55 protein-coding genes (2 of these 55 cut by a window edge) are annotated in these 55,240 nt (G+C 68.8%); 14 read left to right on the forward strand and 41 right to left on the reverse strand.

Features of this window, described 5'->3' with window-relative positions; translation table 11 throughout:
* Positions 1-151, reverse strand: partial view of a guanine deaminase gene (gene guaD / locus Q0833_RS10725; RefSeq protein ID WP_298433895.1) — the start only. The gene continues 1,130 nt to the left of window position 1, outside the view; only the first 151 of its 1,281 coding nucleotides appear in the window; the start codon lies at positions 149-151; its stop codon lies beyond the left edge, outside the window.
* A gap of 90 nt (positions 152-241) precedes the next feature.
* Here guaD and mgtE point away from each other — a divergent pair, with 90 nt between their 5' ends.
* On the forward strand, positions 242-1,645 hold the full coding sequence (gene mgtE / locus Q0833_RS10730; protein ID WP_298433898.1) for a magnesium transporter: 1,404 nt from the start codon (positions 242-244) through the stop codon (positions 1,643-1,645).
* 122 nt (positions 1,646-1,767) lie between these two features.
* Here mgtE and recN read toward each other — a convergent pair whose 3' ends face one another.
* The 4 genes from recN to ftsZ all read right to left on the reverse strand — a co-directional run bounded on the left by recN (position 1,768) and on the right by ftsZ (position 7,568).
* Complete coding sequence (gene recN / locus Q0833_RS10735; RefSeq protein WP_298433901.1) at positions 1,768-3,426, reverse strand: DNA repair protein RecN; 1,659 nt, start codon at positions 3,424-3,426, stop codon at positions 1,768-1,770.
* A gap of 377 nt (positions 3,427-3,803) precedes the next feature.
* Positions 3,804-4,637, reverse strand: coding sequence for an outer membrane protein assembly factor BamD (locus Q0833_RS10740; RefSeq protein ID WP_298433904.1), 834 nt, complete (start codon positions 4,635-4,637; stop codon positions 3,804-3,806).
* Positions 4,638-4,736: 99 nt separating this feature from the next.
* Positions 4,737-5,651: a UDP-3-O-acyl-N-acetylglucosamine deacetylase gene (lpxC, locus tag Q0833_RS10745; RefSeq protein ID WP_298433907.1), complete on the reverse strand. Its 915-nt coding sequence runs from the start codon at positions 5,649-5,651 to the stop codon at positions 4,737-4,739.
* A 309-nt stretch (positions 5,652-5,960) separates the two neighbouring features.
* Positions 5,961-7,568, reverse strand: a complete 1,608-nt coding sequence (gene ftsZ / locus Q0833_RS10750) for a cell division protein FtsZ (protein ID WP_298433910.1) — start codon at positions 7,566-7,568, stop codon at positions 5,961-5,963.
* Between the two features lie 308 nt (positions 7,569-7,876).
* On the opposite strand from ftsZ, the gene Q0833_RS10755 reads away from it, so the two are divergent.
* Together Q0833_RS10755 and Q0833_RS10760 are read left to right on the forward strand one after the other, a co-directional pair.
* Complete coding sequence (locus tag Q0833_RS10755; RefSeq protein ID WP_298433914.1) at positions 7,877-8,188, forward strand: hypothetical protein; 312 nt, start codon at positions 7,877-7,879, stop codon at positions 8,186-8,188.
* Between the two features lie 412 nt (positions 8,189-8,600).
* A complete protein-coding gene (locus Q0833_RS10760) occupies positions 8,601-8,942 on the forward strand; it encodes a hypothetical protein (RefSeq protein WP_298433917.1) in 342 nt (113 codons plus the stop codon).
* Between the two features lie 3 nt (positions 8,943-8,945).
* On the opposite strand, the gene ftsA is transcribed toward Q0833_RS10760, so the two are convergent.
* From ftsA to Q0833_RS10840, 16 genes are all read right to left on the reverse strand, one after another.
* Positions 8,946-10,274 carry a cell division protein FtsA gene (gene ftsA, locus Q0833_RS10765; protein ID WP_298433921.1) on the reverse strand — a complete coding sequence of 443 codons (1,329 nt, stop codon included), beginning with the start codon at positions 10,272-10,274 and terminating at the stop codon, positions 8,946-8,948.
* Positions 10,271-11,167, reverse strand: coding sequence for a cell division protein FtsQ/DivIB (locus Q0833_RS10770; protein ID WP_298433928.1), 897 nt, complete (start codon positions 11,165-11,167; stop codon positions 10,271-10,273). The genes ftsA and Q0833_RS10770 overlap by 4 nt, the downstream gene beginning before the upstream one ends.
* Positions 11,155-12,069: a D-alanine--D-alanine ligase gene (locus Q0833_RS10775; RefSeq protein ID WP_298433931.1), complete on the reverse strand. Its 915-nt coding sequence runs from the start codon at positions 12,067-12,069 to the stop codon at positions 11,155-11,157. Before Q0833_RS10775 ends, Q0833_RS10770 begins: the two co-directional genes overlap by 13 nt.
* Positions 12,070-12,174: 105 nt before the next feature.
* Positions 12,175-13,092 (reverse strand): UDP-N-acetylmuramate dehydrogenase, encoded by a 918-nt coding sequence (gene murB / locus Q0833_RS10780; RefSeq protein WP_298433934.1) that lies wholly within the window; start codon positions 13,090-13,092, stop codon positions 12,175-12,177.
* A complete protein-coding gene (locus Q0833_RS10785) occupies positions 13,089-13,328 on the reverse strand; it encodes a DUF2484 family protein (RefSeq protein WP_298433937.1) in 240 nt (79 codons plus the stop codon). The genes murB and Q0833_RS10785 overlap by 4 nt, the downstream gene beginning before the upstream one ends.
* A 103-nt stretch (positions 13,329-13,431) precedes the next feature.
* Positions 13,432-14,838: a UDP-N-acetylmuramate--L-alanine ligase gene (gene murC / locus Q0833_RS10790; protein WP_298433940.1), complete on the reverse strand. Its 1,407-nt coding sequence runs from the start codon at positions 14,836-14,838 to the stop codon at positions 13,432-13,434.
* A gap of 11 nt (positions 14,839-14,849) precedes the next feature.
* The gene (gene murG / locus Q0833_RS10795; protein WP_298433943.1) at positions 14,850-15,935 is read right to left on the reverse strand and encodes an undecaprenyldiphospho-muramoylpentapeptide beta-N-acetylglucosaminyltransferase; all 1,086 of its coding nucleotides are present in this window, start codon (positions 15,933-15,935) and stop codon (positions 14,850-14,852) included.
* A gap of 4 nt (positions 15,936-15,939) precedes the next feature.
* The gene (locus tag Q0833_RS10800; RefSeq protein ID WP_298433946.1) at positions 15,940-17,109 is read right to left on the reverse strand and encodes an FtsW/RodA/SpoVE family cell cycle protein; all 1,170 of its coding nucleotides are present in this window, start codon (positions 17,107-17,109) and stop codon (positions 15,940-15,942) included.
* A gap of 115 nt (positions 17,110-17,224) precedes the next feature.
* Positions 17,225-17,605: a VOC family protein gene (locus Q0833_RS10805; protein ID WP_298433949.1), complete on the reverse strand. Its 381-nt coding sequence runs from the start codon at positions 17,603-17,605 to the stop codon at positions 17,225-17,227.
* A 44-nt stretch (positions 17,606-17,649) separates the two neighbouring features.
* Complete coding sequence (locus Q0833_RS10810; RefSeq protein ID WP_298433952.1) at positions 17,650-18,246, reverse strand: SCO family protein; 597 nt, start codon at positions 18,244-18,246, stop codon at positions 17,650-17,652.
* 4 nt (positions 18,247-18,250) lie between these two features.
* Positions 18,251-18,754, reverse strand: coding sequence for a copper chaperone PCu(A)C (locus Q0833_RS10815; protein WP_298433954.1), 504 nt, complete (start codon positions 18,752-18,754; stop codon positions 18,251-18,253).
* A 98-nt stretch (positions 18,755-18,852) separates the two neighbouring features.
* Positions 18,853-20,301: a TRAP transporter large permease subunit gene (locus tag Q0833_RS10820; protein WP_298433957.1), complete on the reverse strand. Its 1,449-nt coding sequence runs from the start codon at positions 20,299-20,301 to the stop codon at positions 18,853-18,855.
* Between the two features lie 4 nt (positions 20,302-20,305).
* A complete protein-coding gene (locus Q0833_RS10825) occupies positions 20,306-21,136 on the reverse strand; it encodes a TRAP transporter small permease subunit (protein ID WP_298433960.1) in 831 nt (276 codons plus the stop codon).
* A gap of 147 nt (positions 21,137-21,283) precedes the next feature.
* Positions 21,284-22,330 (reverse strand): TRAP transporter substrate-binding protein, encoded by a 1,047-nt coding sequence (locus Q0833_RS10830; RefSeq protein ID WP_298433963.1) that lies wholly within the window; start codon positions 22,328-22,330, stop codon positions 21,284-21,286.
* 185 nt (positions 22,331-22,515) lie between these two features.
* The gene (locus Q0833_RS10835; protein ID WP_298433966.1) at positions 22,516-23,328 is read right to left on the reverse strand and encodes an N-acyl homoserine lactonase family protein; all 813 of its coding nucleotides are present in this window, start codon (positions 23,326-23,328) and stop codon (positions 22,516-22,518) included.
* Positions 23,321-23,608 (reverse strand): putative quinol monooxygenase, encoded by a 288-nt coding sequence (locus tag Q0833_RS10840; protein WP_298433969.1) that lies wholly within the window; start codon positions 23,606-23,608, stop codon positions 23,321-23,323. The genes Q0833_RS10835 and Q0833_RS10840 overlap by 8 nt, the downstream gene beginning before the upstream one ends.
* A gap of 59 nt (positions 23,609-23,667) precedes the next feature.
* Between Q0833_RS10840 and Q0833_RS10845 the strand changes: the two genes are divergently transcribed.
* The 3 genes from Q0833_RS10845 (at position 23,668) to Q0833_RS10855 (ending at position 26,108) form a co-directional block, all read left to right on the forward strand.
* Positions 23,668-24,729, forward strand: coding sequence for an isocitrate/isopropylmalate family dehydrogenase (locus Q0833_RS10845; protein WP_298433972.1), 1,062 nt, complete (start codon positions 23,668-23,670; stop codon positions 24,727-24,729).
* A complete protein-coding gene (locus Q0833_RS10850) occupies positions 24,726-25,724 on the forward strand; it encodes a Gfo/Idh/MocA family oxidoreductase (protein WP_298433975.1) in 999 nt (332 codons plus the stop codon). The genes Q0833_RS10845 and Q0833_RS10850 overlap by 4 nt, the downstream gene beginning before the upstream one ends.
* A gap of 183 nt (positions 25,725-25,907) precedes the next feature.
* The gene (locus Q0833_RS10855) at positions 25,908-26,108 is read left to right on the forward strand and encodes a hypothetical protein (RefSeq protein WP_298433978.1); all 201 of its coding nucleotides are present in this window, start codon (positions 25,908-25,910) and stop codon (positions 26,106-26,108) included.
* 71 nt (positions 26,109-26,179) lie between these two features.
* Here Q0833_RS10855 and rpe read toward each other — a convergent pair whose 3' ends face one another.
* A complete protein-coding gene (rpe, locus tag Q0833_RS10860; RefSeq protein ID WP_298433981.1) occupies positions 26,180-26,872 on the reverse strand; it encodes a ribulose-phosphate 3-epimerase in 693 nt (230 codons plus the stop codon).
* Positions 26,873-26,901: 29 nt separating this feature from the next.
* A complete protein-coding gene (locus Q0833_RS10865) occupies positions 26,902-27,471 on the reverse strand; it encodes a 5-formyltetrahydrofolate cyclo-ligase (protein WP_298433984.1) in 570 nt (189 codons plus the stop codon).
* On the opposite strand from Q0833_RS10865, the gene Q0833_RS10870 reads away from it, so the two are divergent.
* Both Q0833_RS10870 and Q0833_RS10875 read left to right on the forward strand, forming a co-directional pair.
* Positions 27,470-28,072: a VOC family protein gene (locus tag Q0833_RS10870; RefSeq protein ID WP_298433986.1), complete on the forward strand. Its 603-nt coding sequence runs from the start codon at positions 27,470-27,472 to the stop codon at positions 28,070-28,072. The genes Q0833_RS10865 and Q0833_RS10870 overlap by 2 nt on opposite strands.
* A 32-nt stretch (positions 28,073-28,104) precedes the next feature.
* A complete protein-coding gene (locus Q0833_RS10875; protein ID WP_298435096.1) occupies positions 28,105-28,458 on the forward strand; it encodes a metallopeptidase family protein in 354 nt (117 codons plus the stop codon).
* 71 nt (positions 28,459-28,529) lie between these two features.
* Here the strand turns inward: Q0833_RS10875 and Q0833_RS10880 are convergent, their stop codons facing one another.
* The 5 genes from Q0833_RS10880 to Q0833_RS10900 all read right to left on the reverse strand — a co-directional run bounded on the left by Q0833_RS10880 (position 28,530) and on the right by Q0833_RS10900 (position 33,556).
* The gene (locus Q0833_RS10880; protein ID WP_298435099.1) at positions 28,530-29,048 is read right to left on the reverse strand and encodes a CarD family transcriptional regulator; all 519 of its coding nucleotides are present in this window, start codon (positions 29,046-29,048) and stop codon (positions 28,530-28,532) included.
* A gap of 253 nt (positions 29,049-29,301) precedes the next feature.
* Positions 29,302-29,637 (reverse strand): ferredoxin FdxA, encoded by a 336-nt coding sequence (gene fdxA / locus Q0833_RS10885; RefSeq protein WP_298433988.1) that lies wholly within the window; start codon positions 29,635-29,637, stop codon positions 29,302-29,304.
* Between the two features lie 82 nt (positions 29,638-29,719).
* A complete protein-coding gene (locus Q0833_RS10890) occupies positions 29,720-30,076 on the reverse strand; it encodes an RNA-binding S4 domain-containing protein (RefSeq protein WP_298433990.1) in 357 nt (118 codons plus the stop codon).
* The gene (locus Q0833_RS10895; RefSeq protein ID WP_298433992.1) at positions 30,073-32,976 is read right to left on the reverse strand and encodes a helicase-related protein; all 2,904 of its coding nucleotides are present in this window, start codon (positions 32,974-32,976) and stop codon (positions 30,073-30,075) included. Before Q0833_RS10895 ends, Q0833_RS10890 begins: the two co-directional genes overlap by 4 nt.
* A gap of 4 nt (positions 32,977-32,980) precedes the next feature.
* A complete protein-coding gene (locus Q0833_RS10900; RefSeq protein ID WP_298433994.1) occupies positions 32,981-33,556 on the reverse strand; it encodes a tetratricopeptide repeat protein in 576 nt (191 codons plus the stop codon).
* A 42-nt stretch (positions 33,557-33,598) separates the two neighbouring features.
* On the opposite strand from Q0833_RS10900, the gene Q0833_RS10905 reads away from it, so the two are divergent.
* Together Q0833_RS10905 and Q0833_RS10910 are read left to right on the forward strand one after the other, a co-directional pair.
* The gene (locus Q0833_RS10905) at positions 33,599-33,880 is read left to right on the forward strand and encodes an SCP2 sterol-binding domain-containing protein (protein ID WP_298433996.1); all 282 of its coding nucleotides are present in this window, start codon (positions 33,599-33,601) and stop codon (positions 33,878-33,880) included.
* A gap of 4 nt (positions 33,881-33,884) precedes the next feature.
* A complete protein-coding gene (locus tag Q0833_RS10910) occupies positions 33,885-34,811 on the forward strand; it encodes an alpha/beta fold hydrolase (RefSeq protein ID WP_298433997.1) in 927 nt (308 codons plus the stop codon).
* Positions 34,812-35,301: 490 nt separating this feature from the next.
* Here the strand turns inward: Q0833_RS10910 and Q0833_RS10915 are convergent, their stop codons facing one another.
* From Q0833_RS10915 to Q0833_RS10965, 11 genes are all read right to left on the reverse strand, one after another.
* Complete coding sequence (locus tag Q0833_RS10915) at positions 35,302-35,976, reverse strand: ABC transporter ATP-binding protein (RefSeq protein WP_298433998.1); 675 nt, start codon at positions 35,974-35,976, stop codon at positions 35,302-35,304.
* Complete coding sequence (locus tag Q0833_RS10920; protein ID WP_298433999.1) at positions 35,969-37,237, reverse strand: lipoprotein-releasing ABC transporter permease subunit; 1,269 nt, start codon at positions 37,235-37,237, stop codon at positions 35,969-35,971. Before Q0833_RS10920 ends, Q0833_RS10915 begins: the two co-directional genes overlap by 8 nt.
* Before the next feature lie 92 nt (positions 37,238-37,329).
* A complete protein-coding gene (locus tag Q0833_RS10925) occupies positions 37,330-38,451 on the reverse strand; it encodes a DUF418 domain-containing protein (RefSeq protein WP_298434000.1) in 1,122 nt (373 codons plus the stop codon).
* A 197-nt stretch (positions 38,452-38,648) separates the two neighbouring features.
* Positions 38,649-39,989 (reverse strand): proline--tRNA ligase, encoded by a 1,341-nt coding sequence (proS, locus tag Q0833_RS10930; protein ID WP_298434001.1) that lies wholly within the window; start codon positions 39,987-39,989, stop codon positions 38,649-38,651.
* A gap of 153 nt (positions 39,990-40,142) precedes the next feature.
* Entirely contained in the window at positions 40,143-41,690 is a 1,548-nt protein-coding gene (locus tag Q0833_RS10935) for a Ppx/GppA family phosphatase (RefSeq protein WP_298434002.1), read from the reverse strand.
* Between the two features lie 108 nt (positions 41,691-41,798).
* Positions 41,799-42,848, reverse strand: a complete 1,050-nt coding sequence (locus Q0833_RS10940) for a permease (RefSeq protein WP_298434005.1) — start codon at positions 42,846-42,848, stop codon at positions 41,799-41,801.
* A 55-nt stretch (positions 42,849-42,903) separates the two neighbouring features.
* Positions 42,904-43,227, reverse strand: a complete 324-nt coding sequence (locus Q0833_RS10945) for a helix-turn-helix transcriptional regulator (protein ID WP_298434007.1) — start codon at positions 43,225-43,227, stop codon at positions 42,904-42,906.
* A gap of 44 nt (positions 43,228-43,271) precedes the next feature.
* Positions 43,272-45,488 (reverse strand): RNA degradosome polyphosphate kinase, encoded by a 2,217-nt coding sequence (locus tag Q0833_RS10950; protein WP_298434009.1) that lies wholly within the window; start codon positions 45,486-45,488, stop codon positions 43,272-43,274.
* 83 nt (positions 45,489-45,571) lie between these two features.
* Entirely contained in the window at positions 45,572-46,228 is a 657-nt protein-coding gene (locus Q0833_RS10955) for a hypothetical protein (protein ID WP_298434011.1), read from the reverse strand.
* Positions 46,225-47,307 carry an AI-2E family transporter gene (locus tag Q0833_RS10960; protein WP_298434013.1) on the reverse strand — a complete coding sequence of 361 codons (1,083 nt, stop codon included), beginning with the start codon at positions 47,305-47,307 and terminating at the stop codon, positions 46,225-46,227. Before Q0833_RS10960 ends, Q0833_RS10955 begins: the two co-directional genes overlap by 4 nt.
* Before the next feature lie 294 nt (positions 47,308-47,601).
* Positions 47,602-48,054 (reverse strand): GatB/YqeY domain-containing protein, encoded by a 453-nt coding sequence (locus tag Q0833_RS10965; protein ID WP_298434015.1) that lies wholly within the window; start codon positions 48,052-48,054, stop codon positions 47,602-47,604.
* Positions 48,055-48,252: 198 nt separating this feature from the next.
* On the opposite strand from Q0833_RS10965, the gene carA reads away from it, so the two are divergent.
* Both carA and Q0833_RS10975 read left to right on the forward strand, forming a co-directional pair.
* Positions 48,253-49,398, forward strand: a complete 1,146-nt coding sequence (gene carA, locus Q0833_RS10970; protein ID WP_298434018.1) for a glutamine-hydrolyzing carbamoyl-phosphate synthase small subunit — start codon at positions 48,253-48,255, stop codon at positions 49,396-49,398.
* 70 nt (positions 49,399-49,468) lie between these two features.
* On the forward strand, positions 49,469-51,514 hold the full coding sequence (locus tag Q0833_RS10975; RefSeq protein ID WP_298434021.1) for a glycosyltransferase family 2 protein: 2,046 nt from the start codon (positions 49,469-49,471) through the stop codon (positions 51,512-51,514).
* Here Q0833_RS10975 and Q0833_RS10980 read toward each other — a convergent pair.
* A complete protein-coding gene (locus tag Q0833_RS10980; protein WP_298434024.1) occupies positions 51,511-52,137 on the reverse strand; it encodes a GntR family transcriptional regulator in 627 nt (208 codons plus the stop codon). The two genes, Q0833_RS10975 and Q0833_RS10980, sit on opposite strands and share 4 nt — an antisense overlap.
* 78 nt (positions 52,138-52,215) lie before the next feature.
* On the opposite strand from Q0833_RS10980, the gene Q0833_RS10985 reads away from it, so the two are divergent.
* Entirely contained in the window at positions 52,216-52,860 is a 645-nt protein-coding gene (locus tag Q0833_RS10985) for a pyrimidine 5'-nucleotidase (RefSeq protein WP_298434027.1), read from the forward strand.
* Between the two features lie 40 nt (positions 52,861-52,900).
* Positions 52,901-54,085, forward strand: coding sequence for an FAD-dependent oxidoreductase (locus Q0833_RS10990; protein ID WP_298434030.1), 1,185 nt, complete (start codon positions 52,901-52,903; stop codon positions 54,083-54,085).
* 157 nt (positions 54,086-54,242) lie between these two features.
* Here the strand turns inward: Q0833_RS10990 and Q0833_RS10995 are convergent, their stop codons facing one another.
* On the reverse strand, positions 54,243-55,240 hold the 3' portion of the coding sequence (locus Q0833_RS10995) for an aminotransferase class V-fold PLP-dependent enzyme (protein WP_298434033.1). It continues 145 nt past the right edge of the window; the window shows 998 of its 1,143 coding nt (coding positions 146-1,143); its start codon lies off the right edge, out of view; its stop codon occupies positions 54,243-54,245.

Below are 55,240 nucleotides of genomic sequence, written 5' to 3' on the forward strand. Positions count from 1 at the left end.
CCTGCATGGCGTCGCGCGTGCCGGTCGCGAGGATGCGCCCGTCCACGACGGCGACGGCGCCATGGCTCTCGTGTCGTGCCGCATCTTCGGGCGGGACGGTGAAGGGATCGGCGGTAAAGGCCAGAAGCTGGCCTGCAATGAGCATGGTCATGGGACCGGCGTAGCGCGCGCGCCAAATCCCCGCTACCCCTGACGCGACGGGCAGGCTATCGACGCGCAGACCCCAGTGGAGGCCGCGTCCATGCCCGAATTCGACGATGCCGTGATCGAGGCCGACACGCCCTACGAGGACGAGGTCGAGCTGGACGAGCCGCGCCTCAGGGCCATCGCGGAGGCGCTCGAGGCGCGCGAAAGCACGGCTCTCGACGACCTGCTGGAGCCGCTTCACGGGGCGGATATCGCGGACCTTCTCGAACAGTTGACCGACGCGCAGCGCGGCCTGCTGCTGGCGCTCTGGTCGGGACAGATCGACGGCGAGATCCTCTCGGAGCTCGACGAGGCGCTGCGCGAAGAGATCCTCGAGGCGCTGCCCGCCGAGGACGTCGCCGAGGCGGTGCGCGAACTCGACACCGACGATGTCGTCGACCTGATCGAGAACCTCGAGGATGCCGATCAGGCCACCGCCATCATGGGCGCGCTGACCGAGGTCGACCGGGTCGCGGTCGAACAGGCGCTGACCTATCCCGAGTTCTCCGCCGGCCGCCTGATGCAGCGCGAGGTCGTCGTCGCGCCGTCCTTCTGGACCGTGGGACAGGCCATCGACCACCTGCGGACGATCGACACGGATACTCTGCCCGAGCAGTTCTACCACGTCATCCTGACCGATCCGAGGATGCGGCCCGTGGGGCATGTGACGCTGGGCAAGATCCTCTCGACCCCGCGCGAGACGCCGCTGGCCGAGATCGAAGAGGAGAGCTTCCGGACCTTCGAGGTGGACGATCCCGAGAGCGAGGTCGCCTACGCCTTCAACCAGTACCACCTGATTTCGGCGCCCGTCGTCGATGCCGATGACCGGCTGCTGGGTGTCATCACCATCGACGACGCGATCCGGATCCTCGACGAGGAAGCCGAGGAGGACATCCTGCGCCTTGCCGGCGTCGATGCCGAAGAGAGCCTGTCGAATCGGACGCTGGGCGTCGTCCGGCGGCGCTTCCCGTGGCTGGCGGTCAACCTCGTGACCGCGATCCTCGCCTCGCTGGTGATCTCGCAGTTCGAGAGCGTCATCACCGAGATCGTGGCGCTGGCCGTGCTGATGCCGATCGTGGCGTCGATGGGGGGCAACGCGGGCACCCAGTCGCTGACCGTGGCGGTCCGGGCGCTGGCCACGCGCGACCTGACCGGCGCGAATGTCTGGCGGGTGATCCGGCGCGAGGTCATGGCAGGGGCGATCAATGGTGCTGCGTTCGCGGTCATCATGGGCGTGGTCGGGATCGTCTGGTTCGGCTCGCCGATGCTGGGCGTCGTCATCGCGGTGGCGATGGTCATCAACCTCGTCGTCGCGGGCTTCGCGGGCGTCGGCATCCCGGTGGTGCTTCAGAAGGCTGGTATCGACCCGGCGCTGGCCTCGGGCGCCTTCGTGACGACGGTGACAGATGTCGTGGGCTTCTTCGCGTTCCTCGGCCTCGCGGCGCTCTGGCTGCTGTGAGCGGGGACAAAATCTGACATCAGATTTTGCGGGCGCCCGTGGCACGGGCGTCGCGTGTGCCGGAGGGCGACGGCAGGACGCGACCGATGCGCCACGCATATTTCAGGAGCAAAGAGGCTGCGTCAGGCGGCCGCGTCGAGGAGGGCCCGGGCCGCGCCGCGGGCGGCCTCGGTGACGGTGTCGCCGGCAAGCATACGCGCGATCTCGTCGACCCGGTCGGCCTCGGCCACGGGTAGGACGGTGGAGGTGGTCGCGTCGCCCGTGCTGCGCTTCTCGACCCGCCAGTGATGCGCGCCGAGGGCTGCGACCTGCGGGCTGTGGGTGACGACGAGGACCTGACCGCCCTCGGCCAGTGCCTGAAGGCGGCGGCCCACGGCGTCGGCCGTCGCACCGCCGACCCCGCGATCGATCTCGTCGAAGATCAGGGTGAGGGACTTGTCGCCGCCGGTCAGGCAGACCTTCAGCGCCAGGAGAAACCGGCTGAGCTCGCCGCCCGAGGCGATCTTGTCGAGCGGGCCCGAGGGCGCGCCGGGATTGGTCGCGACCTCGAAGGCGACGTGGTCGGCGCCTTCGGGGCCGGGTTGGCCCGGCTGGACGATCGTGGTGAAGACCGCGCGTTCCATCTTGAGCGGGGCCAATTCGCGGGCCATGGCCGCGTCGAGGCGGGTCGCCGCGTCCCGCCGGAGCGTCGTCAGCGCCGCGGCGGCCGCGTCGTAGCGCGCGGCGGCAGCCGTCTCGGCCGCGGCGAGCCGCTCCAGCCCGCCCTCGGAGGCGTCGAGCAGGTCGAGACGCTGCCGCAGATCGGCGAGGAAGGCGGCGAGGTCGTCGGGCTGCACGCCGTGTTTGCGGGCCATGGCGCGGATCGCGAAGAGACGCTCCTCCGTCTCCTCGACCTCGCGCGGATCGAAGGTCAGCGCGTCGAGGCAGCTTTCGACGCCGGCCTGCGCCTCGCCCAGTTCGACCATGGCGCGCCCGAGCGCGTCGATCGCGCCCGCGAGGCTTTCGCCCGCCTGCTCGGCCGCGTCCTCCAGCCAACGGGTGGCGTCGAGCATCTGGCCCTCGGCTCCCTGCCCGCCGATCGCGGCAAGGGCCTTTGCGACGTCCTCATGGATCCGGCCCGAGGCCTGCATCAGGCGGCGGCGGGTGTCGAGCTCGGCCTCTTCGCCAGGCGTTGGCGACAGGCGGTCGCCCTCCTCGACGGCGTGGCGCAGGAACTCCTCTTCGGCGCGGGCCGCGTCGATCGTGGCGCGGGCGGCCTCGGTCGCGCGGCGGGCCTCGGCCAGCTCGGACCACGCGGCGCGCACGGCGGCGAGCGCGTCCCCGCCGCCCGCATAGGCATCCAGCAGTGCGCGATGGCCACGCACGTTCAGAAGGCCGCGATCGTCGTGCTGACCGTGGAGTTCGAGGAGCGTGTCCGAGAGCGCGCGCAGAACATCGCCGGTCACGCGCGTCCCGTTGACCCAGGCCGTCTTGCGCCCGTCGCGGGCATTGACGCGCCGCAGGAGAAGCTCGTCCTCCTCGGCCTCGATCTCGTGGGCATCGAGCACGTCGCGCGCCGGATGGCCGGGCGGCAAATCGAAGCTGGCCGTGACCTCGCCCTGCTTGGCGCCCTGGCGCACCAGTTCGGCCCGCCCGCGCCATCCGAGCACGAAGCCGAGACTGTCGAGCAGGATCGACTTCCCCGCCCCCGTCTCGCCGGTCAGCACATTGAGGCCGCCCCCGAATTCGAGGGAGAGCCGCTCGATGATGAGCATGTCGCGGATGTCGAGAGAGCGGAGCATGCGGGGGCGTCAGCGTCCTTGCGCGGGGGTGTCGCGGGGGCGCGACGAGACCCCGGTGTCGCTGATGTCTCGGTGATGGGGGGAACGGAGCATGCCGGATAATTAATGCGCCGCGGGAGGAATGGCGAGGGAATTGGGAGAGGATCGGCGCATGGGGGCCGCTCCCTCTAGATGCGCGTAGAACGAATGCTCAGACCAAGATCCCGGATGTCTGTCGGCAGCGCGCCTGGGCTGGGGGCGAACAGGGGACCTGCGTTAAACGCGACCATCGCGAGTCATGGATTGAGTCGGCGTCGCGTATGCGGTGGCCAGCCATTATACTGACGGCGCGCTGGCGCCAGCGGCCCGAACGGACCCGCGCGCGAAGGCACCCAGACCTAGAGCCAGTTGCCCCGGATCGTGCGGCGATAGATGTCGCGCAGCCAGCCGGTGCCCGCCGCCTCGGGCGAGAGGCCGCGGCCGGTCAATTGCCGAAAGGCGTCGTCGTAGAAGGGCGAGGACTGGAAATTGTGCCCGAGGATCGCGCCCGCGGTCTGGGCCTCCTCGGTGAGGCCGAGGGCCAGATAGGCCTCGACCAGGCGCATCAGGGCCTCGGGCGTGTGGGTCGTGGTCTGGAATTCCTCGACCACGGCGCGGAACCGGTTGATCGAGGACGGGTAGAAGCCGCGCTTGAGGTAGTAGCGCCCGATCTCCATCTCCTTGGCGGCGAGGTGATCGAAGGCGAGGTCGAACTTCAGGATCGACGAGCGGGCGTATTCGCTGTCGGGATAGGTCTCGATGACGGTGCGCAGGCTGGAGAGCGCCTGGAAGGTCAGGCCCTGGTCGCGGCCCACCTGGTCGATCTGGTCGTAATAGCTGAGCGCGAGGAGATATTGCGCGTAGGCCGCGTCCTCGTCTGCCGGGTAGAAGTCGATGAAGCGCTGGGCCGAGGCGCGCGCGTTCTCGTAGTCGCGATCCTCGTGATAGGCGAAGGCCTGCATGATGAGGCCGCGCTTGGCCCATTCGCTGTAGGGATAGAGCCGCTCGACCTCGCCGAAAAGGATGGCCGCATCATCGGGGTCACCGGCGGCGAGCTGGACTTCGGCCTGCTGGTAGATGCCTTCGGGCGACGTGTCTTCGAGATCGATGCTGGTCCCGCCGCGTCCACACGCCGCAAGGATCGCAAGCGCGGCGAGCGCGCCGGTCCATCGTATCGTTCCACCGGTCGTCATGTGGTCCAGATCCCCTGCCCCGTGCCCCCTGACAGGGCTTGCGCCGCACCATAGCGGCGACGGGTTGAGGTGTGAAGCATGCCGAGCGACCAATTCTCGTCAGAGATGCGTAAACACATCCTTCTCAAGACCCGCGCCGGGCAGGATGCCGCATTCGGCCGCCGTCAGCGTGCGGACGCGGTAGGCGAGCGGGTCGGCGAACAGAGCGTGCAGAAGCTTGTTCGTCATGGCGTGACCGGCACGGATGCCGGTGTAGCGACCGAGGATGGGCGCACCGGCCAGCGACAGGTCGCCCAGCGCATCGAGCATCTTGTGACGCACGGCCTCGTCGGTGTGGCGAAAGCCCTCGGGGTTCACGACGCGGTCGCCATCGACCACGACGGCGTTCGCAAGCGAGCCGCCGAGCGCCTTGCCCGCAGCATGCATCGCGTCGACATCGGACTGACGACAGAAGGTGCGGCTGTCGCAGAGCTCGCGCACGAACGTACCGTTCGACAGGCGCAGCACCTTGTGCTGCTGGCCGATGGCGCGGTCGGTGAAGTCGATGGAGAAGTCGATCTCGAGCTCGGGTGCGGGCGTCAGCGTGGCCGAGGCGGCACCGTCGGACACATGCACCCGGCGGAGCACTTCCAGAGCATGGACCGGCGCGTCCTGACGCGCGATGCCGGCCTTGAGGATGGCCCGCACGAAATCCGAGGCGGATCCGTCGAGGATGGGAACCTCGGGGCCGTCAATCTCGACGATGGCGTTGTTGATGCCGCAGCCGGTCAGCGCGGCCATGACATGCTCGACCGTCGAGACGGAAACGCCCGCCTCGTTGATCAGCAGCGTGCAGAGCGGCGAGGTCTCGACGCTGTCGTGGCGCGCGGCGATCATGCCGTTGCCCGCAACATCGGTGCGACGGAACCAGATCCCGTGATTTGCCATGGCGGGATGAATGGACATGCGGGCGGACCGGCCATGGTGCAGGCCGACGCCGGTGAAGTGGATCGCGGTGCGGATCGTGTTCTGCATGTCGTCTCAACCTCCGGGCGGCCATCGGGCACGCCGCTGAGACTGAGCTAGGTGCAGGGGGGCTGCACCGCAATTCAAGCTGGGTTACGGGGTGAAACAGCCGGGTCGCGGGGGTGGCGAAACTTCGCCGACCACCCCCGCCCTAACCGAAAACCAATTTTAAACAACATGTTGCGAATGCGCCTTCGGCGCGATTCCCCCCGTCATAGGGGCATGATGTGAACGCATCGTAACGGTTCGGGACAAAAAAGAGCGGCGGCCCCGAGGGGCCGCCGCCGGTCTTGGTGCTTGGGTGCGTCTGGCCCGCGTTCAGTTCGCCTGGCGGCGAAGGAAGGCGGGGATCTCGATGCGCTCGTCCTCGGGGTCCGCCTGCGGGGCGGGCGCGGGGGCGGTGGCGGCCGGCGCGGCGGGGCGCGCCACAGGGGCGTCAGCGGCGGTGCCGGTCATCCGGTTGATCAGGCTGCCGATGCCGAAGCGGGCGTTGTGATCCGCGCCGCGGGGCGCGTCCTGCGGCTGCGCCCGCTGCTCGCCTTTGAGGACGGCGGCCCGCAGACGGTCCATCGCCTCGGGGGTCGGCGCGCCGGGCGCGGCCTCGGCGCGCGGTTGGGCCTGGAAGCTCGGCACGGCCGGCTCGACGGCCATCGCGGGCGCGGGCGTCGGCGCCGGCTGGTAGGACGGCGGCGGCAGGTCGTCGGCAGCGGGGCTGCGGCGACCGAAGAAGTCGTCGGCCATCGACGCCTCTTCGGCATCCTGCTGGTCGACGGCATCGAAGAAGCTGGCCGCGGCGGGGGCCGGCTCGGGCATGGACGCGGGCTGCTCGAGTGTCAGCGGCTGCGGCGCGGGATCGGGCGTCACGGCGGCCGCGGCTGCCTGCTGGGCCTGAACCGGGGCAGTCGCTTCGGAGAGACGGCGGCGCGGCATTGGGGCCTCGTTGGCGCCCTCGGCGACGTCGATCCCCGTCGCGACGACCGAGACACGCATCGTGCCTTCCATCGCGGTGTCGAGGGTCGAGCCGACGATGATGTTCGCGTCCTCGTCCACCTCCTGGCGGATGCGATTGGCGGCCTCGTCCATCTCGAAGAGCGTGAGGTCGTGCCCGCCGGTGATGTTGATGAGCACGCCGCGCGCACCCTTGAGCGACAGCTCGTCGAGAAGCGGGTTGGCGATAGCCTTCTCGGCGGCCTCGACGGCGCGATCCTCGCCCGTGGCCTCGCCGGTGCCCATCATGGCCTTGCCCATCTCGTCCATCACGGACCGGACGTCGGCGAAGTCGAGATTGATCATGCCCGGACGGACCATCAGGTCGGTCACGCCCTTGACGCCCTGGTAGAGCACGTCGTCGGCGAGGCTGAACGCCTCGGTGAAGGTGGTCTTCTCGTTGGCGAGGCGGAACAGGTTCTGGTTCGGAATGATGATGAGCGTGTCGACGACCTTCTGGAGCGCCTCGACGCCCTCCTCGGCCTGGCGCATCCGCTTGGCGCCCTCGAACTGGAAGGGCTTGGTGACGACACCGACGGTCAGGATGCCCAGCTCGCGGGCGGCCTGTGCGATGATCGGGGCCGCACCGGTTCCGGTGCCGCCGCCCATGCCGGCGGTGATGAAGCACATATGCGCACCGGCGAGACGGTCGACGATCTCCTCGATCGTCTCCTCGGCGGCGGATGCGCCGACCTGGGGTCGCGCGCCCGCGCCGAGCCCTTCGGTGACGCGCGCGCCGAGCTGGATGCGCGACTGCGCCTGATTTTGCTGGAGCGCCTGGGCGTCGGTGTTCGCGACGACGAACTCGACCCCCTCCAGATCCTTCTGGATCATGTTGTTGACGGCGTTGCCGCCCGCTCCGCCGACACCGAAGACGGTGATGCGCGGACGCAGATCGAGTTCGGCGCCGCCGCCGGGCATGGTGAGATTCAACGTCATTGCTCTGTCCACCTGTATTGTGGGCCCGCCTCAGGCCGCTTGGTTCATGCGTTTTCCGCAGATTTTGACACAAGGTAACGAATCGCAAACCGTCCGTCACCCAAAAAACGAATCGGTGTGGCGGATCGGCCCGTGGGCGGGGCGTCCCACCCCGGAAGTGAGGAAATCCCGACCCGATCCGGCGCGCGGGTCAGGGATTCCCGACTGACGGTCCGACGCCCCGCCCGACATGCTGTCCTCACACCGTCGGATGACCCGGCGGGCACCAAATCGGATGCGAAACGCATCCCTTAGGGAAGGATCAGAACATGTCTGCCAATATCGTCACCGTCACGCTGGGTCTCGGGGGCGGCGTCGTCGGCGCCCTCGCCGCCGCACTGCTCATCTCGGCCGCCGGGCCCGCCGCCGCCGGACAGGGCAGCTACCCGAACTGCGAGCCGCGGCTCTTCCGGGACCTGCCGCGCCACACGCAGATCGCGATCTCGCAGTTCTGCCGCGACAGCCAGGAGGACGGGCCGGCCACGCCCGCCGCGGCCCCCGCGCCCGTCTTCGAGCCCGATTTCGAGAGCATTCCCGACATCGTCACCTTCGCCGAGCCGGGCGACGAGGTGCTGCGCTGAGATCGGCGCCGCCCGCCCGGGGGGACGGGGTGAGCCGAGTGACGGGGCGGTCCCATCGGGGCCGCCCCGTTTCGTGTCGGCCGTTTTCGCGCCCCTGCCTGGTCTTGCCGCGAATGGGCCACGCGGGTCGACAATTCCGCCCGATCACGACGTCGGGTTCTCCGCCGTGGCCACCAAAACCGCGGAGGACGACCGGATGCGGAAATTCGCAATCATCGCGCCGGGCGCGCTCCTCGTGGCGTGCGCCGTCATGCGAAGGCCCCGGCCTCTGAGGCCGCCACCCTTGAGACAGGGGTGCGCTGACAACACGCCTCGGCCGCCCCGACCCGCATCGAGAAATGCCCCATCCCGGCCCAAATCGCGCCGACATCCCGGTGCAGATGCCGACCATCACATATCGAAAGGACATCCCATGACCCGCCCCGGCATCATCGCCCTGGCCGCCATCGCCGCCATGACCCTCGGCACGAGCGCCCATTCGGCCGAACTGGTCGCGTACAAGCTCAACCTCAGCGCCTTCTCCAAGCCCAGCATCCAGATCGCCCCGTCCGGCTCCATTGCGGTGCATAAGGCCTATAATATCCGGAAGTTCCGCTTGAACCAAAGCCAGATCACCCAGCTGCCGCTCAACCAGCGCGCCGCCTACATCATGAGCTCCGGCGGATCGCTGAGCCAGAATTCGAAGGTCAACGAAGCCGGGGGCGACGTGGTCGCGTCCGTGCCGGACACCACGACGCACGACCCGCATTTCTGACGACTACCAGTTGTCGCGGAACCAGCGGACGGCGCGGCGGATCGAGCGGCCGGAATTCCGCTCGGGCACGGCATCGAAATCCCAGAACTCGTCCTGCGGCTCGGCGCCTTGCATGCAGAGGCCGACGCAGGCGGCGAAGGCCGGACCCTTGGCCGCTTCGGGCAGGCCCTGAACGCGGAGCGGGCGGCCCAGACGGACCTGATTGCCAAGGATGCGCGCCGCCAAGCCGTCGAGGCCGGGGATCTGGCTGGCCCCGCCGGTCAGCACGATGCGCTGGGACGGCAGGTCACCGAAGCCCGCGGCGTCCAACCGCGCGCGCGCCTCTTCGAGGATTTCCTCGACGCGGGGGCGGATGATCCCGATCAGCTCGGTCCGCGTGACCGAGCGGCGGTCGTGGTGCCAGTCGCCCGTATCGGCCTCGAGCGCGATGACCTCGCGGTCGTCCATCCCCGTTGCGACAACCCCGCCGTAGCGGCATTTGATCATCTCGGCGGTCTGGCTGGGGATGCGCAGCCCCTGGCTGATATCGGAGGTGACGTGATCGCCACCGAGGCGCACGGTGTCGGCATAGACCATGTGCTTGCGCATGAAGATCGACACGCCGGTCGTGCCGCCGCCCATGTCGATGCAAGCCGCGCCGAGCTCCTTCTCGTCCTCGACCAGCGCGCTGGTCGCGGCGGCGTAGGGCGCGCTGGCGAGACCGGCGAGCTCGAGATCGCAGCGGTGGATGCAGGTCAGAAGGTTCTCGATCGCGTGTGCGTCGACCGACAGAAGGTGCATGTCCGTGCGCAGCATCTCGCCCGTCTGGCCGCGCGGGTCGCGCAGCGTCGTGCGGTGGTCGAGGCCGAAATTCACCGGCTGGGCGTGCAGGATCTCGCGTCCCGCGCCGAGATCGGGCGTGTCGACCGAGGCCAGCACGCGGGCCACGTCATGGACGGTGCAGGGCCCGCTTTCCAGCGTCACCTCGCCGGCGAGGCCGTAGCTTGCGGGTCGCCCGCCGGAAAAGCAGGCGATGACATGATCGACGCGGACGCCGGCCATCTTCTGCGCGCCCTGCACGGCGGTGCGGATCGCGCGCTCGGTCTCGGGCATGGCGTCGACCTCGCCCATGCGGATGCCGCGGGACCGGGTGGTCGTCGCGCCGATGACGCGGAAGTTCGACTGGCCCGCCATGTGGCCGACGCCTTCGCCCTGGGGCGTGTTCTCCTCGAAGCGGAGCACGAGGCAGGCGGTCTTGTGGGTGCCCACGTCGAGAATGGCGACGACGCCCCGCTGGAGGGCGGCCTGACGCTTGCGGCGCATGGCCCGCTGGGCCTGGAACAGACGGCTCATTGATCCTCCGGTGTATAGCTGAGGCGCTCCAGCTCCTGCAGGCGGCGCAGCTCGTCGCGGGCGGGCCCGCTGAGGCGCAGCACCGGCCGGTGCGGGAGACGCAGGTCGACGACGGTAACGTCGCGGTCGAGCACGCCTTGCGCGGCATGCATGGCCAACGCGCGGTCGAGTGCCGCGGCGGGCGCGGTCTCGGGCAGCGCGATCCGCTGGCCGCGGTCGAGCACCACGTCCCAGCGGCGCGCGCCGATCCGGGTCAGGCCAACCAGACGGTCGGTGACGGGCGCGGCAGCCTGGATGAGCGTCAGGGCCTGGGGCACGTGCTGATCGGCGCCGTCGCCCGCCACGATGGGCAGGGGCCCGGCTTCCGCGATATCCGTCAGCGTCGCGACGCGCTGACCCGTGGCGTCCAGCACCTCGATCCCGTCCGCATGGGTCCAGATGACCGCCGGTTCCCGCTCGGTCACCTTCAGAAGGAGGACGCCGCCCGATTTCACCCGGACCTCCGCGTCGAGCACCGGGTCGAGATCGACCAGCATCGCGCGCAGCCCGTCGATATCGAGCTGGAACTGCGACAGCGGCAGGTCGATCGGCAGAACCTCCTGGATTTCCTCCTGGAGCTGCTCGGACGCGCCCTCGATCCGGAGCAGGCCGACCATGAATTCGGGGCGGTCCTGCACGGTGCGGATCGCGGTCTCGTAGCCGTCGATGATGGCCCGGATGCGGGCATCGTCGTTGATGTACCACGTGAACAGGAAAACGAAGCCGAAGCTCGGGATGCCGGTGCGGATCAGCGCCCGGAAGAGCGGCGTCAGCCAGAGCCGCTGCAACCGGTAGCGCCATTTCGACGGCGCGGGATCGGCAACCGCGCGGGCGCCGGTCTTCAGCGGTCGCATGAGGCATCCTCCACCAGCATCGCGCAGAGCGCCGCGAAATCATGGCCCGCATGCTGCGCCTGCTCGGGCGTCAGCGAGGTGGGCGTCATGCCCGGCTGGGTGTTCGTTTCCAGAAGGATCAGCCCGTCGAGCCCGCGCGCCGGATCCCAGCGGAAGTCCGTGCGGCTGATCGAGCGGCAGCCGAGGGCCGCGTGGGCGCGGCGCGCATAGTCCTGACAGGCGGCGAAGATCTCGGACGGCAGATCGGCGGGCAGCACGTGGGACGACCCACCCTCGGCATATTTCGCCTCGTAGTCGTACCAGCCATCGGTGACGATCTCGGTCACGGTCAGCGCCTCATCCATCAGGACGGTGCAGGTCAGCTCGCGCCCTGGGGCGTAGGTCTCGACCATCACGCGCTCGGGCATGGTGTCCGCGAGGGTGGGCGGCGTGTTCGCGCCCTGGTCCACGATGTAGATCCCGACCGAGGAGCCGTCGGCATTGGGCTTGATGACGTAGGGCGGCGGCAGCGCGTGGGCCGCCATCGCCGCGGCTTTCGACACGATCCGGCTTTCGACGACGGGCAATCCCGCGCGCGCGAAAGCCGCCTTCGACAGCGTCTTGTCCATCGCACGGGCCGAGGCCAGCACGCCGGAATGGGTGTAGGGAAGGGCCAGCCATTCGAGCAGGCCCTGGACGCAGCCATCCTCGCCCCAGCGGCCGTGCAGCGCATTGAAGACCGCGTCCGGCGCCAGATCGGTCAGCACCTGTGCAAGGTCCGGGCCCGCGTCGATCTCGGTGACGTCGTAGCCGGCATCGCGCAAGGCCTGCGCACAGCCGCGCCCGGTCGAAAGCGAGACCTCGCGCTCCGACGAACGGCCGCCCATGAGGACGGCGACATGATGGAATGTCCTGCCCGACATTGCCGTTACCTGCGCCTCTGCCGGGTCGCTCGCGCGCCGCGGTCTGTTGTCGTTGTCCCCCGGCCTCTGACGGGCCGTCATGGGGTCCGGGTTCTGCGCCCCGTGTCAGTGGGTCTCGCCGACCCGCATGATTTCCCACTCTAGCGTCACGCCGCTGGTCTCGAAAACCCTCTTTCGGACCTCCTCGCCCAGACCCTCCAGCTCTGCGGCGGTTGCGCCACCCTGGTTGACGAGGAAGTTCGAATGCTTCGGGCTCATGATCGCGCCGCCCCGCGTAGCCCCGCGCATCCCGGCATCGTCAATGACCTTCCAGGCCTTCAGGTCATGCGTGTCGTCGGCCCGTCCGGTCGAGGAATAGCCCGCCGGGTTGCGAAAGGTGCTGCCCGCGCTGCGATCCTTGGTCGGCTGCGTCTCGTCGCGGCGCGCGAGCTGTGCCGCCATCCGGGCCTCCAGCTCCGCCGGATCGCCCTCGGGCGCGCGGAAGGTGGCGCGGGTGATGACATGGCCCTCGGGGATGCGGCTGGAGCGGTAGGCGAAGTGCAGGTCGGACGCGGGGATCGTGACCGCCTCGCCCGCGCGCGTGACAGCCTCGACTTCGACCAGGTGGTCGGCGGTATAGGTGCCGTAGCAGCCCGCGTTCATCTTCACCGCACCGCCGATCGCGCCGGGAATGGTGCGCAGGAAGGTCAGGTCGCGTCCGGCGTCGGCGGCGCGGCGCGCGACATGGGCGTCCAGCGCGGCGGCGCCGGCATGGACGAGGTCGCCCTCGATCTCGATGCCGTTGAATCCCCGCCCCAAGCGGATGACCACGGCCCTGATCCCGCCGTCGCGCACGATCAGGTTCGATCCGACGCCCATGGGAAAGACCGGCGCGGCCGGGTCGAGATCGCGCAGGAAGCTGCGCAGGTCCTCGACATCCGCGGGCTGGAACAGAGCATCCGCCGGACCGCCGACGCGCAACCACGTCAGGTCCGCGAGGGGGCGGTTCTCGGTCAGGGTGCCACGCACGACCGGCCAGGTCATGTCAGTCGCGCCTTCAGCCAGCGAACCGCGTAGCGCAGCGGCCAGCGCAGCACGAGCGCCATGACCCCGAGCCCGAGCAGCGCCCAGAGCGCCGACATCGACAACCAGAGCCACGCGACCAGCGGCAGGCCGCAGGCAATCAACCCGTAGGCGGCGGGCCACGACTGCCTGGCGGTCAGGACGGTCTGCAGGACCCAAGCGAGCACGACCCAGAGGCAGAGGGCGATCAGGGCCATGCCGCCCCTCCGTCCTCTGGCCCGAAAAACCTTCGGGGGTGTCCGAGGGGGCCGACAGCCCCCTTGGCGGGGGGTGCGGGGGGCCGGCCCCCCGCCCGTCCCATCATGCCGCGAGACGCGCCGGAAGCGCGTTCGCCCAAGCCGAGATGGTACCCGCCCCGAGGCAGACGACGATGTCGCCCGGCCGTGCCTGCTCGCGCACGAGGCGTTCGAGATCGGCCTCGTCGGTGACGGCGCGGGCATGGCGATGACCGGTGCGGATCAGGCCCGCTACGAGATCGTCGCGCGACGCGCCCTCGATCGGCTCCTCGCCCGCGGCGAATACGTCGGCGATGCCCACCACGTCGGCATCGGCAAAGCAGCTCGCGAAGTCGTCGAAGAGAGAGTGGAGCCGCGAATATCGGTGCGGCTGGTGGACGGCGATGACGCGGCCGCCCTCGTCGATCGACTGGCGCGCAGCCTTGAGGACGGCGGCGATCTCGACCGGGTGGTGGCCATAATCGTCGATGATGGGCACGCCGTTCCACTCGCCCACGCGGGTGAAGCGCCGGTTGACGCCCCCGAACGCGGCCAGCCCCTCGCGGATCACGTCGTTCGGCACGCCCAGCTCGCGCGCCACCGCCACGCCGGAGAGCGCGTTCGACACGTTGTGGTCGCCCGGCATCGGCAGGCGGCAGCCCTCGATCACCTCGCCCGTGTCCTGCAGCGCGATGTCGAACAACGCGACCCCGCCCTCGTAGCGCAGGCCCGTGGCGCGGATGTCGGCCTGGGCGTTGAAGCCGTAGGTGACGATGCGGCGGTCGGTGATGCGCCCGACCAGCGCCTGTACTTCGGCGTGATCGGTGCAGCAGATGGCGAGCCCGTAGAACGGGATGTTCGAGACGAAATCGGTGAAGCCCCGGCGCAGGTTCTCGATCGTGCCCCAATGTTCCATGTGCTCGGGGTCGATATTGGTGACGATGGCGATGGTCGCGGGCAGGCGGTTGAAGGTGCCGTCGCTCTCGTCGGCCTCGACCACCATCCACTCGCCCTGCCCCATCCGTGCGTTCGAGCCGTAGGCGTGGATGATTCCGCCATTGATGACCGTCGGATCCAGTTTGCCTTGGTCCAGCAGCGCCGCGACCATGGTGGTGGTCGTCGTCTTCCCGTGGGTGCCCGCCACCGCGACGTTGGATTTCAGCCGCATCAACTCGGCCAGCATCTCGGCGCGGCGCACCACCGGCAGGCCGCGCGCGCGGGCGGCGTCGAGCTCGGGATTCCCCGGCTTGATGGCCGAGGAGATGACGACGACCTCGGCCGCCTCGAGGTTCTCGGCGCGCTGGCCTTCGAAGATGCGCGCGCCCTTCCCGGCCAGCCGGTCGGTGATCTTCGACGCCTTCAGGTCCGACCCCTGCACCGTGTAGCCATGGGACAGGAGCACTTCGGCGATGCCAGACATGCCGATACCGCCGATGCCGACGAAGTGGATCGGGCCCAGTTGGGTGGGCAGCTTGGTGGCGTTCGTGTTCATCGGCATCGCGTTCATATGTCGCTCACGTCTGTGACGAGATCGGCCAGCCGGGTCGCCGCGTCGGGCACCGCCACGGACATGGCCGCGCGCGCCATCTGGCGCGCGCCGTCGGGGTTGGTCAGGATCAGCTCGGCCTGTGCGGCAAGGCTTGTCGCGTCGAGTTTCCGCTCCGGCAGCAGGATCGCGGCCCCCACTTCGACGAGACCGCGCGCATTGGCAGTCTGATGGTCGCCGGCGGCGTGGGGATAGGGGATCAGGATCGCCGGCCGACCGATGATCGAGAGGTCCGCGATGGTCGAAGCGCCCGCGCGGGCGATCACCAGTTGCGCCTCGGCCATCAGGGTCGGCACGTCGTCGAAGAAGGGCCGGATCTCGGCATCCATGCCGGTTGCGGCATAGGCCGCGGCGACGCGGTCGTGATCCTCGGGGCGGGCCTGCTGGAAGACCCGAAGGTTGGCGCGGATGGCCTCGGGCAGCCGGGCGAGCGCGTCGGGCACGCAATCGGCCAACACGCGCGCGCCCTGGCTGCCGCCGATGGCGAGGACGGTCATCGGGTAGTCACCGGGCGGGATGTAGGGGCTGGCCGCGCGGGCGGCGACGGCGGCGCGGACCGGATTGCCGGTGTGCTGCCCCTCGACGCCTTCGGGCAGCTTGGTGGGCCAGGTCCCGCAGGCGAAGGCATCGACGCGGGTGGCGAAGATCTCGTTGACGCGGCCGGGCACGCCGTTCTGTTCGTGGATCAGGCGCGGCAGCTTCATCATCGTCGCCGCCGCCAGCGCCGGGATCGACGGGTAGCCGCCGAAGCCCGCGACCACGGCGGGGCGATCGCGCCGGAAGCCCGACAGCGCGCGCATGACACCCGAGGTCAGCTTGAACGGCACGCCGAGCTTGGCCCCGAGGCCGCCCCGCTGGGGCGTGGCCGAGGGCACGATCTCGATCTCGACCTCGTCCGGGAAGCTGCCCGCGTAGCGCGCGCCCCGATCGTCGGTCGAAAGCTTCACCCGCCAGCCGCGCGTCAGCATCTCCTCGGCGAGGGCCTGCGCCGGGAACATGTGGCCCCCGGTGCCTCCGGCGGCGATGACGACGAGGGGCGGCATGGGCTCAACGGTATCCGTTCGACAGCAGGTGATCCCCGATCTCGGCCTGGGGCCTCGACCGGGTGAAGCACAGGAGCATTCCCGTCAACAGGCCCATGGCGATGAGCGAAGAGCCGCCGTAGCTGACGAAGGGCAGCGTCATGCCCTTGGCCGGAAGGAGCCGCACGGCGACGCCCAAATTGATGAAGGCCTGGCTGGCGAGAAGGACGGTGAGGCCGGTCCCCGCAAGGCGAATGAACATGTCCCGCTCGACGCAGAGCCGCAGCAGGCAGCGCGCCGCGATGAACGCGAAAAGTGCCACCACGAAGAGCACCATGATGAGCCCGTATTCCTCGGCCGCCACGGCGATGATGAAATCGGTATGGGCGTCGGGCAGGATCCACTTCACGCGGCCCTCGTTGACGCCGGTGCCGAAGAAGCCGCCCTCGCGGATGGCGTCGATCGCGTAGCCCATCTGGGTACGGGGATCGACCTCGGGGTTGAGGAAGCCGTCGATGCGCCGCGCGAAGTGTTCGGAGTTGTGATACGCCATGACGCCCACCAAGCCGACCGCGCCCACGACGCCCGTCAAAAGGACAATCGGCGCACCCGCGACGAAGTAGATCGAGGACCACGCCACGATGGTCAGCATCGCCTGGCCGAAATCCGGTTGCAGCGCGAGGAAGGCGATCACCACCACGAGGATGCCGAAGCTGATGGATTTGCCCGGCGGGCCGTTCGGCTCGGACGCGGAGGCCATGAGCCACGCGGTCATGATGATGAAGACCGGCTTGAGGAACTCGGACGGCTGGAAAGACGCGAAGCCCATGGAATACCAGCGCGTCGCCCCCTTGCCGAAATCGGTGCCGAAGACCGGCAGAAGCATCAGGGCCGCGGCCGCCACGAAGAACCCGACCACGCCCAGCCGGCGCACGACCTGCGGCTGCATCATCGAGACGATCAGCATCACCACGAAGGCCAGCCCGCCGAAGATCGCCTGCTTGGTCACGTAGTAGAACGGCTGGAGCTCGTTGCGCTCGGCCAACGGCACCGAGGCCGCGAAGCCGAGAAGAAGCCCTGTCGCGAAGAGCAGGACCACCGCGCCCAGCACGCCCTTGTCCAGCGTCCGCCACCATCGGGATACAATGGCCTCGCCCGGAAGGGCGACGACCGCGCCATGCGCGATTTCCGTCATTGATACGCCTGTAATGTCTGTTTCTGCCCGCCCGGTTGTCCGGGTCTGGGCGTAGGTTAGCGAATCAGCGCGAATCAGGCCAGAGAATTCCGCCCCTGCGTGGAATGGTCCGCGATTAGGAGGTTGCGGCCTCGTGGTCGCGCACCGTCCGCGACGGCTCCCAGAGTTCGATCGGGTTGCCTTCGGGGTCATGGATGCGGGCGAAGCGGCCGACCTCGGAATCCCACTCGGGGTCCGTCCGGATCTCGATCCCGGCCGCCATCAGTTGCGCCGTCATCGCGTCGAGGTCGTGCACCCGGAAGTTCAGCATGACGGCCCGGTCGGTGGGGAAATAGGTGTCCGACGTGGCAAAGGTCGCGAAGACCGTCGTGCCGCCGGCGGGTGCCCACTGCCCCGGTGTTCCGGTAATTCCGAGATGGGTGTCGTACCATTCGGACAGGGCCGCCGGATCGCGCGCACGGATGAAGACGCCTCCAATTCCCTCGACCCGTTCCATGACGCGACCCTCCTTGGGCCGCATCCTAGCGCGCCGGGCGGCGCTCAGCCAAGAACGGCGGCGATCTTGGCCTTGGCGGTGTCGGGATCCTCGCCATAGGCGATCAGGTCCACGACCGCGCCGTCGGCGTTCAGCACGAAGACCGAGGCGTAGTGATCCATCGTGTAGTCGCCCTCGCCCAGCGGCCGCTTCTGGAAATAGACCTTCCAGGAGCGGGCCATGGCCCAGACGTCCTCAGGCGCCCCCGTGATGCCGGTGATGCGTTCCGATTGCGGGGTTAGGTAGTCGCCGAGGAATTCGGGCGTGTCCCGCTCGGGGTCGATGGTGACGAAATACGCACCCAGCGCGTCCGGCCCGACATCCAGATCGCCCAGCCAGGTTTCCATGTCGTAGACCGTCGTGGGGCAGATCTCGGGGCAATGGGTGAAGCCGAAGAAGAGAAGCGACGGGCGGCCTTGGAACGCGGCTTCGGTGATCGGGTCGCCGCGGTGATCGACCAGCTCGAACGGGGCGCCGAGTTCGGTCGCCGTGGCGAGCGTCACCGTCCGGCTGTCCAGCACCTGTCGCAGCGCGATGCCCGCGCCGAGCGCCATGACGGCGACCACAAGGCCCGCGACGACGATCAGGACGCGACGGCGCACGCGATCAGTTCCCGTGGCCGGAGGCGCCGTGGCCCATGCCGCCCGCCTCCTCGAAGATGGCGCGGATCTCGCCCAGCCCGGCCACGGGCATGTCGAGGGTGATCTCGCCCGCCTCGGCAAAGGTGAGCGTGACGGCGTGGCTGTCGCCCGCCACGAGCGGTCCACCGAGATCGAAGAGCATGAGGTGCAGCCCGCCGGGCATCAGCGTAACGGTCTCGCCCGCCGGCAGATCGATGCCGCCCTCGACCTCGATCATCGACATCACGCCGTCATTCATCTCCATCGCGTGCAACTCGACCCGCCCGGCGACCTCGGGCGCGATCGCGGCGGCGACGAGCGTGTCGCCGGCGGTGCCCGTATTGGTGATCCGGAGGAAGCCTCCGGCCACCGGGGCCGCGGGCGGCGTCGCACGCAGGACCGGCGTCGCGATCCTCAGATCGCCCAGCGTCGCCATCTCGGCCGCGGCGGGGGTGGCGAGGACGGCCAGGGCGGCGAGGATACGGATCATGCGTGGGCTCCAACGGTGTGCTGGCCCCCACATGGCACCGGATCGCGCCGGTTCCAAGTGAGGCACCGCGTCGCAACCTTCCAGTGCTGGAAGGTTGGTCAGTTCCCGTAGGCCACCGAGGGCAGCCACGTCGTCAGCGCGGGGAAGTAGAACACGATCGCAAGGCCCGTGAGCTGCAAGAGCACGAAGGGAATGACGCCCTTGTAGATATGCGCGAGCGTGACCCCCGGCGGGCAGACACCCTTGAGATAGAAGAGCGCGAATCCCACGGGTGGCGTCAGGAACGATGTCTGTAGCGTCACCGCCACGAGGATCGCGAACCACACGACGCTCGGGTCCTGCACCTGGTCGAAGCCGGGCACCGCCAGCTCGAGCCCAAGGATGATCGGCAGCATCAGCGGCATGATGATGATCGTGATCTCGATCCAGTCGAGCAGGAAGCCCAAAAGGAACACGATCAAGAGGATGAAGAGCACGATCATGTAGGGGCTCTCGAACGCGCCGAGGACGTGGTTCTGCACGATCTCGTCGCCGCCGTAGCGGCGCAGCACGAGTGCGAAGAAGTTCGCCGCAAGGAAGATGCCGACGATGTAACCCGCCGTGTTCAGCGTCGAGCGGCCGACGTCGCGCAGCACCGTGAAGCTGAGCTTGCCATTGATCGCGGCCAGCAAGGTCGCACCGAACGCGCCGAGGCCCGAGGCTTCGGTCGGCGTGGCGATGCCCGCGAAGATCGAGCCGAGGACGAGAAGGATCAGGAACATCGGCGGCACGACCGCCAAGAGCACTTCCTTGACGACGGGCCAGCCGACCTCCTCGGTCTTTTCGGGGGCAGGCATCGAGCTGGGCGAGATCAGGCCGAAGATCACGATGAACGCGATGTAGAGGCCACCGAGGATCAGGCCGGGGAACAGGGCGCCCATGAAGAGGTCGCCCAGCGAAATGGCGAGCTGGTCGGACATGATGACCAGCATGATCGAGGGCGGGATGAGGATGCCCAGCGTGCCCGCGCTGGCGATCGTGCCGGTGGCGATGGGCTTGGAGTAGTTCTGCTTCATCATCGCGGGCAGGGCCATGACGCCCAGAAGCGTAACCGAGGCGCCGATGACGCCCGTCGAGGCGGCGAGGATGATGCCGATCAGCAGCACCGTCAGCGAGAGCCCGCCGCGCAGCCCGCCGAAGAGCTTCTGCATGGCGTGCATCATCCGCTGGGCCACGCCCGACTGGTCCAGCATGAGACCCATGTAGATGAACATCGGCAGCGCCACGAGGACCGGGTTCTTGACGATGTTGCCGAAGAGGCGCCCCGAGAGGACCGAGAGCCGCTGATAGTCGATGCCGGTGCGGTCGAACTCGATCACGTCGCGGAAGCTGGAGCGGAACGGGTCGAGGAAGATCTCGGCGAAGAGCGCGAAGATCAGCGACACGCCGACCAGCGCGAAGGCCACGGGGATGCCGCGGAACAGAAGGAAGATGAAGGTCAGGAACATGACCAGGACGGCCAGTTCGTTCAGCGTCATGAACGGCGCGATCGCTTCGAGGAGGAACATGGGCTCAGGCGTCCTCGGACTTGTCGCGCAGCAGGTAGGCGGCGCCGATGATGATGACGGTGACGATCAGGGCCGAGGCGACGGTATATTTCATCTCCTCCGGGCCGATCGCGAAGGTGTCGAAGAACCAGTGGCGCGTGGCCTCCCGCGCGGTCGTGGCCTCGGTGGTGGCGAGGACGAGGCCCAGGGCGCTGTAGTAGATCACAAGGTTCACGGCGAAGGCGACGGCCGGGAAGGCCCAGAACAGTTTTCGCCACCAGAGCGGGCGCACGAGCTTGGCGAGGTTGCGCACGTAGGCGAACCAGGTCGCGGCGGCGATGAAGAGGAAGCTCACGTTCATGAAGACCTTGAGCAGGTAGAGGCGGTGCAGGCCGTTCGGGCTGTCGGAGCCCTCGCCCGCCTTCACCGAGCTGATGGCGTAGTCGAGCGTGGTGTCCCAGCACAGGATGATGAACGGCAAGAACAGCCATGCGAGGCCGAAGATGTCGATCTTGCGCTGCTTGGGCGCATCGTACCCGTCATAGAAGATGTCCACGCGGACGTGGCTGTTGGTGGTGACGGCGTAGCCGATTCCGATCAGGACCGCGGCGCCGTAGACCCACCATTGCGCGTCGTCGAGCCAGGCCTGGTTCATGCCCGCGCCGCGCAGCACGACCTGGGCGCAGATGGCGATCATCAGGACGGGAAAGAGCCACGCGAAGACGTTGGAGATGGCGATGATGATGCGGTCGCCCGCATTGTGTTCGGCGCGGCCGACCTCGCCGGGATCCGAGACCGCGACGATCGGCGTATCGACATCGGCCGAGACGGGCTCGGGCGGAATGGCGTGGCTCATGGGTGTCCCCTCCCGTGGTCCGCGCGGAGCGCGGGGTCGCCCCACCCTCGGGGCTGGTCGGTCGCGGGGCCGGGCGGCACTTGGCCACCCGGCCCCGTCGTCGTCGAGTGCGGTCGGCGCGGGATCACACCGCACCGACGCGACGGATCAGTTACGCGGACGCGGCAGGTAGATCGTGTCGCCCCAGGTCTTGTAGCCCGCGCGGAACTCCTGAAGGTCGTCCCAGACCTCCTTGAAGAACGCGTCCTCGGCGGCCAGTTCCTCGGCCACGTTGGTCCACTCGGTCTCGAACGCTTCCAGCAGTTCGGGCGACCAGATCTTGTTGGTGACGCCGTTCTGCGCCTCGTTGTCGATCATGGCCTGGAAGTTGGTGGCCTCACCCTCCGCGTAGTTGGTGGTGATGTTGGCCAGACAGGCGACCTCGATCTGGTTCTGGGCGCGCTCGTCGAGCTCCTCCCAGCGATCCTTGTTGATCAGCAGCTCGAACATCGTGGCGGGCTGGTGCCAGCCGGGGAAGTAGTTGAACTTCGCGATGTTGTAGAAGCCGAGGCGCGCATCCACGAGGGGCATCGAGAACTCGGTCGCGTCGATCGCGCCGCGCTCGAGCGCCGGGAAGATGTCACCGCCCGCCAGAAGCGAGGTCGAGACGCCCAGGCGCTGCATCACTTCGGCGCCGAGGCCGAAGAAGCGCATGTTCAGACCTTCGAGGTCGGCGACCGAGTTGATCTCGTTCTTGAACCAGCCGGAGGTCTCGGGGGCGATGATGCCGCAGGGCTGGACGTGAACGTTGTAGCCGTTCTCGTCATACATGCGCTGGAACAGCTCGTGGCCGTCGTCATAGAGCATCCACGCGGTGAATTCGCCCACCTCGGGGCCGAAGGGCACGGCGGCGAAGAGCGACGCGGCCGTGATCTTGCCCTGCCAGTAGCCGGACGTGGTGTAGGCGGCGTCGACCGAGCCGTTCGACACGGCGTCGAGCGCCTCCAGCGTCGGGACCAGCTCGCCCGGATCGAAATGCTCGAACTCGACCGATTCCGAGATGGAGTTGATCTTTTCGACGAAATCCGTCCCGGCGGTGCCGAGGATCGGAAGGTTCTTGCCGAAGGCGGAGGTCATCTCCAGCACTTCCTGCGCCTGGGCGCCGGTGGCGAAGATGGCCGCGGTGGACGCGAGCGCGATTGCCTTGAGTTTCATAGATGTGGTTCCTCCCTGTTGAACCGTGCGATGGATGACGTTGCATCCGGGGGATACGCTCCTCACCAGCGCATCCGGTCAGATTTCCTTACCGGAGATGCCAACTCGGTGTCACCCGAATTCGCCCGATCCGGATCAGGTTAGCGCCACCATACCCAGTTTCCCGTAGGCATGGGTCCGTTTTTTCAGCCATTCACGTCGAATTCCGGGATCGGCCGCGACGGGCCGTGCGACAGGCGCCAGACCTCGCCGCCTTCGTGCGGGAAGACGTCGCGCACGATCGGGTCATGTCCGGGCACGATCAGGTCCGGCCCCGAGGCCAGCCGTCCGAGCGTCGCGAACCCGTCCAGCATCTCGGTCAGGTCGGCCACGATGGGGAAGGGTTTCGCGGCGCGCATGTTCTCGTAGAAATGCGAGGCGTCCGAGGCGAGGCAGAGCCAGCCCGCCTCCGTCCGCACCCGCACCGCCTGAAGCCCCTTCGAATGGCCGCCGATGCGGTGGACCGTCACGCCCTCGGCCACCTCGGCCTCGCCGTCATGGAACACGACCTTTCCGGCATAGAGCCGCTTGACCGCCTCGCAGATGTGGTCGCCCGTGAACGGCATCCGGATCGTATCGTGGCACATGCAGGGCCCGGTGGCGAAGGCCATCTCGGCGGCCTGCATGTGAAGGCGTGCGTTCGGGAACAGGTGCAGCCCGCCCGCATGGTCGTAATGCAGGTGGGTCACGATGATGGTGTCGATGTCGTCGGGGGTCAGGTTGAATGGCGCCAGCGCCGCGCCCGGATCGGTCAGAATGGGCCGGTCGCGCCGTACGCCCTCGGCCGCGTCATATCCTGTGTCGACGAGGATCGTCTCGGACCCGCGCCGCAGCAGCCACATGAAGTAATCCATGCCATGGGGCGCAGCCGGATGGTCGTCGAAGATGAAGCTGTCGCCCCGCACCCGCGCGCCCCGCTCGGCGTAGCGGATCGCAAAGACCTCCCACGGCTCAGCCATGCAGCACCGACCAGGTCGCCACGTCCTTCGCCGCGATCATCGGATCGCAGGTCGCGGTGAAGGTCTTGTAATGCGGCGTCTCGCGGTGCGCGTCGAACCCTGCCGCGTCGTCGTAGAGCTCGTAGAGGAACACCTCGTCGGGGCGCGCCGGATCGGTGGCCACGTCGAAGCGGTTGCAGGCCGGCTCGCCCAGCGAGGCACGCGCGTTCTCCATCATCGCAGGCAGGAAGTCGGGCATCCGGCCGGGCTTGACGGTGATGGTGACGGCGACTGCGAACATGTCTGGTCCTTGCATTGGGCTCTGATTACGGTCCCGACAGTGCCGCCGGAGGAACCCCCATGTCCAAGACATTCGACATCGCCGTCTTTCACGGCGACGGCATCGGCCCGGAGATCATGGCCCCGACGCTCGACCTGCTGCGCGGCCTCGACCACGACTTCGAGTTCCATGATTGCCCGGCGGGGGCGGCGAGCTTTCTCGACTGCGGCAGCGACCTGCCCGAAGCGACGCTCGACACTGCGCGCCGGGCGGATGCGATCCTGCTCTCCGCTCTGGGCGACCCGGCGGTGCGCAAGCCCGACGGCACCGAACTCATACCGCAGGTGGATCTGAGGATCGCGCTCGATCTCTATGCGGGCGTACGGCCCGTGCGCATCGTGCCCGGCATGAAGACCCCTCTCGCCCTGCCCATGGGCAAATCCGTCGATTTCGTCCTCATCCGCGAAAGCACCGAGGGCCTCTTCCACACACAGGGGCGCGGGACGGTCACCGACGACATGGCCGAGGAAACGCTCCGCCTGACCCGCCGCACCACCGAGAAGGTCTGTCGTTTCGCGTTCGACCTGGCCGCAGAGCGCAAGGCCGCGGGGCATGCGGGTCGGGTGACCAGCGTGGACAAGGCGAACGTCTTCCGCGCCTTCGCCTTCTGGCGCGGCATCTTCGACGAGGTGGCGGGCGACTATCCCGACCTCACCGCCGACCACGCCTATGTCGACGCCATGGCGCTCTGGTTCGTGATCCGGCCCTGGGACTGGGACGTGATGGTGACCGAGAACATGTTCGGCGACATCCTCTCGGATCTGGGCGCGGGACTGATGGGCGGACTGGGGATGGCACCCTCGGCCGATATCGGCGACGACCACGCGGTGTTCCAGCCCTGTCACGGCACGGCCCCCGACATCGCCGGGCGCGGCCTCGCCAACCCGGTCGCGATGATCCTCTCGGCGGGGATGATGCTCGACTGGCTGGGACGAAAGCACGGGAACGACGCTTTGGTGCGCGACGCCGCCCGCATCGAGGCCTCTGTCGATGCCTGCCTCGCGGCGGGAGAGACGACCGGCGATCTCGGCGGCGCGCTGGACACGACCGGGGCGGCGGCGGCGGTGATGGCGCGGCTGTGACCTTCGCCGTAGGTCTGCTCGGGCTGGGCTATTTCGCGCAGTTCCACCGCGAAGCCTGGGGCCGTGTCCCCGGCGCACGCCTCGCCGCCACGGCAGATGCGCACGCCGCCACCGGCGCCGATCACGCCACGCTCGATGCAATGCTCGGCGCGGGCGGCATCGATATCGTCGACATCGCCACGCCGCCCCCGACCCATGCGGAGGCGATCCGCAGCGCCCTCGCGCATCGCCCACGGGCCATCATCTGCCAGAAGCCGTTCTGCACCTCGCTGGAGGAGGCGAGCGCGATGGCGGCCGAGGCCGAGGCCGCCGGCGTCCCCCTCATCGTGCACGAGAATTTCCGCTTCCAGCCGTGGTTCAGGGCGATGAAGGCCGCGCTGGAGGACGGCGCGGTGGGCCGCCCGCTCGGGCTGACGTTCCGGCTGCGCACCGGGGATGGACAGGGACCGGACGCCTATCTCGCGCGGCAGCCCTATTTTCAGACCATGCCGCGCCTTCTGATCCACGAGACGGGCATCCACTACCTCGACGTGTTCCGCTACCTGCTGGGCGAGCCGGACGGCATCTATGCCGACCTGCGCCGCCTCAACCCCGCGATCCGGGGCGAGGATGCCGGGCTCGTGGTGCTGGATTACGGCGGCGGTTGCCGCGCGGTGTTCGACGGCAACCGACTCGTCGATTTTGACACGGACGATCCGCGCCGGACCTTCGGCGAGGCGCTGCTCGAGGGCGAGGACGGCACGCTGGTGCTCTGCGGCGACGGGGCGGTAACCCTCCGTGCGTATGGCGCCCGCGAGACGACGCAGGTGCTTCCCGCAGAGGATCGGCCCGGCTTTGCGGGCGACAGCGTGCGGGCCTTTCAGGCGCATGTGGTTGCGGGGCTAGGGTCTGGCCGGTGGGAGACGACGGCGCGCGACTATCTCGCGACGATGCGGCTGGTCGAGTTGGCCTATGCCAGCGCCGGCAGCGGCACCCGCCTTCCGGTCGGCGGATAGACATGGGGGATGTTTCCCCTTCGTTCACGCTCCCTTAAATCCCCTCCGTTAAGTCTCGGGGCGTCGCGATGTCGTCGCCCGGTCGGGCCCGCCCCGCGACGGACGGTCGGGTGAAACCCGGCCCTCGGCGCGGGCCGCCTCGGCCCGCCCCCTGCCCCGAGGAACCCGGAGAGAGGCTGCACGATGTCCGATCTGGCCGCACAATTCCGCGCGATGCCGCAGCATGACTGGCTGACGATCGCATTGATCGCGCTGACCACCCTCGTCCTGCTGGCACCCGCTGCCCTGCCGGCGATCAAGGGCGACCGGAGCCGCGGCGCCGTCACATGCACGGTCCCGCCGCATGTGACGGCGCCGATCCGGTGCGGATTCTCTGCGGGTTAGACGCCGCAGGATGGCCGGTTCCCCTCATCAGGGAGCGACTGCCTCACAGTGGGTCGTAGCGTCGCCCGAATCTATCCCCGCGCGGCCTCGGCTGCGGCGCGGATGGCACGGATGTTCGCTCCGTATGGCCCCGGCTCGCGCACCGATCCGCCCTTGAACACCGCCGAACCCGCGACCAGCACATCCGCCCCCGCCTCGACGACGCCGGGCGCGGTCGTGGGATCGATGCCGCCGTCGATCTCGATATGGATCGGACGGTCGCCGATCATCTCTCGCAGGCGACGGATCTTGGCGATCTGGTTTTCGATGAAGCGCTGCCCGCCGAAGCCGGGGTTCACGGTCATCACGCAGACGAGGTCCACGTCGTCCAGAAGCGCCGCCGCCGCCTCGGCCGGCGTGCCCGGATTGAGCGCCAGCCCGGCCCGCGCGCCCGCCCCCCGGATCGCCTGAAGCGTGCGGTGAATATGCGGTCCCGCCTCCAGATGCGCGGTGATGATGTCCGCCCCGGCCTCCGCGAAGGCGTCGATATAGGGATCGACTGGCGCGATCATCAGGTGGACGTCCATGACGCCCTTGATATGCGGCCGGATCGCCGCGCAGGTCGCGGGTCCGAAGCTGATATTCGGAACGAAGTGCCCGTCCATCACGTCGACATGCACCCAGTCGGCACCCTGCGCCTCGACCGCCTCGCATTCCGCGCCGAAGGCGGCGAAATCCGCCGCGAGGATCGAGGGCGCGATCTTGATGGAACGGTCGAAGGTCATGTCGGCTCCTGTCGTTGTCTGCCTGCGGGCTAGCGCGCGGCGGGCGGCAGATAAACCCTCGCCTCGGTGATGACGGCGTCGAGCGGCATGTCCGTCGCCTCGCGCGGGATGGAATCGACCCGCTGCGCCTCGAAGGCGAGGCCGATGGCCTGCGCGTCCCGCAGCCCCGCGAGAGTCCGGTCGTAGAACCCGCCGCCATAGCCCAGCCGCCCGCAGCCCGCGTCGAACCCCACGAGGGGCGCGATCAGGATGTCGGGCACGCGCCAGCCGCCTTCGACCGGGACGGATACGCCGAACGCGCCGACCTCCAGCGGACAGCCGGGCCACCACTCGCGGAACCGCAGGGGCGCGCCCCGCGCGGTGACCACCGGCACGCAGATGCGGTTCGCGCGGCTCAGCACCGCCATCGTGCCGCGCGGATCGGCCTCGGACCCGATGGGCAGGTAGCCCGCGATCGTGCGGCCCCGGACGTCCATCATCCGCGCGAAGAGCCGGGTCGCCGCGGCCGCGCGGGCCTCGCGCCCCACGCCGTCGCGCGCGGCGATGCAGGCGGTTCGCAATTGCGCCTTTCGGGCCGGGGGGTTAGCGTCCGCTGTCATGCCATCCTTCGATCACCTGGCCATCTCGGCCGCCACGCTGTCCGAGGGGGCCGCCCTTGTCGAGGCGCAACTCGGGCACGTTATCGGTCCCGGCGGAAACCACACGCGGATGGGGACGCACAACCGTCTTTCGGGACTGGGCCCGGGCGAATATCTCGAAGTGATCGCCATCAACCCCGACGCCGAGGCCCCCGACGGGCCGCGCTGGTTCGACCTCGACCGAAGGGCGGGCGCGGCGCGGGTCGGCAACTGGATCGCGCGCTGCGAAGATCTCGACGCCGCCATCGCCGATTTTCCCGATGCCGGCCGGCCCATCCAGTTCGAGCGGGGCGAATATCGCTGGCGCATGGCCGTGCCCGAGGATGGCGTGCTGCCGTTCGATGGCTGCTTTCCGGCGCTGATCGAATGGCAATCCGGCCCGCCCGCCTTCGAGGATACGGGCCTTCGTCTCGAGGCGTTGATGTTGCGGCATCCCAAGGCGTCCGAGCTGCGCGAGATCCTTCATAGCCTCGTGCCCGATCCCCGCATCGTCGTAACCGAGGGCGACCGGTGGCTCTCGGCCCGGATCGAGACGCCCGACGGGACGCGCGTGCTGTCGTGACGACCGCGCCCGATGCCGCCGCGATCCTCGCCATGGCCGAGGCGACCCGCGCGGCATTCCCCGCGCCCTTCGCGGGATCCGCGGCGGAGGTGCGGCTGAGCGTCGAGGACTGGGCGTCGGACGCGCTGCTGGACGAGATGGACATCGACGACGCCTACGATCTGACGGGCATCTACGAGGGCGTCGCGCTGACGGAGCGGAGTGTTGACTGGCCCGAGCCGCCGTCTTCGGTGACGCTGTTCCGGCGGCCGATCCTTGACGAATGGGCGGCGCGGGGGGACGTGACGATCGAGGCGCTGGTCGCGCATGTCACCGTGCACGAGTTCGCGCATCATTTCGGGTGGTCCGACGACGATATCGCGACCATCGACAGGTGGTGGGAATGAGCGGTGTCTGACCCGGACATGAAAACGGGGCGCCGTTTCGGACGCCCCGTCAGTCGTTCGGTGTCGCCGGATCAGGCGGCGGCGGAGGGCCGCGCGGACAGGATCTCGTCCACGGCCTTGAGGGCGCCGTCCTCGTCCATGTCGTTCACGGCGGCCAGCTCGCGCGTCAGGCGGTCGAGCGCGGCCTCGTAGAGCTGGCGCTCGGAATAGGACTGCTCGCGCTGCTCGTCGTTGCGGTGCAGGTCGCGGACCACTTCGGCGATGGCGATGAGATCGCCGGAATTGATCTTGGCCTCGTATTCCTGCGCGCGGCGGGACCACATGGCGCGCTTGACGCGGGCCTTGCCCTTGAGCGTCGTCATCGCCTTGGTCACCACGTCGGGCGGCGAGAGCGAGCGCATGCCGACATCGGTCGCCTTGTTGGTCGGCACCCTCAGCATCATCTTGTCCTTGGCGAACGAGATCACGAAGAGCTCCAGCTCGAAGCCGGCGACCTCCTGCTTCTCGATCGACACGATCTGGCCGACGCCGTGCGCGGGATAGACGACGAAATCGTTGGGGCGGAATTCGGACTTCTTGGCCATGGGCATCCTTTCGGTTGTCTTCGGCATGTCCCGCGGCGTTCGGCCGGTCGCGCATCGCGACAAGAAGACCGGCCTCCGGGTCGCCCCGGGGGTCGATGCGTTCGTTCTGACATGTCGACCGGGTCGGCAGACGAACCCGAAGTTGGTGGTGGCGCGCGGTGCCGGAGAGGCTCCGCTATCCCCAGGATCATACCACAAAAATGGACGCCCCGAAAGTGTCACCGACACTGACCCAATCGGGCGCATTCGGGACGTAGCGTCAGCCGCCTTCGCCGGGCGCTTCGGAAAAGAGGTCCATCTTGCCCTCTTTGCCGTCCATCTCCTCGGCGTCGGGGAGCGGGTCCTTCTTGGTGATGATGACCGGCCAGGCCTCGGAGTACTTGCGGTTGAATTCGACCCATTTTTCCATCTCCGGCTCGGTGTCCGGGCGGATGGCGTCGGCGGGGCATTCCGGCTCGCAGACGCCGCAATCGATGCACTCGTCGGGATGGATGACCAGCATGTTCTCGCCTTCGTAGAAGCAATCCACGGGGCAGACCTCGACGCAATCGGTGTATTTGCAGGCGATGCAGGCGTCGGTGACGACATAGGTCATGCGGGTTGTCCTTTCCGGTCCGCAGGCGGTCTAGCGGCGGGGCCGAACGGGTTCAACCGATGATACACAATCGTGAGCGGCGTCAGTCCTCGGGGCCGGCGCGTTCGGCGTCGAGGCGGCGACGATCGCGCCCCGTGGGGCGAGGTCCGACGCGGGGCACGGGCGGCGGCGTATGGTCCAGATAGAGCGCCTGCGCTTCGGCGGCGGGGCCCCGCCGGGTGCCCAGCGCGGCGATCTCGACGACGCGGATGCGGTTGCCTTGCGGAAAGGTCAGCGAATCGCCCGGAGCGATACCGTGACTGGCCTTGGTGACGCGCTCGCCATTCACCCGGACGCGACCCTCTCCGACCGTGCGCGCGGCGAGGCTGCGGGTCTTGAAGAACCGCGCCTGCCAAAGCCACTTGTCGATCCGAAGCCGCGCCCCGGGCGCGTCGCTCACTTGTCCTTCAGGGCCGCCAGCGCGGCGAACGGGTTGTCGGGGTCGATCGCCTTCTCGCGCTTGGGCCGCGATTCGAAGGTCTTCGGCCCGGCATCGCGCGCCTTCGGCCCGCCACCCTGACGGGGGCCGCCCTTGCCCTTCGGCTTCCCCTTGCCACGCGGCCGCTCGCCCTGACCCTCGCGGCGCGGGCCGCGGGAATGGCGCGGCTTGGGCGCCCAGGTGAAGGTGTAGAACGTTTCGACCTCGGCGACGTCCGCGCCCGGCGCGGGATCTTCGGACGCGGCATCGGTGGCGTCCGATGCTTCGGCCGTCTCCGGCAAGGCGTCCCCAGCAGGCGGGGCATCCGCGGCGGTCGCCGGTTCCACCTCTTTCGCGACCATCGTCTCGGTCACCGTCTCATCGGCCGGCACCGGGCTTTCGCCGCCCATCGACGCGGGCGGCGCGGTGACCTCACCCTCGGGGGGCTGAGCCGCCTCGGGGACGGAATCGGTCGGCGTGGCGACGGTCGCGGGCTTGGCGGGCGACGCCTTCGCGCGCTCGCCCTTTTCGGCGGCGTATCCGAGCCCGCCCATCAGGTCGGCGAATTGCTCCAGCGTCATGCCCGTGATCGAGAGCATGTCGGCGGTCGCCTCGAACCCGCCCCGGCTGTCCATCGGACGGATCATGTCGGCCAGACGTTCCAGCATGTCGATGCGGATCGCGCGCTGCCCGGCCAGCCGGTAGCCGGCCATCGCGTAGTAGCCATCAGGTGCGTCCGCCGCGGCGGGCACGGTCACGAGGCCCGGCGGCGGCGCCTCAGGGAACTCCTGCAGGCCTTTCGACAGCGACCAGAGCACGAGGCGCAGGCGCGTCGGCGCGGGCTTCAGGAGAAGCTGCTGGAAGATGGTGAACTGACCGAAGCGCACGCCGTGCTTGCGAAGCTGGCCGCGCGCATCCTGGTCGAGCGCCTTGACGTCCTGTGCAACCTGCATGCGCGGCAGGATGCCGAAGCCTTCCATCATCTGGAAGGCAAAGCCCCGCGCGAGGCCGGTGACCGCCTCGTCGCGCGACATGGCCAGAAGCGGCTCGAACGCGGCGGCGATCTTGCGGTCGATGAAGTGCTGCAGGCGGCGCGTGACCTTCTGGATCACCTCCGGACCCGCCTCTTCGTCGACGAAGGCCTCGACGCCTGGCTTCAGCGCCTCGGGCCCGACGACGAGCTTGCCGACGGCTTGGTCGCCCCACATGAGGCCGCCCTGCTCGGTGAAGTCCATCTCGGTGTCGGGCGCGTTGTAGAACCGGTCGGCGCGCAGATGAAATTCGGGGCGCAGCGCCTGCGTCGCGGCCTGGCGCACGGTCTTCGCCTCGTCGGGCGTGGTCGTCCCGGTCTGGTGGAAGCGGAAGCCCTCGATCCGGCCGAGCGTCTCGCCCTCGACCGTCACCTGTCCCTTGTCGTCGATCTCGGCCAACAGGCCCTCCTTCATCTTCAGCCGCCGGAGCAGCACGCTGGTGCGCCTGTCGACGAACCGCTGGGTCAACGCCATGTGCAGGGCATCCGACAGGCGGTCTTCTACCTTGCGCGTCTCGCCGCGCCAATGGGCCTCGTCGTCGACCCAGTCCTTGCGCTGCGCGACATACGTCCAGGTGCGGATATAGGCCAGCCGTTTGGACAGGGCGTCGATATCGCCCTGGGTGCGGTCGATGCGCTTGATCTGGCGCGCGAACCAGTCCCCGGGGACGCGACCCTTGGTGCGCAGGAAGTCGAAGATCCGCGCCAGGAGGTTGGTATGCTCGCCATGGCTGATGCCCTGAAAGTCGGGGATACGGCACACATCCCAGAGAAGGCGGACGTCGCGCGCGTCGCGGATTTGGCCCGCGACACCTTCGAGCGCGTTGAGCGTCTTGAGCGATTGCAGGTCGTCCGCCTCGCGGCCCTTGGTCAGGAGCGTGTCGCCCGACGGCGCCTCGAGCGAGGCGATCAGCGCCTCGGGCGAACCGAATTCCAGCGCCGAGGACCGCCAAGCCAGCCGGTCGATAGATTTGAAGCGGTGTTCCTCGATGGCCTCGACCAGACCGGTCTCCAGCGGCGCGGCTTCGCCTGTCACGCCGAAGGTGCCCGGCTCGGTATAGCGTCCCGCCCGACCCGCGATCTGCGCCAGCTCGTGCGGCATCAGGGGCCGGATGCGCCGGCCGTCGAACTTGGAGGTGGCCGAGAAGGCGACATGCTTGATGTCGAGGTTGAGGCCCATGCCGATCGCGTCCGTCGCCACGAGGTAGTCGACATCGCCGTTCTGGTACATCTCGACCTGGGCGTTGCGCGTGCGGGGGCTGAGCGCGCCCATCACGACAGCCGCACCCCCCTTCTGGCGGCGCAGAAGCTCGGCGATGGCGTAGCAATTCTCGACCGAGAAGCCGACGATGGCGGTGCGGCCGGGCATCCGGCTGATCTTCTTCGAGCCTGTATAGGTCAGCTCGGAAAAGCGTTCGCGGCGCGCGAACTGGGCCTTGGGGATCAGATGCTGGATCGCGGGGCGCATCGTCTCGGAGCCCATGAACAGCGTCTCGTGCAGCCCCCGCATGTGCAGCAGGCGGTCGGTGAAGACATGCCCCCGCTCGGGGTCGGCGCAGAGCTGAATCTCGTCGACCGCGGCGAAATCTGTTCCGAGGCCCGTGGGCATCGCCTCGACCGTGCAGACCCAGTAGGCGGCGCGCGGCCCGACGATCCGCTCCTCGCCGGTGACGAGCGCGCAGACGGAAGGGCCGCGGATCGCGACGATGCGGTCATAGACCTCGCGCGCCAGCAGGCGCAGCGGCAGGCCGATGACCCCCGTCCGGTGCGCCAGCATCCGCTCGATGGCGTAATGCGTCTTGCCCGTGTTCGTCGGCCCGAGGACCGCCGTGACCCGTCCGCCATCCGTCATGAAGTCAGAGCGTCCGTCCGCCGGTCTGCTGCTCCAGCCGCTCGACTGCGGCGTTGACGTTCGCTTCGGCGGGATGGACCTCCTGCGCGGCGCGCAGCGCGTTGAGCGCACCCGCCTCGTCGCCAAGCTGTTCCAGCATGATCCCGAGCCCCGCCAGCGCCCCGAAATGACGGGGCTCGAGGATCAGCACCTGTTCGATATCCGAGATCGCGGGCCCGTAGCGCTCCATCATGAAGAAGGCGGTGGCCCGCTGGTTCCATCCTTCGGCGAAGTCAGGCGCATGGTCGGTCAGCGCGGTCAGATGCGCGATGGCGCGGGGGTAATCCTCGGCCGCCATCGCCCGGAGGCCCCGCTGCAGCAGAAGGTCGATCGTGGCGCTGCCCGAATGGGTCCAGCGCTCCTGGATTTCGCGGGCCAGCCGTGCGGCCTCGGCGGCATCATGCTCGGGCGTCAACGTCGAGAGCCGGTTCAGAAGCTGATCGACATCGCCGTCGAGTACCTGCGCCGCAACGGGCGCGGACGTGGCGTAACACGCGACGGCGACGCAGAGGGCCTTGAGCGTGACGCGCGCGTCCATCATCCTAGTTTCCGATCCACCCTTATCCGTCATCCAGAGGACATCATGAGCGACATCATCAACGAAGCCGTCACCCAGCTCTCGGCAAAGATCGGTACCTTCGACGGCTCCGTCAAGTTCGTGATCCCCGGCGAGGGGTCGATCATGGTCGATCAGGCCGGCGTGCGCGAGGGCGACGAAGACGCCGAATGCACCATGACCGCCGATGCGGAGACCTTCAAAGGCATCCTCGATGGCGACGTCAACGCGACCGCCGCCTTCATGTCGGGCAAGCTGTCGGTCGATGGCGACATGGGCACGGCGATGAAGCTCGGCGCGCAGCTCTAGCCCGGTGTCCGACGCCCCCTATTTCGCGGACGTGGCCATAGGGCCGCGTCCGTCGCGCTGCGTCTGGACCCGGACCTCGGACGACGTGACGCTGCGGGCGGCGACATGGGATACGGGGCCGCGCGGAACGGTGATGCTGTTCCAGGGGCGGACCGAATATATCGAAAAGTACTCCGATGCCGCGGCGCAGCTCGGGCAGCACGGCTTTGCCTGTGCGGCGATCGACTGGCGCGGCCAGGGCCTGTCGCCCCGCCCCGCCCGCGACCGGCGGCTGGGCCATGTCGGAGGGTTCGACGAGTACCAGCGGGACGTCGACGCCCTGCTGGAGGTTGCGCGCGATGCCGACCTGCCGCGTCCGTGGCACGTGCTGGGCCATTCGATGGGCGGCGCAATCGCGCTCCGGGCCTGCATGCGGCAATCGGTCTTCCGGCGCGCCGTGTTCTCGGCGCCGATGTGGGGCCTGACCCTGCGTCCGCACGAACGCGTGATGGGATGGGGTGTCTCGGGCCTGGCCTCGATGCTGGGCCTCGGCGAGCGCAACACGCCCGGATCGGGCAAGTCGGCCGATCCGGCGGGTCAGCCCTTCGAGGACAATCTCCTGACCACCGATCCCGAAATGTTCGCCTGGATGAAGCGGCAGATCGCGGAGCATCCCGACCTGGCGCTGGGCGGCCCGTCGCTGTCATGGCTCTGGGCGGCGCTGCGCGAGATGCACGCGATGGCGCGGATGGCGGCGCCCGATCTGCCCGCGCTGACGCTGCTGGGCACCGATGAGCGGATCGTGGATTCGGACGCGGTCCATGTTCGCATGAACGGCTGGGACGGGGGCACGCTCGAGATCGTCGAGGGCGCGCGCCACGAGGTTCTGATGGAAGGCGCGGACCGGCGGACGGCGCTCTACGATCGGATCGCCGCGCATCTGGCCGGCTGACGGGCGTCAACGAATCCTCAACACCCGGTTGGTATCGGAACAGGAGTCCCGAGGGTACGGCGGGGCGGTGAGATCGACGTCCCCGCGGGCGGCGGGCGATCCGGCGACTCTATCCATTCTTCGTACGAAGAATGGTGAAGATTGTTCGTACGAACAATCTCAGGAAGAACGTCCGAGCGCCGTAAATCTGGGAGATCTACGCAGGCATTCGACGTCGTGGATCAGGCGACTGACGTCGACTTCAAAAGTGATCAGACACAGGCGACGTCCGGCGGAGATCAGACACCCGATCACTGCGTGACCTTGGAAGCCATTGTCGGACGCCGATCGGCCACCGGCATCGGCGCGACCTTCGATAGGGGGACACATCGAACCCATCGGTCCGGCACCGCAGCGGACGAAGCGCGCCGCTCAGCATAGTCCGCGTGACCCGCCTGATGGGTCGCTAGCTGATCGACTGGAACAGATCCCAAACGTCAGATGAGGCCGCCTAGACCAACCGTCCCGCCTCCAACCGCAGCACGCGGTCCATCCGCGCGGCCAGCTCGAGATTATGCGTCGCGATCAGCGCGGCCATCCCAGTCTCGCGGACCAGCGCCATCAGCGCATCGAATACGGTATCCGACGTGCCGGGGTCGAGATTGCCGGTGGGCTCGTCGGCCAGCAGAAGCTCCGGCGCGTTGGCCAGCGCGCGGCAGAAGGCGACCCGCTGCTGCTCGCCTCCTGACATCTCGGCGGGGCGATGATCGGCGCGGTGACTCAGGCCCACCCGGCCCAGAAGATCGTCCGCTCGGGCCCGCGCGGCCGCCGGGGCAGCACCGTCGGCGAGCTGTGGCAGGACGACATTCTCGGCGGCCGTGAACTCCGGCAGGAGATGATGGAACTGGTAGATGAAGCCGATCCGCCGCCGCCGCGCGCGCGTCCGGGCCCGATCGCCCTGCCCCGTCAGGTCGTCGCCACCCAGCGTGACCCGGCCCGCATCGGGCGTGTCGAGCAACCCCGCGATATGCAGGAGCGTCGACTTGCCGGCACCCGAGGGCGCCACGAGCGCCGCGACCTCGCCCGACGCGATCGCCAGATCGACGCCGTTGAGCACCCGGATCTCGTTCGGACGGCCGAGGTGATATCCCTTGGCGATCCCCTCCAGCCGCAATGTCTCACTCATAGCGGAGCGCCTCGACCGGGTTCATCCGCGCCGCGCGCCGCGCCGGGAAGATGGTGACCACAAAGGACAGCGTCAGCGACAGGGCCACCGCCGTCAGCACGTCGCCCAATTCCAATCGCGCCGGCAGCGCCGAGATATAGCGCACCGACGGGTCCCAGACACCGCCCCCGGCCAGCGCGTTCACCGCGTTGAAGATCGGGTCGATATAGATCGCGAAAAGGCAGCCCAGCACCACGCCAATCACCGTTCCGAACACGCCGATGGACGCGCCGCAGATGAAGAAGACCCGCAGGATCGTCCCCTGGGTCAGGCCCATCGTCCGCAGGATGCCGATGTCGCGGCCCTTGTTCTTGACCAGCATCACGAGCCCCGACGTGATGTTGAGCGTCGCGATCAGCACGAGGATCGAAAGGATGACGAACATGATGTTGTCCTCCATCTGGAGGGCCCTCAGGAACGCGCCCGACGCGTTCTGCCACGTCCAGAGATAGGTCCCCTCACCCCCCGCCGCGATCAGGTCGGTGGCGAAGTCGTCCACCGTCTCGGGGTCGGCGACGGCGACCTGCACCGCGTCCGCCACGCCCGCCCGGTTGAAATAGATCTGGGCCTCGTCGAAGGGCATGTAGACACGGGTCGAGTCGATATCGAAGCGCCCGACCTGGAAGACGAAGGTCACCGGGTAGGCCTTGACGCGCGGGCTGGTCCCGAAGGCGGTCCGCACCCCGTCGGGCGAGATCAGGCGGATCGTGTCGCCTGCGCCCACGCCAAGGCTGCGCGCCACGCCCGAACCGATGGCGATCCCCTCGTCGAAGGCATCGATCGAGCCTTGGCTCTCCTCGGGGTCGGCGATGCGGGGGATCCGCCCGAGATCCTCGGCCCGGATGCCCACCACCTGCACGCCCGCGTTGCGGCCCGTTGCACTGGCCATCACCTGCCCCTCGATGACCGGAGCGGCGCGCAGCACGCCGGGGATCGCGGCCACACGCTCGGCCACGGCGTCGAACTCGGCAATGGTGCGCGTCGGCTGACCGTTGGGCAGGACCTCTCCGTAGTTGAGGACCTGGACATGGGGGTTGGCGCCGATGATCGTGTCGACGAATTCGAACCGGAAGCCCGACCGCACGGCGAGCGTGGCGATCAGCGCGAAGACGGCCAGCGCGATCCCGATCAGCGAGATCCACGTCATGACGCTGATCCCGCCCTCGGACCGGCGCGCGCGCAGGTAGCGCCAGGCGATCATCCACTCAAAACGTCTGAACATGGGGCCTCCGCGCCGGTTGGGGCCTAGGTGCGGGGGATGGACGGCGGGGTCAAGGTGGCGCCGCGCCATCGGCCTCCGCCGATCGGCACGGGTCACGACCCTCGGCGGAGGCCCGCATAGGTCATCCGGCGCAGGAGCCATTCGAATGGCCCTTGTGCGAACCGCATGCGCCAGACCGACAGCGCGACGATCAGAAGGACCGTCGTCAGAAGAGCGATCGCCACGGCCGCACCGCGCCCGACCGCGTTCCAGAGATCGGCGCCGTAGGCGGCGAACACGCTCGACAGGATGATCGACTGGCCGAGATAGATGCTGAGGCTGGACCCGCCGGCGGCGAGGGCCCGCGCCATGACCGGCCCCGGTTCGCGTGCGATGGCCGCGATGAGGCCGAGATAGCCAAGGGTCGCGACCGGCGCCGCCACGAAGGTGAGGGCCGCGCCAGGGATCGCGGCGCCCCATTGCCAGATGCCCGCACCGAGAAGGCTGAGGCCGAGGCCCGGTCCCAGACAGACCCGCCGCGCGCGACGCCAGAGCGGGTGGCCCGCCACGTCGATCATGCCGGATGTCACCGAGGCCAGCCCGAGGCAGAACCAGCCGAGCGCCGAAAGCCCCTGAACCACGAGAAAGAGCGGGAAGGTGAACGCGAATCCAATAGTGCGGAATATGACCGCATCGAGGATGCCGCCCTCCCCGAGTGCGGCGGCTTCGAAGAGGATGAACTCCGCCGGGGTGTCGGACGGCGCAAGAAGCAGCGGCAGCGCCACGACCGGCTGCACCACGAGGAGGACGGCCCCGACCCGGACGAGGCGGGAGACGGGCCAGTCGCGCATGAGATAGAGGATCGACCCGGTCACCGCATAGATCGCGAGGATGTCTCCGGGAAAGAAGAGGCAGCCGTGGAGCGCGCCCAAGAGCAGCAGACCGAGCATCCGGTTCCGGTAGATGCGACCGAAGGGCAGGTCACGGCGGGCCGCCGACCGCATCAGGAAGCCGAGCCCGACGCCGAACATGAACGAGAAGAGCCCGTAGGTCTTCAGTAGCGCCACGCCGTTGACCAGCCAGAGGACGATGGCATCGAGTGCCGTCTCGCCACTCTGGTCGGCGAAATCGGTCAGGACCGAAAAGGCGATATACTGGACGTTGACCACGACGATCCCGAAGAGCGCGATCAGCCGGAGATAGTCGGGCATCAGGGCGCGGTCGCGGATGGCCATGGCAAGGCTCCTCGTCCTCGGTCTACTCTAAGGGCCCGCAGATGTCGCCGGGCGCATATGGGAGGCGGATCGGTGCCCGCAAGCGGCTTCGGAAGCATGACGACCGCCCCGCAGGGGGCGACGCCCGCTTCCACAGCGCCCTGACGGATCAGGTCGGGCGATCCTCGGTCACGGGCGCGACCCGCCCCGCCGACGCGTCAGGGATGCGCCGCGTAGATCTCGCGCAGCTTCGCGATCGCCTCCTCCGGGGCCATCTCGACGCTTTCGCCGGTGCGCCGCGAGGTCAGCTCGACCTTGCCCGCGGCCAGGCCGCGCGGGCCGACGGTGATCCGCCAAGGCAGGCCGATCAGGTCCATCGTCGCGAACTTGCCGCCCGCCCGCTCCTTCGTGTCGTCGTAGAGCGGGTCCAGCCCCTCGGCCACGCATTGCGCGTAGATGCCGTCGCAGGCGCTGTCGGTGGCGCTGTCGTCCTGCTTGAGATTGACGATGCCGACGCGGAAGGGCGTGACGCCCTCCGGCCAGATGATGCCCTTGTCGTCATGGCTGGCCTCGATGATCGCGCCCAGAAGACGGCTGACCCCGATCCCGTGCGATCCCATATGCAGCGCGGTGGGCTTGCCGTCGGGGCCCTGCACCGTGGCGCCCAGGGCGTCGGAATACTTGGTGCCGAAATAGAAGATCTGCCCGACCTCGATGCCGCGCGCCGTGCGGCGGCGCTCCTCGGGGACCTCCTCGAAGAGCGCCGCGTCATGGGTCTCGTCGGTGCGGGCATAGCGCGAGGTGAACTCCTCCATCACGCCTGCGCATTCGGCGACGTCGTCATAGTCGATCTCGCGGTCGCCGAAGCTGAGCTCGGTGACCTCCGCGTCGTAGAACACCTCGCTCTCGCCCGTTTCGGCCAGCACCAGGAACTCGTGCGTGTCGTCTCCGCCCATCGCGCCGCTGTCGGCCCGCATCGGGATCGCCTGCAATCCCATCCGCTCGTAGGTGCGCAGGTAGCTGACGAGGTGGCGGTTGTAGGCGTGCAGCGCATCCTCGCGCGTCAGGTCAAAATTATAGCCGTCCTTCATCAGGAACTCGCGCCCGCGCATCACGCCGAAGCGGGGCCGCACTTCGTCGCGGAACTTCCACTGGATGTGGTAGAGCGTCAGCGGCAGCTGCTTGTAGGAGCCGACATTGGCGCGCACGATATCGGTGATCAGCTCCTCGTTAGTGGGGCCGTAGAGCATCTCGCGGTCGTGGCGGTCGGTGATCCGTAGCATCTCAGGGCCGAACGCGTCGTAGCGCCCGCTCTCGCGCCAGAGATCGGCCGATTGCAACGTCGGCATCAGCATCGGGATATGGCCCGCGCGCTGCTGCTCCTCGTGGACGATCTGCTCGATCCGGCGCAGCACGCGGTAGCCCAGCGGCAGCCACGAATAGATGCCCGCGCTCGATTGCTTGATCATGCCCGCCCGCAGCATCAAGCGGTGGCTGACGATCTGCGCCTCGGCGGGCGTCTCCTTGAGGACGGGCAGGAAGTAGCGGCTCAGGCGCATGGGTCGGGCTCCGGATCGGGTCGAAACCCGATAGCCCCCGACCCGGCGCGGGGCAACAGGGCCCGCGACGCGGGGCGGCAAATACTCGCGGGGGACCGGCGCACACCGTAGGGCGGCGGGCAAATTATTCCGGAATAATCTGCGCCCCCCGCGTCACCGGCGCACGACCTTCACGCGGGCCTCGGCGCCCAGGGACGCGGCGAGCGAGCGGAACCGCGCCTCGGCGACCTCGCCATAGAGCGCCTCGCCGTCGCCCTTGGGCAGCGCCAGTTCCAGCACGCCCTTCTTGGGATAGAGCTTCATCGCCCCCATCAGCGACGGATCCTGCGCCGAGAACATCGCGCCGAAGCGCATCGCCTTGCCGACCTGCTCGGCCTGCCAGGTGTCCTCCTCGGACAACAGGGGCGCCAGGTCCTCGAACGGCGTCCCCTCGCGCTTGTTGCGGTAGCGATGGAGAAGCGCCGCCCCGAGGAACACCCGCTCGGAATGGGTCAGTCCGCCGAGATTGGCGCGCGTGGCGTTGTCGAAGCAGATTTCCGCACGGTAGTCGGGATGCGCGCGCCAGGACACGTCATGCAGCAGGCAGCAGGCCCGGATCAGCCGGCGACGTCGGTCCGGCGCGCGGGTGAAGAGCGGCGAGACGAACTTGTAGAGCACCCGGCCGAAGCCCGGCAGGCGCGCGTCCTTGGCCTCGGCGAAACGACAGCTTTCGATCAGCGGGTCGCGGGCGCGCAGCACGTCGGGCATCTGTTCGTAGAGAAGCCCCTCGCGGATGCCGTAGGCCGAGATGGCGATGATCTTCGGGTGGAAGGTCTTGAGGACACGGCTCAGCACCTCGGTGGCCACCGGCACCAGCGACATCCGCGCGCCCGATGTGCCGGTGCGGCCGCGCAGATCCTCCAGATTGGCTTCGGCGATGTAGTCGAACGTCGCGCGCAGGTCCTTGGGCGTCATCGTGTATTCGTGAAGGACGTGCAGCGGATAGCCGCGCCGTTCCATGTCGATCCGCGCGATGGCGCGCCACGACCCGCCCACGAGGTAGAGCCGATCGTAGCGGTCGCGGCCGAGGGCCTCGGCCATCTCCCGAACACCCGCCTCGATCTCGCGCTTGCGGGCGGCGCGGCCCTTGGCGGCGGCGAGCTTCAGGGGCCCGAGCTTGCCCGAGACGACCGCCCCGACGGCCCCGCCCGACAGCTCGGCCAATTCCATCGACGAGCCGCCGATGTCGCACATCAGGCCCTCTGCCTCGGGCCAGCCCAGCAGCACGCCCTGCCCCGAGAGCCGGGCCTCCTCGGTGCCGTCGATCACCCAGAGTTTGAGGCCCGTCTCGGCGCGCACCTCGGCCTCGAAGGCGGGGCCGTCCTCGGCCTCGCGGACGGCGGCGGTGGCCACGACCGTCAGGGAATTGACCTCCATCCCGCGCGCGAGGATGGCGAAGCGCTTCAGCGCCACCATGGCGCGGGCGCGCCCCTCGGGGTTCAGCTTGCCCGTCTCGGAAAGGCCCGCGCCGAGGCCGCAGAGAATCTTCTCGTTGAAGAAATAGGCAGGCGAGCGCGCCGCCCCGTCGAAGACGACCAGCCGGACCGAGTTCGAGCCGACGTCGATCACACCGACCCGCCGCAGGCTGCGCGCTTCGGGGCCGTCGAAGAGCGGCGTCCCGAAGGGGCCGTAATCCGCGGGGTCGATCGGAGGCGTCGTCATCGGGCCCGCCCTCCCCCGGCGCAGCGTCACGGGGGAGGAGTGGCACGGGGTCGGGGATGGGTCAATCTAGGTGCCGCATCCCCGGCGCGCGAGGACGCGACGGCAGCGTCACGCGAGCCAGGCCTGGAACAGGAGCCCCGAGGCCAGCGAGCCCGTCAGCGCCAGCGCGATATAGAGGACGAAGACCGACCGCTTCGCCAGAGCCCAGACCGCGATGGCGGCGGGCAGCGAGGTCACGCCACCCGCCACGAGGAAGGCGAGCCCGGCGCCGGGTGCCATCCCCTGATCGACCAGCCCCGAAACCAGCGGCAGCGCCGCGTAGCCGTTGAGATAGGCGGGCACGCCGACCAGCGTGGCCGTCAGGATCGAGCTAATCCCGGTGCCGCCCACCGCCTGCGCGACCCATTCGGCAGGCACGAAGGCGATCATCAGGCTTTCGAGAATGAAGGCGAGGGTCAGCCATTTGAAGAGAAAGAGCGTCGTCTTGACGGCATCGCGCCGGAAGCGCGCGCGCCGTTCTGTATCGTGCCAGAAGGCCCAGACGGGGGGCTTGGGGTTGCGGACACTGGACGCGCCGCAGCCGCCATTGCCGACGCCATCCCGCAGCGGCGCGGCGAAAGCCCCCGCGCGGGTCAGTTGCAGCGTCACGAGCCCGCCGAAAAGGCCCAGACCGATGGCGGCCATGGTCTTGGCGACCGCGAACTCGAAGCCGAGAACGCCTGCCGTCAGAACGAACATCGATGGATCGATGACCGGCGAGGCGAGCCAGAACGCCATCACCGCCGACAGGGGCACCCCCATCGCGAGAAGTGCGGCGATGAGCGGGATCACTCCGCAAGAACAGAAAGGCGATAGCCCGCCGAATGCTGCCGCGAGGGCAATCATCAGGAGGGGCGAGCCGGTGAAGGCGCGCGCGATCAGGCCGTCCGCCCCGGTGGCGCCCGCATAAGCCGCGAGCGCGATCGACAAGAGAAGGTAGGGCGCCGTTTCGGTCAGGGCACGGGCGACGAAGGCGAGCGTGTCGCGGGCCTGTGCCGGATCGGCGATGGCGAGGCCGAGAAAGATCGCGGCCGACAACAGCCAGATCCTGTGATCCGCCCAGACCTGTCGGGCGAACGCGGCGGCGGGGCTCGGCGGACGGCGGGCGATATCGGTCATATCAACATATCCGGTTTCATGGTCATTTCAGGGCGAAGAAAACGTCTCTCGGACCTCATGCCGCGTCCTCCCGCACGAGGGACACGCCGTGGCAGCATTCCTCGGTCAAAAAGCCGAGTGCCGCCGTCATGCGGGCGTAATCCGCACGGTTGACGACCTCGCGGCCGCGCCGCTCCTGCTGCACGAGACCGGCCGCGACCAATGTCCGCAGGTGGTGCGCGAGCGTCGAGAGCGGCAGGTCCGTATGCGCGGCGATATCGCCCACGATCAGGCCGTCATGCCCGGCACGCACCAGCAGGCGAAATACGTCGAGCCGGGCGGCATGCCCGAGCGCGGCGAGTGCGGCGGCGGTGGCGGCGGTGCGGTCGTCATCGGTCATGCGGCATGATGTAACCACATTTCCGGTTTTGTAAAGACGCCGCCTCAGTCCGGCGAGTGCGTCAGCGCGGGCACGTCCTTGGCCCCCGCGCTCCCGCGACCCGACAGCGACGGGTTCTCCATGAAGAAGCGATGGCAATTGAACGGATTGTCGAGCGCCGAGAGGTCGGGCCGCGTCCACTCTCCCTCGGGGCCGAGGGTCCAGCTCTGCGCCACGTCGGCGAGGTTGGCGGCCATGATCTGGCCCACGATCTGCGCCTTCACGGTCGGGTTGGTGCATTCGACCAGCGTCTCGATCCGGCGGTTCAGGTTGCGGCCCATCCAGTCGGCCGAGCTGATATAGACGCGCGCTTTCTTGTGCGGCAGGCCGTGACCGTTCCCGAAGCACACGATGCGGCTGTGTTCGAGGAAGCGTCCGACGACCGACTTGACGCGGATCGTCTCTGAAAGCCCCTCGACACCCGGCCTCAGGCCGCAGATGCCGCGGATCACGAGGTCGATGCGCACCCCCGCCTGGCTGGCGTCGTAGAGCGCGTCGATCACGTCCGGCTCGATCAGCGCATTCATCTTCGCCCAGATCATCGCGGGCCGCCTGGCGCGCGCATGCTCGGCTTCCTCGGCGATGGACGCGATCAGCCGCTGCTTGATGCCCGAAGGCGAGATCGTCAGCGATTCCAGCCCCTCGGGCGGCGCATAGCCCGAGATGTAGTTGAAGACCTTCGTCGCATCCCGCGCCAGCGTGTCGCTGACGGTGAAGAGCGACAGGTCGGTATAGATGCGCGCCGTGATCGGGTGGTAGTTGCCGGTCCCGAAATGCGAATAGGTCACCAACCGGTCGCCCTCGCGGCGGACGACGGTGCTGATCTTGGCGTGGGTCTTGTAGTTGGTGAAGCCGTAGACGACATGCGCGCCCGCCCGCTCCAGCCGCCGCGACTGGCGGATATTGGCGGCCTCGTCGAAGCGCGCCTTCAACTCGACCAGCGCGGTCACCTGCTTGCCGTTCTCGGCCGCCTCGCAGAGCGCCGCGACGATCGGGCTGTCGCGCGACGTCCGGTAGAGCGTCTGCTTGATCGCCACCACATCCGGGTCGGTCGCCGCCTGCGCGAGGAAGCGGATGACCATGTCGAAGGTCTCGTAGGGATGGTGCAGCAGCATGTCCTTCTGGCGGATCGCGGCAAACATGTCGCCGTCATGGTCCTGCACGCGTTCGGGGACGCGCGGCGTGAAGCTGGACCAGAGGAGGTCCTTGCGGTCGTCGACCACCAGCTCCTTCAGGGCCGCGAGCCCGATTAAGCCATCGACCTCGATGACCTCGTTCTCCTCGACGCCGGTTTCCTCGATGATGGTCCGGCGCAGGCCTGTCGGCGCGTTTGCCGTGATCTTCATGCGAACGACCTCGCCCCGTCGGCGGCGCTTGAGCGCCGTCTCGAACTCGCGCACGAGGTCCTCGGCCTCCTCCTCCACCTCCAGATCGCTGTCGCGCAGCACGCGGAACGCGCAATGCCCCTTGATCGCGTAGCCCGGAAAGATCTGTTCGATCCGCATCAGGAGGAGATCCTCGAGCGGCAGGAACCGGATATGCGGCGGCGTGTCGTCCCCGGTCGGCGCGTCCTCGAGCCGCAGGAACCTGTCGATCTGCGCGGGCACCGGCAAGAGCGCGCGCAACGTGCGGCCGTCGGCTTTCCGTTGCAGCTCGACGGCCAGCGCAAAGCCCTCGTTGGGGATGAAGGGGAACGGGTGCGCGGGGTCGATCGCCAGCGGCGAGAGGACGGGAAAGACCTCGCGCATGAAGCGGTCGGCAAGCGTTTCGCGTTCCTCCCCGGACAGACCCTCGGGCGTCAGAAGGCAGATGCCGGCCTCTTCCATCTCGTCGCGCAGGGTCTTCCAGGTGGTCTGCTGTCTCTCCAGCAGGCGCAGCGCCTCGGCGTCGATCAGAACCAGCTGTTCGGCGGGGCTGCGCCCGTCGGCGGCGGGGGTGCGGTTCCCGGCGCGCGCCAACTCCCGCAGGCCGGCCACGCGCACGGTGTAGAATTCGTCGAGATTGGCCGCCGAGATCGACAGGAAGCGCAGCCGTTCCATCAAGGGCACGCGGGGGTTGTCGGCCTCTTCCAGCACGCGCCAGTTGAACGACAGCCATGACAGCTCGCGGTTGAAGAACCGGCGCGGCCCCTCGCGGCGGGCCGTGTCCAGCGCCCTGGGCGCAGGAAGATCCGCGTTCAGGAAGTCGGCATCGGGGGCGTGGACGCTCTGGCTGTCGGGCATGGGGCTGCGGCTACCCTTCGGGTATGACGGAAGAATGACGGGGTGTGGCCCGAGGATAGGCCAGACGCCCGCCGCGCGCCAGTTCACCCGTCGAGAAGGCTCCGGGCGAGCGCGAGATTGGGCGCCACGCCCTGCGCCAGCGACTCCCGGTCCAGCCGATCGACCATCGTCGCGGCGGCGGCGAAGCTGCGTTCCATCCGAGGCAGGAGATAGCCGATCAGCGCCGGCTTCACCTGAAGCTGGCGGTCCGCGAAGAGCTTGATGAGCACGACCGACAGAAGGACGTCGTCCGGGTCTTCGATGATCGCGGGCGTGATCGCGCCCAGCCGCGACGCCAGGTCCGGCAGCGCGACATCCCAGCGGGCGGGCGACATCCGGCCCGTCAGGACGAGACCCGCACCGCTGCGCGCGGCGGCATTCAGAAGGTGGAAGAGCGCGGCCTCGTCCACGCCCCGGTCCGCATCCTCGACCACAAGTGGCCCCTCGGCCAGATCGGGCGCCATTTCGGGCGTGAGGCTGGCGGCCGGCATGATCCGTGCGCCCGCCGTCTCGGCCCAGATCGCGGCCAGGTGGGACTTGCCGCAGCCCTCTGGCCCGATCAGCGCCAGTCGCGCTTCGGGCCAGTCAGGCCAGGTCTCGATCAGGGCATGGGCGGTCGCGTTGGACGGGGCCACCATGAAGTCGTCGCGCCCCCGCGCCTCGAGGCGCGGTAGCGGGAAGGCCAGCTGGTCGACGGTCACTCGCCCGGCTCGACCGGGTCGGCGGGTCGGTCAGACCCGCGATAGAGGAGGCTCTCGCGATAGCGCGCCAGAACGAAGCGCGCGATGACGCCCAGCGCCGCCGCCACCGGAACGGCGACCAGCATTCCGACAAAGCCGTAGATGCTCCCGAAGGCCGAGAGTGCCAGGAGGAGCCAGACCGGATGCAACCCGACGGACGAGCCGACGAGCTTGGGCGTCAGGATGTTCCCTTCGAGAAACTGGCCCGCCGCGAAGATCGCCGCGACAAGACTGATCGACAGCCAGTCGCCCCAGAACTGGAAGAGGGCCAGGCCGATGGCGAGCGCCCCGCCGACCAGCGCGCCCACATAGGGGATGAAGGTGATCAGCCCCGCGACCGCCCCCACCACGAGGCCGAACTGCAACCCCACGGCCATCAGCGCGACCGAGTAGAACGTGCCGAGGATCAGGCAGACGGTCCCCTGCCCGCGCACGAAGCTGGCCAGCGTGCGGTCGATCTCGCGCGCGACCTCGCGGACGGTGCCGACATGATCCCGAGGCAGAAGCTCGTCGATCCGCGCGACCATGTTGTCCCAGTCCAGCAGCAGGTAGAACGCCACCACCGGCACGACGACGATGAAGACGAGCGCGTTGACCACGCCGAACAGTCCCGCGACCACCTGCTGTGCCAACTGTCCGCCGCGCGCGCGGATCGTCTCGCCCAGGTCGGTCAGACCCCGGCGGATCAGCCCGTCCTGTTCCATGAGGTCCGGGAAGCGCAGCGTGAGCCAGTCGCGCAAGGCTTCGAAATAGGTCGGGGCCGCCTGCACCAGCGCGCTGCCCTCGCGGATGATCATCGGGATGACGAAGCCGACGGCGAGGACGAGCACAAAGAGCCCGACCAGCACGATCACGGTCGTCGCCGCCCAGCGCGGCAGGCCGATCCGCTCCAGCCGGTCGGCCAACGGGTCGAGGATATAGGCGATGGCGCCGCCGACGATGAACGGCAGCAGAATAGGCCCCAAATACCACAGGATGACGAGGAAGACCGCCGTGGCGAGCCCCCAGTAGAGCGCCTGTTGCCGGACCGGCAGTGCCATGGATCGTCCTTTCGATTGGGCGATAGATGCCCATCGGGGACGTGGGACGCAAGATGGTGCGGGGCGGGGTGGACGGCGCAAGGGCTGGCCGGATGGACCCGGCCGAAGCCTCGCGCGCGGGAAGAGATTGTTCGTACGAACAATCTATCCGTTTCTTCGTACGAAGAAACGCGATGCCGGACCTCGAGCGCCGCCGGCGCGCATCCGGCGAACGTCTCTTCTGGCCTGCGCGCGGCCCACGCTCCGTTCTGGACGGAAAAGGATTAAGGACGCGTCAACGGGCCAAAGCGATCGTCAGACCAGGCGCGCCTTTACCATCGGGCCAACAGCGGCAAAGTCGATCTGCCCTTGGTGGCGATCTTTCAGGATGCCCATGACGCGACCCATGTCCCGCAGCGACGCTGCACCCGTCTCGGTGATCGCCGCGTCCAGCGCCGCCTCGACCTCGCTGTCGGAGAGCTTCCGGGGCAGGAACTCCTCGACGATCGCGATCTCGCTGCGCTCCTGCTCGGCCAACTCCAGCCGCCCGGCTTCCTCGTAGGCGCGCGCCGATTCCTGTCGCTGCTTGACCATCTTGGCGAGGATCGCCAGCGCCTCCGCGTCGCCCACGGTGCGCCCTTCGGCCCGGAGCGCGATGTCCTGGTCCTTCAGCGCCGCGTTGATCAGCCGCAAGGTTCCGACCCGGCGCGAATCCTTGTCGCGCATCGCCGCCTTCAGCCCGGAGGCCAGCCTGTCCCGCAATTCCATTCCGTGCCACTCCGCACCGGTTTCGACGAAGGGGCGAACTTAGGGAATGACGGCGCGCGGGGCAACGCGCCGCGACCTCGCGTCACGCCGGGTCCGTGGCGCATCGGCCACGGCGCCTCCGCGCCTTGACCCGGCCCGGCGCCGGGCCTATGCCCCCGGACGTTTGCCCGACTGCCGTCCTGCCCTCCGGAGCGTCCCATGTCCCAGCACCCCACCGCCTGCCTCGCCCTCGCCGACGGAACGGTCTTCCGGGGCCGCGGCTTCGGTGCCACCGGACAGGCCACCGCCGAGCTCTGCTTCAACACCGCCATGACCGGCTACCAGGAAATCATGACCGACCCGTCCTATGCGGGCCAGATCGTGACCTTTACCTTCCCGCATATCGGCAATACCGGCATCACCCCCGAGGATGATGAGACCGCGGACCCCGTCGCGTCGGGCATGGTCGTCAAATGGGATCCGACCGAGCCGTCGAACTGGCGCAGCACGCGCGATCTCGAGGATTGGTTGGCCGCGCGCGGCCGGATCGGGATCGGCGGGATCGACACGCGCCGGCTGACGCGTGCGATCCGCCAGCAGGGCGCGCCGCATGTGGCGCTGGCCCACGATCCAGACGGCGCGTTCGACATCGAGGCGCTGGTCGCCGCCGCCCGCGCCTTCCGCGGCCTCGAGGGCATGGATCTCGCACGCGAGGTCACGACAGCGCAATCCTACCGCTGGTCCGAGACGAAATGGGCCTGGCCCGACGGATACGGCACGCAAGAGGCACCGAAATACAAGGTCGTCGCGATCGATTATGGCGCCAAGCGCAACATCCTGCGCTCGCTCGCCCATGTCGGCTGCGACGTCACGGTCCTGCCCGCGACGGCCACCGCAGAGGAGATCAAGGCCCTGAACCCCGACGGTCTGTTCCTGTCGAACGGGCCGGGCGATCCGGCGGCGACCGGCGAATACGCCGTCCCCGCCATTCGCGAGATGGTCGAAAGCGGGATCCCCGTCTTCGGCATCTGCCTCGGGCACCAGATGCTGGCGATGGCGCTGGGCGCGAAGACGGTCAAGATGAACCACGGCCATCACGGCGCGAACCATCCCGTCCAGCGGCGCGACGACGGCAAGGTCGAGATCACCTCGATGAATCACGGATTCACCGTCGATGCGCAGACGCTGCCCGACGGCGTGGAGGAGACGCATGTCTCCCTCTTCGACGGCTCGAATTGCGGCATCCGCCTCTCGGGAAAGCCCGTCTTCTCGGTCCAGTACCACCCCGAGGCGTCGCCGGGGCCCCATGACAGCGCCTATCTCTTCGACGATTTCGCAACGGCCATGGCCGCCCGCGCGGGCTGAGCCCGCAGAGTTAACCCTTCGTTAAGCCATAGGCGGCGACGGTCTCCGGACGTTCAGTTCCGAGACCGCCATGTCATCGTCGCTACAGCCCTCTGATTTCCCTGACCTGCCAGAGGCTTACGAGCGGCCGGCGGTCGAGAGAGCCGTGCTGCCCTTCCCCGAATCGGCCGCCCCGCCCGAAGCCGCACCGCTCGATCCGATCTCCCCGCCCGGACCGGCCTTTCGCCATGTCGATCCGGTCCGGCGACCGCGTCTCGGCGAAGTTCTGCTCGACATGGGCGTCATCGGTCAGCCGGACCTGACCCATGCGCTGATGCTGCAGAGACGATTCGAGGCGCGGCTCGGCGATGTCCTCTTGCGGCGCGGCCTCGTCTCCAGCGAGAACCTCGCCCGCGCCATGGCCCGGCAGCGTGGCCTCGGGCGGGCGGATGCGGCGCCGCGCGGCTGCCCGCGCAGCGACGAGATGGCGCGCCGCCTGCCGCACGAGATCGCGATCGCATTCCTCGCCCTGCCCTGGGACCGGATCGGCGGCCTGACGCGGATCGCCACCGCACGGCCCGAACGTCTCGACGAGCTCCGCGATGCCGTCGCCCCCTACTTCGATGCCTGCGTCTTCGTCGTCGCCACCGATGCCGAGATCGAGGCCCGGCTGGCGATCGTCCACGGCGACGCGCTGGCGCGGGCCGCGGAATGTCGGGTCCCTGCCCACCAGAGCTGCCGTCACTGGAAGACACGCTCGGCGCCTGCGCTGTTCGCCATCGTCACGATGCTGGCGATCCTCGCGATCTCCGAATGGCCCGCGACGGCGCTGCGGCTGGCCATTGTTGCGGCGGTCGGCGTCAGCATCGCCAGCCTCGCGCTCCGGTTCGCGGCCCTCATCGCGGTGCGCCTGCCCGCGCGGCGCGGCTTCGCCTCGGTCCGGCCGCCGCGCGTCGCGATGCGCAAGCTGCCCTGCGTCACCATCCTCGTGCCGCTCCACCGCGAGCCCGACATCGCGCGCCCCCTGACCGAACGGCTCTCCCGGCTCGACTACCCGCGGGAGCTTCTGGACATCTGCCTCGTGGTCGAGGCCGGCGACACCTGCACGCTCGAGGCGTTGGACGGCGCGACCCTGCCGCCCTGGATGCGCGTGATCCCGGTCCCCGACGGCCATCCGCGCACCAAGCCCCGCGCGATGAACTACGCCCTGAACTTCGCGCGCGGCGAGATCGTCGGGATCTACGACGCCGAGGACGCGCCCGCCCCCGACCAGATCCGCACCATCGTCGAGCGCTTCGAGGCTGCGCCCGCGACCACCGCCTGCCTTCAGGGCCAGCTCGACTTCTACAACCCGACCCGCAACTGGATGGCGCGATGCTTCACCATCGAATACGCGAACTGGTTTCGCCTCATGCTGCCGGGAATCGCGCGGATGGGCCTGGTCGTCCCGCTCGGGGGAACGACGCTATTCTTTCGCCGCGACGTTCTGGAAGCGGTCGGCGGCTGGGATGCCCATAATGTGACCGAAGACGCCGATCTGGGCGTCCGTCTCGCACGCGGGGGCTGGCGCACCGAGATCGTGCCGACCACCACGCTGGAAGAGGCGAATGCCTCGCCGATGGCGTGGGTCCGGCAGCGGTCGCGCTGGATCAAGGGCTACATGATGACCTGGGCTGTCCACAGTCGCGACCCCGTCCGGCTGTGGCGCGATCTCGGGCCGAAGCGCTTCTTCGGCTTCCACCTCCTGTTTCTCACCTCGGTCCTCAGCGCGGCCCTTCTGCCGGTGCTCTGGTCGCTCGCGGTGCTGATCTTCGGGATCGGCCACCCGATCGAGGCATGGCTGCCGCCGGGCGGCGCATTCCTTCTGGGCGCCGTGATGGCGGGCCTGTCGCTGGTGTCGATACTCCTGACCTTCGCGGGGTGCGCGGCAGCGCATCATCGCCATCTCCGGCCGTGGATTCCGACCCTCATGGTCTATTTCCCGCTGGCGACGCTGGCTCTCCTGAAGGCGGCGGCCGAGGTCGCGTCGAAGCCGTTCCACTGGGACAAGACCGAACACGGAACCTTCGGCGGCGTCGAGGGCGACGGCGATATCGAGACCCTTCAGGCCGCGATGGCGGCCCCGCCGGGCCGCTAGATCCGCCGCGCCTCCTCGCGCAGCCGGACTTCGAACGCGGTGCTCAGATGCTGGCGCAACGCGGCGGCGGCGCGGTCGCCGTCGCGCGCCGCGATCGCCTCGACGATCGTGTCATGTTCCTCTAGCGCCGCGGTCCCGCGCCCGTCGGCGGCCAGCGAGGTCGTCGCCATCAGCGCCATGGACCGGTGTACCATTCCGAGCTGCTGCACGAGGTAACGGTTATGCGACGCCCTGTGGATCTGCTCGTGAAACCTCCGGTTCGCCCGCGACAGCGCCGCCGCGTCACCCAGAAGCGCGCGATCCTCCTCGACCATCGCGGCCAGCACGGTGATCTCCTCGCGGGCGGCATGCTGGGCGGCCAGCCGCGCGGCCAGCGCCTCAAGCTCGGTCCGCACGACGTAGAGCTCCGCCATCTGATCATGGCTCAGCGTCGCCACGATGAGCGAGCGGCCGTCCCGCGCCAGAAGCGCCTGGGTCTCCAGCCGTTGCAATGCCTCGCGGACGGGGGTGCGCGACACGCCGAGGCGGTCGGCCAGTTCGCTTTCCACCAGCCGGTCGCCGGGCCGATAGGTGCCCTGGTCGATGGCGTCGATGATGAGGGTGTAGGCGTCTTTCGGAGTCATCGCGCGACGCTAGACGCACCCCCGCGGCGGAGCAAGCACGGGGGTTGCGGGGCCCCGCCACAGCCGCTAGCGGCGGGCATGGGTTTCGATCACGTCACCACCTGGGTCTTCGATCTCGACGAGACGCTCTATTCGCCCCGCACCCCGCTCTTTCCCCAGATCGAAGCGCGGATGGTCGGCTGGATCGTCGCCGAACTGGGCGTCACCGCGGCCGAGGCGGATCGCCTGCGGGCCCGCTGGTGGCACGATCACGGCACCACGCTCGCCGGGCTGATGGAGGAACACGGGACCGATCCCGACCCGTTCCTGCGCGACGTCCACGACATCGACTTCTCTGTGCTGGCACCCGACCCGGACCTGCGGGCGGCGATCGCGGCCCTGCCGGGCCGCCGAATCATCCATACCAACGGCACGGCCGATTACGCGGCCCGCGTACTCGATGCCTGCAATCTTTCAGGGCTCTGGGATGCGGTCCACGGGATCGAGCATTCCGAGGCCCATATCCCCAAGCCCGACGCTCGCAACTACGCGGCGACCCATGCGCGCGACGGGCTCGATCCCGCGCGGAGTGCGATGTTCGAGGACAGTCCCCGCAACCTCGAGGTGCCCGCGGGTCTCGGGATGGCGACGGTGCAGGTCGGCCCGGCCCGCGCCGCGGATCCCTATATCCATCATCACACTGCCGACCTTGCCGGGTTCCTGCGCGGCATCGTCGCGGACTGACGGGGTGGAAGGTGGGCGGTCTGCGGACTACCTCGACCCCATGGCATTCGACACCGACATCCTGATTGCGGGCGCGGGCCCCGCGGGCCTCGCCGCCGCCTGCGCACTGGGCGCCGAGGGGCACCGCGTGACCCTCGTGGACCCTGCGCCGCCAGTGACCGGCGAGGACGCGCCCGGCGCCGACCTCCGCACGACCGCGCTTCTGCAGCCCGCCCGCGCGTTGCTCGACCGGGCTGGCGCCTGGGACGGGCTGGCCGCCCACGCGACCGAGCTCTGGACGATGCGCATCGTCGATGCCGCCGGACCCGATCCCGTGGCCCGCGATTTCGACGCGCTCGACATCTCGGACGCGCCCTTCGGGTGGAACCTGCCCAATTGGCTTCTCCGACGCGAACTCCTCGCGCGGGCCGAGGCGCTCGAAACGGTGACCCTGCGCTTCGACCGCTCCGTCGCGTCGCTCCTCCTCCGCGAGGCCGAGGCCCGCGTCACCCTGTCGGATGGCGCACGCATCGCGGCACGCCTGGTGCTGGCCTGCGACGGCAAGGCGAGCCCGTTGCGCGACATGGCCGGAATCGGCGCGCGCAGCGTGGACTACGGCCAGACGGCGATCGTCTTCGCCGTCGCCCATGCCGCCCCGCACGACAACGTGTCGATCGAGGTGCACCGCGCGGGCGGACCCTTCACGCTGGTGCCCCTGCCCGACCGGGACGGGGCACATCGTTCGGCGGTCGTCTGGATGGACGAGGCGGGGGCGCAGATCCGCCGCATGGACCTCGACGACGACGCCTTCCTGGGCGAGGCCGAGGCGCGGGCGGCGGGCGCGCTCGTGCCGCTCCGCCTCGTGTCGCGCCGCGCCGCTTGGCCGATCGTGTCCCGGCTGGCCGACCGCTTCACCGCGCGCCGCTTCGTGCTGGCCGCCGAGGCCGCCCATGCGATGCCACCCATCGGCGCGCAGGGCCTGAATACCTCGCTGGCCGACATCGCCCTTCTCCGCAACCTCTGCGCCGAGGGCGAGATAGGGTCGCGCGCGATGCTCGACAGCTATCAGCGCCGCCGCTGGACCGAGGTCGCCGCGCGGATGGCGGGGATCGACCTGCTCAACCGAACGTCCATCGCGGGGGGCGCGCCGATGCAGGCCGCACGCGGCTGGGGGATCGGGCTGATCCACGACATCGCGCCGGTGCGGACGCTGCTGATGCGACTGGGGCTCGGGCGCGCAGCCTGACGGCGCCCGCGCAATCGCGACATTCGATTCGCAAAGTCCTATCGGGCCGATCGCGATAGTCTGACGCTCACATTGCGCGGCCCCCGGCACATCGGTCGCGATTTTTCGTACGAATAATCTTCGCAAAGGCTCGAAGGTTCGGACGGTCCCAAAGCCCTCAGGCCGCCCGCTCCGAGGCCAACACATCGTCGAGCACGACGCGGAGCCGATCCGCCGTCCCCTCCACGTCCTTGAGCTTGTCCAAGCCGAAGAGCCCCAGACGGAACGTCGCGAAATCGTCCGGCTCGTCCACCGCCAGCGGCACGCCTGCCGCGATCTGCATCCCCCGCTCGGCGAAGGCCTTCCCCGTCTGGATCGCCGGCGACGGCGCATAGGCCACGACGACGCCAGGCGCCTCGAACCCCTCGGCCGCGACGGATCGCAGCCCCCGCTCGGCCAACATCGCGCGCACCCTCCGGCCCAGCGCGAACTGCGCGTCCCGTGCCGCGTCGAACCCGAAGGCCCGCGTCTCGGCCAGCGCGTCACGAAACACCCGCAGCCCGTCGGTCGGCATCGTCGCGTGGTAGGCGTGGCCGCCACCCAGATAGGCGTCCATGATCGACAGCCATTTCTTCAGGTCGATCGCGAAGCTGTCCGACGCACTGGCCTCGATCCGCGTCCGTGCCCGGTCGGACAGCATGGCGAGCCCCGCGCAGGGCTGCGCACTCCAACCCTTCTGGGGGGCCGAGATCAGCACGTCGACGCCGGTGGCGCGCATATCCACCCAGGCGCAGCCCGACGCGATGCAGTCCAGCACCATCAGCCCGCCGACCTCGTGCGCGGCGGCGGCGATTTCGGCGATGTAGTCGTCGGGCAGGATGACGCCCGCACTCGTCTCGACATGCGGGGCAAAAACCACGTCGGGCTTGGTCTCGCGGATGCGCGCGGCGACCTCGGCGGCGGGGGGCGGCGCGAAGGGCGCGCGGCTGTCATTGCCCGTCTGGCGAGCCTTCATCACCTCGTGGCCCTCGGTGAAGGCGCCCGCCTCCATGATCTGCGACCAGCGGTAGGAGAACCAGCCGTTGCGCACCACGAGCGCCCGAGCCCCCTGTCCCAGCTGGCGCGCGACGGCCTCCATCGCGAAGGTGCCCCCGCCGGGGATGATGGCGACGTGAT

The sequence above is a fragment of the uncultured Jannaschia sp. genome, assembly GCF_947503795.1.
Lineage (GTDB): Bacteria > Pseudomonadota > Alphaproteobacteria > Rhodobacterales > Rhodobacteraceae > Jannaschia.

Coding starts and splice junctions, on each gene's coding strand:
- mgtE (WP_298433898.1), top strand. CDS start 242: ATGCCCGAATTCGACGATGCCGTGATCGAGGCCGACACGCCCTACGAG.
- recN (WP_298433901.1), bottom strand. CDS start 3,426: ATGCTCCGCTCTCTCGACATCCGCGACATGCTCATCATCGAGCGGCTC.
- Q0833_RS10740 (WP_298433904.1), bottom strand. CDS start 4,637: ATGACGACCGGTGGAACGATACGATGGACCGGCGCGCTCGCCGCGCTT.
- lpxC (WP_298433907.1), bottom strand. CDS start 5,651: ATGCAGAACACGATCCGCACCGCGATCCACTTCACCGGCGTCGGCCTG.
- ftsZ (WP_298433910.1), bottom strand. CDS start 7,568: ATGACGTTGAATCTCACCATGCCCGGCGGCGGCGCCGAACTCGATCTG.
- Q0833_RS10755 (WP_298433914.1), top strand. CDS start 7,877: ATGTCTGCCAATATCGTCACCGTCACGCTGGGTCTCGGGGGCGGCGTC.
- Q0833_RS10760 (WP_298433917.1), top strand. CDS start 8,601: ATGACCCGCCCCGGCATCATCGCCCTGGCCGCCATCGCCGCCATGACC.
- ftsA (WP_298433921.1), bottom strand. CDS start 10,274: ATGAGCCGTCTGTTCCAGGCCCAGCGGGCCATGCGCCGCAAGCGTCAG.
- Q0833_RS10770 (WP_298433928.1), bottom strand. CDS start 11,167: ATGCGACCGCTGAAGACCGGCGCCCGCGCGGTTGCCGATCCCGCGCCG.
- Q0833_RS10775 (WP_298433931.1), bottom strand. CDS start 12,069: ATGTCGGGCAGGACATTCCATCATGTCGCCGTCCTCATGGGCGGCCGT.
- murB (WP_298433934.1), bottom strand. CDS start 13,092: ATGACCTGGCCGGTCGTGCGTGGCACCCTGACCGAGAACCGCCCCCTC.
- Q0833_RS10785 (WP_298433937.1), bottom strand. CDS start 13,328: ATGGCCCTGATCGCCCTCTGCCTCTGGGTCGTGCTCGCTTGGGTCCTG.
- murC (WP_298433940.1), bottom strand. CDS start 14,838: ATGAACACGAACGCCACCAAGCTGCCCACCCAACTGGGCCCGATCCAC.
- murG (WP_298433943.1), bottom strand. CDS start 15,935: ATGCCGCCCCTCGTCGTCATCGCCGCCGGAGGCACCGGGGGCCACATG.
- Q0833_RS10800 (WP_298433946.1), bottom strand. CDS start 17,109: ATGACGGAAATCGCGCATGGCGCGGTCGTCGCCCTTCCGGGCGAGGCC.
- Q0833_RS10805 (WP_298433949.1), bottom strand. CDS start 17,605: ATGGAACGGGTCGAGGGAATTGGAGGCGTCTTCATCCGTGCGCGCGAT.
- Q0833_RS10815 (WP_298433954.1), bottom strand. CDS start 18,754: ATGATCCGTATCCTCGCCGCCCTGGCCGTCCTCGCCACCCCCGCCGCG.
- Q0833_RS10820 (WP_298433957.1), bottom strand. CDS start 20,301: ATGTTCCTCCTCGAAGCGATCGCGCCGTTCATGACGCTGAACGAACTG.
- Q0833_RS10825 (WP_298433960.1), bottom strand. CDS start 21,136: ATGAGCCACGCCATTCCGCCCGAGCCCGTCTCGGCCGATGTCGATACG.
- Q0833_RS10830 (WP_298433963.1), bottom strand. CDS start 22,330: ATGAAACTCAAGGCAATCGCGCTCGCGTCCACCGCGGCCATCTTCGCC.
- Q0833_RS10835 (WP_298433966.1), bottom strand. CDS start 23,328: ATGGCTGAGCCGTGGGAGGTCTTTGCGATCCGCTACGCCGAGCGGGGC.
- Q0833_RS10840 (WP_298433969.1), bottom strand. CDS start 23,608: ATGTTCGCAGTCGCCGTCACCATCACCGTCAAGCCCGGCCGGATGCCC.
- Q0833_RS10845 (WP_298433972.1), top strand. CDS start 23,668: ATGTCCAAGACATTCGACATCGCCGTCTTTCACGGCGACGGCATCGGC.
- Q0833_RS10855 (WP_298433978.1), top strand. CDS start 25,908: ATGTCCGATCTGGCCGCACAATTCCGCGCGATGCCGCAGCATGACTGG.
- rpe (WP_298433981.1), bottom strand. CDS start 26,872: ATGACCTTCGACCGTTCCATCAAGATCGCGCCCTCGATCCTCGCGGCG.
- Q0833_RS10870 (WP_298433986.1), top strand. CDS start 27,470: ATGCCATCCTTCGATCACCTGGCCATCTCGGCCGCCACGCTGTCCGAG.
- Q0833_RS10865 (WP_298433984.1), bottom strand. CDS start 27,471: ATGACAGCGGACGCTAACCCCCCGGCCCGAAAGGCGCAATTGCGAACC.
- Q0833_RS10875 (WP_298435096.1), top strand. CDS start 28,105: ATGGCCGAGGCGACCCGCGCGGCATTCCCCGCGCCCTTCGCGGGATCC.
- Q0833_RS10880 (WP_298435099.1), bottom strand. CDS start 29,048: ATGCCCATGGCCAAGAAGTCCGAATTCCGCCCCAACGATTTCGTCGTC.
- fdxA (WP_298433988.1), bottom strand. CDS start 29,637: ATGACCTATGTCGTCACCGACGCCTGCATCGCCTGCAAATACACCGAT.
- Q0833_RS10895 (WP_298433992.1), bottom strand. CDS start 32,976: ATGACGGATGGCGGACGGGTCACGGCGGTCCTCGGGCCGACGAACACG.
- Q0833_RS10900 (WP_298433994.1), bottom strand. CDS start 33,556: ATGATGGACGCGCGCGTCACGCTCAAGGCCCTCTGCGTCGCCGTCGCG.
- Q0833_RS10905 (WP_298433996.1), top strand. CDS start 33,599: ATGAGCGACATCATCAACGAAGCCGTCACCCAGCTCTCGGCAAAGATC.
- Q0833_RS10915 (WP_298433998.1), bottom strand. CDS start 35,976: ATGAGTGAGACATTGCGGCTGGAGGGGATCGCCAAGGGATATCACCTC.
- Q0833_RS10920 (WP_298433999.1), bottom strand. CDS start 37,237: ATGTTCAGACGTTTTGAGTGGATGATCGCCTGGCGCTACCTGCGCGCG.
- Q0833_RS10925 (WP_298434000.1), bottom strand. CDS start 38,451: ATGGCCATCCGCGACCGCGCCCTGATGCCCGACTATCTCCGGCTGATC.
- proS (WP_298434001.1), bottom strand. CDS start 39,989: ATGCGCCTGAGCCGCTACTTCCTGCCCGTCCTCAAGGAGACGCCCGCC.
- Q0833_RS10935 (WP_298434002.1), bottom strand. CDS start 41,690: ATGACGACGCCTCCGATCGACCCCGCGGATTACGGCCCCTTCGGGACG.
- Q0833_RS10940 (WP_298434005.1), bottom strand. CDS start 42,848: ATGACCGATATCGCCCGCCGTCCGCCGAGCCCCGCCGCCGCGTTCGCC.
- Q0833_RS10945 (WP_298434007.1), bottom strand. CDS start 43,227: ATGACCGATGACGACCGCACCGCCGCCACCGCCGCCGCACTCGCCGCG.
- Q0833_RS10950 (WP_298434009.1), bottom strand. CDS start 45,488: ATGCCCGACAGCCAGAGCGTCCACGCCCCCGATGCCGACTTCCTGAAC.
- Q0833_RS10960 (WP_298434013.1), bottom strand. CDS start 47,307: ATGGCACTGCCGGTCCGGCAACAGGCGCTCTACTGGGGGCTCGCCACG.
- Q0833_RS10965 (WP_298434015.1), bottom strand. CDS start 48,054: ATGGAATTGCGGGACAGGCTGGCCTCCGGGCTGAAGGCGGCGATGCGC.
- carA (WP_298434018.1), top strand. CDS start 48,253: ATGTCCCAGCACCCCACCGCCTGCCTCGCCCTCGCCGACGGAACGGTC.
- Q0833_RS10975 (WP_298434021.1), top strand. CDS start 49,469: ATGTCATCGTCGCTACAGCCCTCTGATTTCCCTGACCTGCCAGAGGCT.
- Q0833_RS10980 (WP_298434024.1), bottom strand. CDS start 52,137: ATGACTCCGAAAGACGCCTACACCCTCATCATCGACGCCATCGACCAG.
- Q0833_RS10985 (WP_298434027.1), top strand. CDS start 52,216: ATGGGTTTCGATCACGTCACCACCTGGGTCTTCGATCTCGACGAGACG.
- Q0833_RS10990 (WP_298434030.1), top strand. CDS start 52,901: ATGGCATTCGACACCGACATCCTGATTGCGGGCGCGGGCCCCGCGGGC.